This window comes from Massilia sp. UYP11, assembly GCF_050434805.1.
Lineage (GTDB): Bacteria > Pseudomonadota > Gammaproteobacteria > Burkholderiales > Burkholderiaceae_D > Telluria.
In genome coordinates this window covers 57,672-115,342 of the sequence record NZ_JBNDJE010000013.1, presented here as the reverse complement: position 1 = coordinate 115,342, position 57,671 = coordinate 57,672, and the positions used below count along the sequence as shown (strand labels likewise).

The window sequence follows — 57,671 nt, the reverse complement described above, 5'->3', positions numbered from 1 at the left end:
CAGCAGCGGCAGGCCGTGGTGGGCGGCTTCGATCAGGGGCAGGCCGAAGCCTTCGCCCTCGCTCGGGAACAGCAGGCAACTGCTGGCCAGGTAGACCTGCTGCAGGGTGTCGTCGTCGATCCCGTCCAGCCACAGCAGGCGGCGGCCCAGTTCGGGGCTCGCGCGCAGGCGCTCCAGGATGCGCGGCAGGGTGCGGCGGTCGGCGTCGGCCAGGCCTTTCCAGCCTTCGCGTCCGACGATCACCAGGTTCAGGTCGGCGCCTTCGGCCCACAGCTGCTCGAAGGCCTCGAGCGCCTGCAGGTGGCCCTTGCGCGGCTCGATCGTGCCCACCATCAAAAAGCTCGGTCGCGCGGCGACCTGGCGCGCGAGCGGCGACTCGGCGGCTGCGGCATGCGCCGCGAGCTCGAGGTCGGCGCCCAGGTGCAGCCCGGTGCGCACCTGGCCCACGCGCGTGGCCAGGCCGCGTTCGGCCAGCCAGGCGTCGAGGTCGGCGCACACCGCGTGCGAAATGCAGATCAGGCGGTCGGCCTCGGCCGCCACGCATTCGAGCCAGGCCGCGTGGGTGACGTCGGCATGGGGCGGGAAGAATTCGGGACGCAGCACCGGCAGCAGGTCGTAGACCACGAAGTTGATCGACACCCCGCGCGCGCGCCATGCGGCGTACAGGCCGCTGCGCGCGGCCTCCATCGCGGCGTGCGGCGAGTGGTCTGCGCAGTAATAGATGTCGCCGGCCAGCACGTCGACCACCGGGTCCTGGCCCTGCAGCACGTCCTCGATGCCGAGCAGGCGCGCGGCGTAGTTGCGCGCATAGCGGTACTGGGGATGCTCGCCGCTGTTGTCGAGATAGACCGGTTCGACGCGGTAGCCGCTGGCGCGCAGCTGCAGCAGCTCCATCAGCTGGTTGCGCACCACGCGCTCGATGCCGGTCTTGAGATCGTTGCGCGCGATGGTGGTGACGTCCAGCAGCAACTGGCGCGGCTGCAGCGGATCGGGAGCGCGCGCCACCGCGCGCGCCAGGTGCTGCAGCATGGCGTCGTCCGGCGCCAGGCCGGGCGTGGCCAGCAGGGCGCCCTGCAGGGCGCGCTGGCCCAGGCGGCGGCGCACGGCGTCGCGCTCCAGCGCCGCCTTGTACATCAGGCCGACCCGTTCCGGGCTGTTGCGCGTGCCCATCAGCGCGAAGCCGGCGGCGGCCAGCGCCAGCCGGCGCGCGTCGTCGGCGCGCAGGGTTTCCAGCGCCCGCACCAGCTCCTGTTGCTCGAAGGCGTCGGGCAGCATCCAGACCGCGTCGTGCGGGAACTCGGCCATCGCGCCATTGGCGTTGATGATGGTCGGCAGGCCGTAGATCATGCAGTCGAGCACCGTGCCCGAGGTCTCGCCGCGCGAGCCGGTACGCAGTTGCACGCCGACGTCGGCGGCCTGCAGATAGTGGAAGTAATCCTCGTCCGAGGTCCAGCCCGAGATGCGCACCCGCCCGCCGCCCGCGGCGTCGATGGTCTCGCTCATCTGGCGGCCGTAGTCGCCGCCATGGTTGGCGCCGACGAACACCAGGTGGCACCGGCGGTCGGCGTGCAGCGTCGACGCAAGCCAGGCCTGCAGCAGGGCCAGGCAATGCTTGGTGGGAGCGATGAAGCCGAAATTGCAGACCACGAAATCGTCGGCGCCGATGCCCAGCGCGCGGCGCGCAGCCGCGCGATCGTTCACGCGTGGCGCCGCGCGCGGCAGCTGGCCCGGGCTCCAGTCGGCGCCGGCCTGCGGCCCGTACCAGTCGCGCGCCAGCTGGCGCGCATATTCGGAATGCACGATCACGTGGCTGGCGTCCTGCAGGATCTCCAGGTTGCTCGGCCAGTCGTGCTTGGCTTGCTCGAGGCCGTCCGGCGCCACGCTGGCCTGCACCGCGGCGTAGCCGTGCGAATGCAGCAGGCTGCGGGTCCAGGCGCCCGGCATCGCGCCGGTGATCTGCTCGTACGAGATCATGCTGCTCAGGTAGAAGTCGTGCAGCACCACCACGCCCGGATGGCGCTGCAACAGCGGCATCATGTGGCTGTGATAGGGACTGTTGCCGAACTGGTAGATGACGTGCTCGTAGCGCTCCGGATGCTGGTCGAGCCAGGCCGGCGGATGCTGTGGCAGGTGCGCCAGTTCGGGCGGCAGCGCCACCTCGGCCTGGTGCACGATCAGTTCCACCTCGAAGTGGGGCAGCAGGGTGGGCAGCACGCGCACCGCGTAGTCGGCGATGCCGGTGCGCTCGGGCGGCAGCGGCGACAGGAAGGCGATGCGCGGCCGGCGCGCGGCCGCACCCGCCGTGGCGGCGGCTGCCGCGGCGATCCGCGCCACATGCGCTTCCAGCGCGGCAATGGCGCGCTGCGCGCTGCGGTCCCAGCTGAACTTGCGCGCCTGGAGCGCGCCATGCGCGCGCAGGCGCGCCTGCAGCGCCGGGTCGCCCAGCACCTCGGCGATGCGCTGCGCGATGGCGGCCGGCTGGCGGCCATCGAACAGGGCGTCGGGGTGGCCGATCACTTCCGGGATGCTGGTGCTGTCGGCGCCGATCACCGGCGCGCCGCAGGCCATCGCCTCCAGCGCCGGCAGGCCGAAGCCTTCGTGCAGCGACGGGAACACGAACAGCGCCGCGCTGCGGTACAGGTCGATCAGGTCGGCGTCGCTCAGGTAACCGGTCAGCACCATCTCGTCCGGCGCCAGGCCGTGCTGGCGCGCCAGCTGCCCCAGGCGCTGGCGTTCGCCGTCGTTGATCTTGCCGGCGATAACGAGCTGGTGCGCGCCGCGCACGGGCGCCGGCAGCAGCGCCCAGGCCGCGATCAGGCCGTCGATGTTCTTGCGCGCGTCGAAGCCGCCCGGGGCGCACATCAGGGCCGGGCGATTGATGCCGAAGCGCGCGCGCAGCGCCGCCAGGTGGCCGGGATCGAGCTCGGCCTTGCAGAAGGTTTCGTCCACCGCGGTGGAGATCGAGACCACGCGCTCCGGATCCAGGCCGAGGGCGTCGATCGCCTCCTGGCGCGAATAGTCCGAGATCGCCAGCAGCAGGCCGGCCTGGCGCAGCGAGGCGATCTTGCGCTCGTAGTAGTTGCGCTGCTCGGGCTGGCGCAGGTACTGCTCGGGATTCAGGAAGGGAATCAGGTCGTACAGCACGGCGGCGGTGGCGACGCCGTCGCCGAAGCGGCCGATCGAGACCACGGCGTCGTCGACGTAGCCTTCGAACAGGCTGGTGACCAGCACCGCGTCCGGGCGCAATTGGGCGATCGCGTATTCACGCAGCAGCTCGCCGGCGCGCGCGCGCGGCGAGTTGACCGGGTGCGCCTCTGCGCTGGCGCCGGCGCCGTCGAACAGGCAGATGCGCTCGCGCGGCACCAGGCCGTCGAACGCCTGGCGGATGTCCTCGATCGCGCCGCCGAGGGCCGCGTTCAGGACCAGCCACACCTCGTGCCCGCCGGCGTTGCGCGCGACCCCGAGGGCCAGTGCCAGCGAATAGCGCCCGATGCCGCGATAGCGGCTTTCCGACTGGGCGCCCTGGAGATCAATGACTATCCGCATCGCTGGTCCTTGCCTGTTCCTGTTTCGGTGGATGCTGCCGTTTCTGCAGCTGTTGCAGCTGGTGGTACACGCGCGCCGCGCGCGGCGACAGTTCGCCCGGTTGCTGGTCGACCACCACGCGCACGGCGTCGCTGTTGTCGAGCATGAGCTTGTAGAGGCGCGCCTCGAGCGCCGGCACGCGCCGCAACGCGGCGCGCGCGGCGCGCTTGAGCGCAGGGCGGCGCAGCACGGCGCCGCCGAGCCGGCGCGCCAGGCGCAGGCCGCGCGACTTCGCGGCGCTGCCCAGGCGTCCTTCGCGCTGCGCGTTGCGCAGGCGGTAGGCCAGCGTCATCGCGCGCCGCAGCGGCTCGGTGATGCGCCACGAAGTGCTCGACAGCAGGTCGACCACGCGCTGGCCCATCTCGGCCGCGTGGGCTTCGGCCTGCGACAGCCGCGCTTCCTGGCGCGCCGCCTGCTGGCGCAGTTCGTCGAGCTGCCGGGCGAGCGCGGACTGCTGTTCGGCCGCCAGGGCCTGGGCGCGCGCCAGTTCGCTGCCGTGCTTGCGTTCGTCGGCCAGCGCGATGGCCGTCTGCACGCCCTGCTCGCCGATCCGGCCCAGGATCTGGTGGATCTCGGCGTGCTGCGCCGCCAGCTGCTCCTGGTAGCGCTGGGCGAGTTGCGCCAGCGTGATGCCCCACGGCGCCTCGAAGGCGTCGTCGAACGGCGCCAGCACCGGCTGCGGCGCGGCCTTCTGCGCCACCACCGCGTAGTCGGGGCTGACGCCTTCGAGCACCGTGATCAGGCCTACCGGCGCCTCGGTATGCAGGCGCGGGTCTTCCTGCAGGCGCACGATGCGCTGGCGCGCGAAGCCGGCGTGCTCGGCGGCGAAGCCGAGCAGGCCGGGCGGCAGCGGATGTTCGTGCGACGGATCGAGGTAGAAGCTGGTGGCGCCGACGGTGAGGTTTTCCGGGTTCGGCGTCTCCATGATGAGCAGCCCGCCCGGTTGCAGCACGCGCAAGGATTCGGCGATCAATTCGCGCACCAGGTCGAACGGCAGGTGCTCGACCAGGTGGAAGGCCGACACCAGCGCCAGGCTGGCGTCCGGACGTGCGCGCAGCGCCGCCAGGGCGTCGTCGCGGCGCGCGGCCAGGCCGCGTTCGCGGCAGGCGGCCAGCATGCCGTCGTCCAGGTCGACGCCCTCGGCCTGGAAGCCGTTTTCACCCAGCAGCTCCAGCCACTCGCCGCGTCCGCAGCCGAGGTCGAGCGCGGCCGGCGCCGGCGCCAGCGCACGCAGGGGGGCGGTGAAGCCGGCATAGGCGCGCAGCCGGTCCTTGATGGTCTCGCGCGAGCCGCGGTAGCGGTCCTCGAAGGCGCGGTAGAACGAGGTCTGGTTCATCGTTGGATCTCCACTTGCGGTTCGAGCCAGCTGCTGCCGACGAATTCGCGCCGGTTCATGTTCATGACCATGAAGATGGCGGCCAGGTCGCGCCACTCGTAGTTGTCGGCCAGGTGGGTCTCGCTGCTGGTGAGCGCGGTGGTCACCGAGTAGCTGCCCGGCCCCAGGTTGAGCGGAAAGCGGAAGCGGTATTCGATGACTTCGCCGGCGCGCAGGCCGGTGAGGGCCTGGTCGAGATAATGGGTGTTGGTGCCGAAGATCTGCTGCCCCAGGCGGTCCTTGATCATGTAGCCCAGCACCAGGCGCGGCACCGATTTGTTGATCCTGACGCGGATGCGCAGCTGGGCCGGCACGCCGACGTTGAGCACCTCGAGCGCCTGGCCGTTCTCGTTCTCGAGCGCCACCTCGAGCACGCTGGCGTGGCCGGTGCCCGACGTGGTCTGGACCCGGCCTTCCGGCGTGCGCACCTGCTCGACGGTGCTGCCTTCGCGCTCGGCGATCAGGGCGTTGTAGTAGTCCATCACTTCCTCGGGCGTGCCCTGCTTGGCCAGGCGGCCGCTGTCGAGCAGGATCGCGCGGTCGCAGATCGACTGCATGGCGGCGCGGTCATGGCTGACGATCAGCAGCGTGGTGCCCTGCTTGCGGAACTCGCGGATGCGCTCGAAGCTCTTGTGCTGGAAATAGGCGTCGCCGACCGACAGCGCCTCGTCGACGATCAGCACGTCCGGACGGACCACGGTGGCCACGGAGAAGGCCAGCCGCATCTGCATGCCCGACGAATACACCCGCACCGGCTGGTCGATGTAGTCGCCGATCTCGGCGAAGGCCTCGATCTGCGGCATCAGCCGGACGATCTCGTCGACCGCGAGTCCGAGCAGCTGCCCCGACATGAACACGTTCTGGCGGCCCGTGAAGTCGGGATGGAAGCCCATGCCGAGTTCGAGCAGGGCGGCCACCCGGCCATGGATCGCCACGCCGCCGGTGGTGGGCTGGGCGGTGCCGGTGATCAGCTTGAGCAGCGTGCTCTTGCCGGCGCCGTTGATGCCGATGATGCCGACCGCATCGCCCGGCGCCAGCTGAAAATTGATGTCCTGCAGCACCCACTTGAGCTTGTGGCGCGGCTTATTGCCGGGCAGGATCCATTCGGCCAGCCGGCTCCAGCGGTTTCCGTATTGCTTGTAGGCCTTGCCCAGGTCCTTGACGATAATCGAGCCCATCAGAGTTCATCCACCATTTCGCCGGCGCGCTTGCGGAACAGGTGCATCCCCAGCGCGCACAGCAGCAGGGCAAGCACGGTAACTGGCAGCAGGCTCGGCCAATCCGGCAGCTCGCCGCGCAGCAGGATGCCCTGATAGGCCTGCACCACCGAGGCCATCGGGTTCCACACCAGCAGCGGCCGCACCTCGGCCGGCAGCGCGGTGACCGGATACACCACCGGCGTAAACCAGAACCAGAATTGCAGCAGGATGGCGAAGAACTGGCCGACGTCGCGGAAGAACACGTTCAGCACGCCCAGCACCATGGCCAGGCCGATGGCGAACAGGATCTGGATCGCCAGCACCGGTAGCAGGGCCAGGGCGCTCCAGCCCGGGAAGGAACCGGTGGCGACCAGGAATACGAGGAAGAGGCCGAAGATGATGGCAAAGTTCACCAGCGCATTGAGCACGACCACGATGGGCAGGCAGATGCGCGGGAACTGCAGCTTCTTGATCAGGTTGGCGTGTTCGAGGAAGACGTTCTGGCCGCGCGTGGTGATCTCGGCAAACAGGCCCCAGGTCAGCACGCCGGCGCACAGGTAGATGCTGTAGGCAAAGTTGCCGGTGCCGCCAGGCAGGCGGGTGCCCATCACCTGCGAAAAGATCACGGTATAGACCACGATCATGGCCAGCGGATTGAGCACGGTCCAGGCGGCGCCGAGCAGGGAATTGCGGTACTTGGCCTGGAATTCTCGGCGCACGCTGCCCGCGATGAAACCGCGGTAGCGCCAGACGCCGCCCAGCATATTACGGGAAATCATAGGTATTGGGGCTTGATCATGATCAGGAATCGGGACGCGCGATAAGCGTCCTTATTCGGGATGGCCCCGAAGATAAGTTGCTGATTATAACATGATGCTGACTAGGAATTTACGAGTTACTACTTGTTACTTTGCCATACAGTAACTCGGGAGGGCATGCCGGTGCAGCGTGCGGCATGCCGTCAACCGTTGCCCTCGATGAGCTTTTGCAGCTCTTCCGGCTTCATGATCGTGATGCTGTGCGAGCCCTTCTTGATGATTCCCTGCTGCACCAGCGTCAGCAAGGCGCGGGTGACGGTCTCGCGGCTGGTGTTGATCATGTTGGCGATGTCCTGGTGCGTCGGCAGGTTTTCCACCACGTGGACATTGCCTTCCTTTTTCTCCTTGAGCAGGTTCAGGAAGGTGAAGATGCGGCGTGAGGTATTGTGAATACTGAGCAGGGCGCGGAATTCCGAGTCGCGTTGCACCTTCTCGGCCAGGAACCGCAGCATCTCGTGGGCCACCGGCGGCGAATGCGTAAACATGTGCAGCGCGACGGCGCGCGGCAGCAGGGCGACCAGCACGGGTGTCAGCGCCACGACCGATGCCGAACGCATGGCGCCGCTGATGACGGCGATCTCGCCGAAAAAGTCGCCCGGCTGCAGCATGCGCAGGCCGATTGCGCGGCCGTCCTCGGTGACGTCGATGACCTGCAGCGAACCGCTCAGCAGGAACAGCAGGCTGTCGCCGGGCGCGCCTTTTTGCAGCACGATGTCGCGCTTGGCGTATTCGCGGATGCGCAGGTTCGTTTTCACCCGCAGCATGTCTTCTTCGTTGAGGTTGGCGAGCAGCGGGATCTTGCGCAGATGGATCTGGACTTCATGTTCCTGCGCCGTCGGTTCGTTGGCCGCGGGAACGGCCGGCACGGGCGTCGGGTCGCCGGGAGCGGCTTCTTTCTCGGGATCGTTCTTGCGGTTGGTCGACGATGTCATGCGGTTCTCAAATCACCTGTAACAGTCCGAACGCAGCGGTGGCGGCGGCAATGCCGGCCGTGTTCGCCCCCATGTCGCGCCAGCAAAAACTACGTCCGGGCACCAGCTTCTGCAGTAATTCGATGGCAAATCCGGCTGAAAGCAAACCCAGCAGCCAGACCATGCGGCGCGCCCAGGCGGGTTCGATCAGCAGCGCCAGGGTGCTCAGTCCCGCGAATGCAATGAAGTGCAGCAGCTTGTCGTGCGGAAGCAGCGGAAGCCAGCGCGCCGGCAGCAGGCAGCCGAGCGCGACGGCGCCAGCGGCCGCCACGAAGACAATCAATTCCCAGGACATATCGACCTATTGCTTGTACACCAATCCTGGCGTTAGAAGTTATCCCAACGCAAACTCATCTGCAGGGCGTGACTATTATATTGGAAGAGCGAGATGTTCTCGCGGTTGAGCGTGCTACGCCACTCCACGACGACGCTGTAGCGTGAATGCAACTTCCAGTTCACGGCGGTGCGCAAGGTCGCCGTGTCCTGCCGACGCCGCGTGTCGATCAGTCCGGGGGAGTACAGCGCCTGGCTGCGCCAGTGTTGCCAGGCGACGCCGCCTTCCAGGCTCAGCCGGCTGGTGGCTGCGCCATACCATTGCAGGCTGCCAAACCAGCCGTCGCGGTCGCCGCCCGGCCGGCCGTTGGTGCTGTCGTCGTGCAGGCGGGTCAGCGTCGCCTGCGTCAGGCTGCGCCCGCCACGGTAACCGGCAATGCCGCCGAGCTCGATGGTCGTGCCGTCGTAGGCGGGGCGGGTGGGGTACTCGACCTGGCTCAGGTTGCCCGACAAGGTGAATTCGGCGCCCTCCGGCATTTTCCATGGCGGCGACAAACGCATCTGCAACTGCTTCTGGCGCTGGTACAGGGCGCGGTCCAGCGTCACATACCCAAGCGCCGCCGTGCCGCGCAGCAGCCAGCCGCCCGGCTTCCACGTGTGCTCGACCGCCCCCACCACCAGGGCGGTGTCCTGGCTGCGCTCCCGGTCGTGCCAGCGCGAATAGGCCTGGACGATGGCGTTCGTCGCGGCGCCACCGAGCGGGTGCACGGTGGACAGCGTCAGCTGGCTGAAGTTGTCGCCCTTCGGCAGGAAGTCGGGAGCCAGTTCGTACTCGGTCCGTGCGCTGCCGGTGCCGATCGCGAAGCGCGGATCGCTCGCGCCCTGGTTGACGTTGTCGTCGTGGCCGCGGGTGGCCGCCAGCAGCCAGGCGCCGCCCTCGCGTGCGGTCCTGTTGCCGCAGCCGGTGGCGCGGTAGCGCGCGATCGTCTCCACGATCGGTTCCGGCAGCGCGAAGCGTTGCTGCAACCCGGAAAACAGGCGCTCGGCCTCGTTCGAATTGCCGAGTTCGCAATGGGTGATCGCCAGGTCGAGCCAGGCGCCGGCGTGGCGCGGCTGGGCGGCCACGACGCGCTCGAGCAAGGCCGCCGCTTCTTCGACCCGCCCGTCGGACAGCGCGCGCAGTGCGGCGCGATACAGTTCTTCCTGCTGGTCCGCTTCGCCCGCGCTCGGCGGCGAATCGGCGGCCGGGGCGTCCTGCGCCACGGCGTGGCACGACCAGCACGCCGCCGCCAGCGCGATGGCTGCGACCAGGCGCATCATGCGCCTTGCTCCAGCGTGTAGATGCGTGTCGGGCGCCCCTTGCCGCGCAGCTGGCGCTCGCCCAGCAGCAGCAGGCGGTGGCGCCTGGCCAGCGCAGCCGTGCCCTCGCCCACGATGACGTCGTGCGGATAGTCGCGCGCCGCCTGTTCCAGGCGCGCCGCCGTGTTCACGCTGTCCCCGACGGCGGTATAGATGCTGCGGGCCGCGGTGCCGTAGTCGCCGGCCATCGCTACGCCGCTTTCGATGCCGATGCGTACGCGCAGCGGCGGCAGTCCGCTGGCTTCGCGCTGGCTGGAAAATTGCGCCACCTCGCGCAGGATGCGCGCCGCCGCGTCGAGCGCCAGGTCGGCGTGGTCGGGATTCGGCAGCGGCGCCCCCCAGAAAGCCACCAGTCCGTCACCAGTATACTTGTCGAGGGTGCCGCGCTGGGCCAGCACGGGCTGGGTGAGGCATTCCAGGAATTGCGTGGTCAGGCGCGACGCTTCTTCCAGCGACAGCGCCTCGACCTGGCTGGTATAGCCCTGCATGTCCGCCACCAGGGTGGTCACTTCCAGGCGCCGCGGCGCCAGCGGGTCCTTCAGGTCGCTGCGCAACAACTCGTCGACGACTTCGCCGGCCACGTACTGGCGCAGCGTGCCGAGCAGCTGGCGCGAGCGGCGCTGCGCCAGCTCCCACTGGAATGGCACGGCCACCGCCAGCAGGTACAGGCAGCACAGCAGCGGCGCCGCCGGCGCGAAATCGGGGTCGTGTGGCGCCAGCAGCCAGGCGATGGCCAGCCACAGCAGGGCGCTGGCGCCCAGCAGCAGCGCGTTCGAAGCCGCCGACATGCGCGGCAGCGTATAGGCGGTCAGCAACACGACGGCGAGCACGAAGGCGAACGCAATGCTCTTGCCTGGCAGCGCGGCCGGCGCAAGGCCCTGTTGACGGTCGAGCAGCGAGGTGAGCATCGAGGCATGGACCAGCAGGCCGGCGCTCGACGCGCCCAGCGGGGTTGCGATGCGGTCGCCGATGCTCAGCGACGAAGAGCCGATCAGCACCAGCCTGCCGCGTGCCATGCCTTCCGGCATATTCCCGGACAGCAAGTCGACAGCCTTGACGACGTCGTAGGCAGCCCAGTCGCGCGCAAAGGGCACGCGTTCGACCGCGCGCAGCGGCAAGTTATCTGTCGCATCACCACAACACTGTAGCAAGGCGAGCGAGAGGGTAGGGTAGACTCGGCCGCGGTAACTGGTGAACACGGGCAGGCGGCGCAAGGCGCCGTCGGCATCGGGCAGCACGCCGATATTGCCGGCATGGCGCGACTGGGCCAGGCCGGCGTGGTTGGCCAGGTAACCGAGGGCGGGCAGTGCGTTGCCGGCTGCCGGCGCCGGGGCGCCGCCGACCAGATGGCCGCTCCCCAGCGGCGCATCGGCGTGCAGGTAGTCGAACATCTGCGCGAGCACTACCGGGCCGTGGCCGGCCAGCATGGCCAGGCGCATGTCGCCGTCGGCGTCGGCGGGCTTTTCCATCAGGATGTCGAGCGCTACTGCGCGAGCGCCGTCGGCCAGGGCGAGTTCGACCAGGTCGGCGATGCGGGCGCGCGGCCAGGGCCAGGGGATGTTCGCCACGCTGCTTTCATCGATGTCGATCACCAGGATGCGTTGTTCCGGTACGGCGCTGGCGCGCAGCTGGATGAAGCTGTCGCGCAACCACTCGTCCACCGCGCTCGTCGGCCGCGTGCCGCCACCCCATTGCAGCCATCCCGCCAGCACCACCGCGACAAGCGCGATCAGGCCGCGCAGGACGGCTGGATGGCGCAGGTCGGTGCGCAAGAAGCGGGGGAGTGGCATTGGCAAAAATGAAACCAGAATGTACCGAAAAACGGAAAACATGCAGTATATCGGGTTGCATTTGCCAGCAGAAATAATTTGCTGCAGGCAAATGCCGATATACACTCAAGATTGTGATGAGCGTCACAGATTTTATCGGTTGACGCTGGACAATGGTAGGTATGGAGGACTCTATGTTGAAAAAAATCGTGGTGGCTGTTGCGATGATGTTGTCGCTGGTCGGCAACGCACAGGCGGCAGAGGCCGGCCGCGTGGTGTTCGTCACCGGCGATGCCCAGCTCGGCCGTCACGTCGCCCTCAAGGATGCGGTAGTGGCGGAGGGCGACCAGATCTCGACCGGCGTTGACGGCTATGTCTATGTGCAGACCGTCGACAACGGTTTCCTGATCCTGCGTCCCAATACCGTCGCGCGTGTGACGGCGTATTCGATCGACAACGCCGACCCATCGAAAACCCAGGTCAAGCTCGAGCTGTTGCAAGGCGTGGCCCGCGCGATTTCGGGTGAAGGCGTCAAGCGCGCGCGCCAGAACTTCCGTTTCAATACGCCCGTTGCCGCGATCGGCGTGCGCGGCACCGATTTCACGGTGTATACCGATCAGCAGACGACGCGCGTGACGGTGCTGTCCGGCGGCGTGGTGATGAGCGGCTTCGGCGCCGGCTGCGCGGCGGCGGGAACCGGGCCTTGCGAGGGACGTGACGCGCGCGAACTGTTCGCCGGGCAGGGCGGCATGCTGCTGCAGGTAGAGCGCGGCAACAGCATTCCGCAATTGCTGGCCAATCCGGCGCTGGCGCCTGACCAGGCCGGCAAGCCGCGTGGCGACGAGCCCACGACCAAGCCGGCCGCGGCGCCGCTCGCGCAGGTGAATCTGGATCCGCAGCGTTCGGCGCAGACGCTGAGCAATGTGCGACCAGTGGCGCCGGCCCCGACGCCGGAGCCGGCTCCGACGCCGCTACCACTGCCGGAGAGCCCGCCGGTGACCGATCCCGTCATCCCGCCGCCCGTGGTGATCGAGCCGCCACGGCCGCCAGTTGCCGTCGTGCCCGAAGTTTTCTGGGGACGCTGGCAGGCAGTGCTCAATCGGGCGCCTGCGATCGGCCGTATTGATGACGCCGATGTCGATATTGCCACTTATTACGGGCCATATGCGATTACGCGCCTTTCCAATTCGGCATTGGTCATGCCAAAAGAAGGAACGGCGGCATTTACATTGATGAGCGGCGAGGCAATCATGACCAATTCGGATGGCAATCGGTTTGCCACGATCGATTCGGGCCAATTGACGATGGATTTCGCGAAAAAAACCTTCGCCACGTCGCTGGTCGTCAGGGCCGACGGCGATCGCGCGGACGTCATCGGCAGCGGCATCATGACGGACAAAGGCATGCTGTACGAAGACCGGCGCTCCGATACGATCATCCGGGGATATCTGGGTGGCGCGAATGCGGATCAGGCTGGATATATTTTCAAGAACTCCGCCAATCCGGGAATAGTTGTCAGCGGCGCCACATCGTGGAGCCGGTGAATCGGGAATAGTTGTAACCGTAATTGGTGGTTTTTTGAAAGAATTCGTAAAAAAATGTATCTATAGCGTAAAAAACTTGGGCTTTGTGATGACGGTCACAACCTTGAAATCATAATCTGGCAATATACTCCGCAGTTCTGCAATAACCCATAGGACACACACCAGTGTTGTCCTACAGCAGACTTGGTTACAACCACAATCTTTAAAGGATTCAAACATCATGGCAGCTCAAGATTACACCGCCGTTGTACAACAACTGTACATGTCGTACTTCGGCCGTCCGGCTGACTTCTACGGCCTGCAGAATTTCTCGGCGCAGCTCGACGCAATGGGCGCACCGAAGACCTTCGCCGCAGTGCAGGCTGCCGTGCAGGCTGACGCCGCCGGCACCACCGCGCTGTCGAAGCTGGTGAACACCTTCAGCAACTCGGCTGAGTCGGTCGCCCTGTACGGCAGCGACAACAGCCAGGTCGGCATCTCGAAGTTCGTCGCCGCGATCTACCAGAACGTCCTGGGCCGCGAAGCCGACATCACCGGTTTCAACTTCTGGGTCAGCGCCATCTCCTCGGGCACCCTGAGCAAGGCCAACGCCGCTGCCGCCATCTCGCAGGCTGCTACCGTCAACACCTCGGCCCAAGGCCAGCTGGACGCACTGACCGTGGCCAACAAGGTTGCCGTCGCTACCGCCTTCACCACCGCCCTGGACACCCCGGCTGAACTGAACGCCTACTCGGGCGACGCAGCAGCTGCAGCCGGCCGTGGCCTGCTGACCGGCGTGACCTCGTCGACCAGCGTGACCGCTTACCAGTCGGTCATCAACTCGACCATCTCCGGCATCGTGACCGGCTCGACCCCAGTGTCGAACCTGGCCCTGACCGCCAACGTCGACAACATCGTGGGCACCAACGCTGCTGACACCATCACCGCACTGGTTGGCGTGGATGCTGCTAGCGTTTCCACCCTGAACACCGGTGACGCGATCGACGGCGGCGCCGGCATCGACACCCTGAACCTGATCGTGGGCAAGGCATCCCCGCTGCCAAGCACTGCCACCGTCAAGAACGTGGAAATCATCAACATCACCGGCGCGGACTTCATCAGCACCGGCGGCGTTGCTGCGACCGTCGACGCTGGCTACTTCGCTGGTTCGACCACCGTCAACCTGCAGAACACCGCTACCGCGACCAACGTCACCGGCCTGTCCGGCAAGACCCTGGGCGTGCAAGGCAAGAGCGCTGCGATCACCGGTGACTTCGGCACCGCTGCTGCTGCAACCGTGCAACTGACTGGTTCGTCGGCCGTTGCTGGTGGCGCAACCAACGCCGTTGTCAACCTGACTGGTGCTGGCATCAAGACCGTGACCGTCAATGGCAGCGGCCGTGCTACCATCGACTCGACTGGCGCTGTCGAGACGCTGAACGTCAACGCGACCGGTGCGATTACCCTGGACGCCCAGGCTGAAGCCGCTTCGATCAAAACCATCAATGCAGCCGGTTCGAGCGCTGGCGTGACCCTGGTGGGCGCATACACCGCAGCCGAGACCATCACCACCGGCAACGGCGCTGATACCTTCACCGTCGGCCTGACCACCGCTGGCAAGACCGCGACCGTCAATTCGGGCGCTGGTAACGACACCATCGACGTCAGCACTACCGCAGTCAAAGTCAACATCAACGCTGGCGCTGGCGATGACAACATCACCTTCACCACTGCCCGTCCAGTGACCGCGAGCGACATCGTCAACGGCGGCGAAGGCAAGGACACCCTGACGATCGGTAACGGTACCATCGCTGCTGCGGATATCGAAATCCTCAAAGCGGTCGTGACCAACGTCGAGACCCTGAAGTTCTCGGCACAAGCAACCGGCGTCGATGCAGCCGCCCTGAGCCAGTTCAGCACCTTCTCGTTCACGCAAGATGCCAGCGCCATCACCAAGGTTGCTGATACCCAGAGCATCGTCACCACTGGCGACGTCAGCGTGAGCGCTGCCGGTTACATCGGTGCTGGCACCGGTACCCCTGCCGCAACCGCGACGACCTATGCTGGCAAGCTGACCGTTGACGCGACCGGTGGCAGCGCCGCTGGTGCTGATCCTGTTCTCAATCCAGCAAATAACGTTGTGGTCACTGCAAACGCAGACTCGATCACCCTGAACGTGAAAGCTCTCGCAGCAACTGCGGGCGCTGCTGGCGAAGCTACGTTTGCTCAGCTGACCGGCGACGTCAAGTCGGCTACCGTCAACCTGACCAACAGTGTGAACGCCAACACCAGCAGCACCGCAACTGCTGACGTCCTGGCTAACTTCTCGCTGACCACCAGCGGTGCTAAAGTTGGCGCTACCAACGCTTTCAGCGAACTGGGCGCCCTGACCACGCTGAACCTGACCGGCAACGGTTCGGCTGTCATCGTCAACGGCGCGGCCGGCGTGCTGGCTAACGTCGACGCAACCGCAATGACCGGCAAGGCAGCCTTCGGCGGCCCTGCAGTCACCGGTGGCCTGGACTACACCACCAGCGCCAACGTCGCTGAAACCATCAAGCTGGGTGCTGGCAACGACATCGTGCGCTTCAGCGCCACGTCGTCGACCTACGACAAGATGGACACCATCACCGGCCTGACCCTGGTCAAGACCGCCGCTGGCGCGCTGGATCTGGCTGCTTCGGATGACATCTCGGTCGCTGGCGGCGCTACCTTCGCCAAGGCAACCTCGACCGCTGCAACCTTCGGCCTGGCACTGACCGAACTGGGCGCAGCCGCTGCCGACAACGTCGTGTTCCAGTACGGTGGCGACACCTACATCTACTCGGATGTGGGCGCCAATGGCCTGACCAACAACGACGTCGTCATCAAGCTGACCGGCACCATCGATCTGGACATGCTGGTTCTGGCTCTGAACCCGGCTCCAGCCCCTTAATTTCCTTCACCGGAAATGCCCCTTGCCTCGGCAAGGGGTTGCGATAACGCGAACCCTGGCTCCTGGAGCCAGGGTTTTTTCGCGTACACCGCGATGAGTCAAGACAGGCGGTTCCGTCCCGCCGGGTGAGCAATCACCGGCCTGGACAGGCAGGATCGACTTCTGCAGTGCCGTCGAATGCGGAGCATGCTCTGCTGAGTTTCGGCACGAATGGATAACGCGACGCCTTTCCCGGGACGGACATCGATCCCAGAGGCCATGCTGAAGAGCATGGCCTTTTTCATGGGCTGTACCGACATCTGATGCATCAGCGCAACTAATCTTCTTCAAAATTGTGATGCTCATCACATTTCACGGGGCTTTTAGGCGATAATGTGCGCTCTGGCTGTGGCTGGCTCTATTGCGGTCATCAGGCACACTTTCACGACGGCCTACAATGCTCAATAAATTCTTCGAATCGAAAAACGAACTCGGGCTCGCCCTGCGCGGTTTCAAAAGCACGTTCATTACCGTCGGCGTCTTCAGCGCCATCACGAACCTGCTGGCGCTGGTGCCGTCCCTGTACATGCTGCAGGTCTACGACCGCGTGCTGGCGAGCCGCAACGAATTTACCCTGCTCATGCTGACGGTGATGATGCTCGGCGCCTATGTGCTGATGTCCTCGCTCGAGATGATGCGCAGCTTCGTGCTGGTGCGCGTGGGCGCCAAGTTCGACATGCTGCTCAACAAGCGGGTGTACACCGCGGCGTTCGAGCAGAACCTCAAGCGGGCCGGCGGCAACGCCGGGCAGGCCCTGGGCGACCTGACCAACCTGCGCCAGTTCCTGACCGGTAACGCCGTGTTCGCGTTCTTCGACGCGCCGTGGTTCCCGATCTACCTGGCCGTGATCTTCTATTTCGACGTCTGGCTCGGCTTGTTCGCCCTGTGCGGCACGATCATCCTGGTGGTGCTGGCCGTCGTCAACGAGCGCATCACGCGCGGGCCGCTCGGCGAAGCCAACACCATGTCGATCGCTTCCGGCAACCTGGCGACCAACAACCTGCGCAACGCCGAAGTCATCGAATCGATGGGCATGCTGCCCAACCTGATGCGCCGCTGGTTCAAATTGCACAGCCGCTTCCTGAACCTGCAGGCCGAGGCGAGCCAGAAGGCCGGCGTCATCGGCGCGATCACCAAGTTCTTCCAGACGTCGCTGACCTCGCTGGTGCTGGGCCTGGGCGCCCTGCTGGCGATCGAAGGCCACATCACCCCGGGCATGATGATTGCGGCCTCGATCCTGATCGGCCGCGCGCTGGCGCCGGTGCAGCAGGTGATCGCGGTCTGGAAGACGTGGAGCAGCACGCGCAGCGCCTTCGACCGTCTCTCCAAGATGCTGAATGACAATCCGGAGCGTAACGTAGGCATGGAACTGCCGAAGCCGCAGGGCACCGTGACCGTCGAAGGCGTGACCGCGGCGCCGCCGGGCGCGACCCAGGCCGTCCTGCGCGGCCTGTCGTTCGCGATCGCACCGGGCGACGCCCTGGGCGTGATCGGTCCTTCGGGATCCGGCAAGTCGACCCTGGCGCGCCTGCTGGTCGGCGTGTGGCCCGCCGCGGGCGGCAAGGTGCGCCTGGACGGCGCCGATATCTATAGCTGGAACAAGGCCGAACTCGGCCCGAACATCGGGTACCTGCCGCAGGACATCGAACTGTTCGGCGGCACCGTGAGCGACAACATCGCCCGCTTCGGCGACGTCGATGCCGAAAAAGTCGTCGAGGCGGCCAAGCGCGCCGGCGTGCACGACATGATCCTGCACCTGCCCAAGGGCTACGACACGCCGCTGGGCGACGGCGGCGCCGGCCTGTCCGGCGGCCAGAAGCAGCGCCTGGGCCTGGCCCGCGCGATGTATGGCGACCCGGCCCTGCTCGTGCTCGACGAGCCGAATTCGAACCTCGACGAGGTGGGCGAACAGGCGCTGGTCCAGGCCGTGCTCGACATGCGCCGCCGCGGCAAGACGGTCGTGCTGGTCACGCACCGCACCAGCATCATCGGCGCCACCAACAAGCTGCTGCTGCTGCGCGACGGCGCGGCCCAGGCCTTCGGCCCGACCGACCAGGTGCTGGCCGCGGTCCAGGATGCGAACCAGAAGGCGCAAGCGCAGGCACAGGCGCAAGCCCAGGCACAGGCGCAGGCACGCCAGGCGCAGCTGCAGGCCCAGGCCGCCGCCGCTGCAACGACTGAACAAGGAAGCAAATAATGAAGCTGATTCAACAGAAGGATGCGCCTGCCGAAGTCGTCAGTCATGACGTCGCGCCGCTGACCGTGAATACCGATGCGCGTTCCTACGCGCGCGTCGGCTGGCTGATCGTGCTGTTCGGCGTGCTCGGCTTCCTGCTGTGGGCGTCCTTCGCCCCGCTGGACAAGGGCGTTCCCATGACGGGCACGGTGGCCAAGGAAACCAACCGCAAGAGCGTGCAGCACCCGACGGGCGGCGTCATCCAGGAAATCCTGGTCAGGGACGGCGACGTGGTGAAGGCCGGCCAGGTGCTGGTGCGCATGAACCCGATTACTGCCAAGGCGGGTTATGACATTACCGAAGCGCAATTTCTCGCCGCGCGCGCGAGCGAGGCGCGACTGCTGGCGGAACAGGCGGGGCAGAAAACGATCCGTTTCCCCGAAGACCTGACGAAACACGCCGACAATGCGCGCGTGGCCGAGATGATGGCCTTGCAAAACCAGTTGCTCGCTTCGCGCCAGGCGTCGCTGCAGAACGAACTGGGCGGCGTGGATGAGAACATCGCCGGCCTCAAGATGCAGATCCAGGGCCTGCAGGAGTCGCGCGACAGCAAGAAGGAGCAGGTCGGCTTCCTCAAGGAGCAGCTCGGCGGCATGCGCGACCTGGCCAAGGAAGGCTATATCGCCCGCAACCGCCTGCTGGACCTGGAGCGCACCTACGCGCAGCTGCAGGGTGAAATCTCCGAGGACATCGGCAATATCGGCCGCGCCCAGCGCCAGGTGATGGAACTGACGCTGCGCAAATCGCAGCGCATGCAGGAATACCAGAAGGAAGTGCGCACCACGCTGGCCGAGACGCAGAAGGAATCGGAATCGCAGGCGGCGCGCATGAGCGCCCAGCAATTCGAGCTGTCGAACGTCGACGTCAAGGCGCCGGTCAACGGCACGGTGGTCGGCCTGGCCGTGTTCACCAATGGCGGCGTCGTGCAGCCGGGCTTCAAGATGATGGATATCGTGCCGACCAACGACCTGCTGATCGTCGAAGGGCAGTTGCCGGTCAACCTGGTCGACAAGGTGTACGAAGGTCTGGAGACCGAACTGATCTTCTCGGCGTTCAACGCCAACCGTACGCCGCACATTCCGGGCATCGTGGAAACCGTGTCGGCCGACCGCAGCGTCGAAGAGCGTACCGGCGCGCCGTATTACCACGTGCGCGTGAAAGTGTCGCCCGAAGGCGCAAAGATGATCGCGCAACACAATATGGCTATTCGTCCCGGCATGCCGGTGGACCTGTTCGTCAAGACCGGCGAACGCACGATGATGAGCTACCTGCTCAAGCCGCTGATGGACCGCAGCCGGTCGTCGATGAGCGAGGATTGATCATGGCGCAAGCGATCAGGAAGCCGGGCGCGCTGCGCCGCAGTGGACTTGCCATCGCCGCATTGCTGACCTTCGTCGCCGGCAATGCCGGCGCGGTCAGCCTGCAGCAGGCCTATGAAGCGGCATTGAGGAACGATCCGCAATATCGCATGAATTATTACGAGAACGAAGCGACCAAGGAGAACGTGAACCTTGGACGGTCGAACCTGCTGCCGCGGCTGTCGGCAAGCTACAGGGCGAATCGAAATATCGCAGATACCGACACGTATTCAACCTTGGCCGGAAGGAATATACTCGAGTATCCGCGCTACATCAGCCGCTCCTCATCCATCAACCTCCAGCAGCCGATCCTGAACCTGGATTCGATCTTCCGCTACCGCCAGGGGAAGGTGCAGACCGCCCAGGGCGCGAAAAAATTCGAATCCGACACCAATGACGTCATCATCCGTGTCGTCGGGGCCTATGCGGACGCGCTGTTCGCCGAGGACCAGGTCGAGCTGTCCCGGGTGCAGCGCGACATGTACCTGGAACAGATGAAGGTCAATGATCGCCTGTTCGAAAAAGGCGAGGGCACCAAGACCGACATGCTCGAGACGCAGGCGCGGCTGGACCTGGCCGAAGCGCAGCTGGTCGAGGCCAGGAACAATGCGATCGCCATGCGCAACACGCTCGCGGGCATCATCGGCATGGACCCGGGCACCCTCGACAAGCTGGGTGCGGAGTTCCGGTTCCAGGACTTGCCGCTCAAATCGTTCGAAGACTGGCGCCGCACGGCCGAGGAGCGCAATCCGCTGCTGGCCGCCGGCAGGCTGGCGGTCGAAAATGCCCGCCTGGAAATCAAACGCCAGAAGGCGGGACACTTCCCCACGGTCGACCTGGTCGCCGGTTACAGCCGCGACGATGCGGCCTCGCTCCAGAACTACCGGCAGGATTCCATCAACCGCACCGTCGGCGTCCAGGTGAACATCCCGATCTACCAGGGCGGCGCGATCAGCGCCACCACGCGCCAGGCTGCCGCCAATTTCGAGCGCTCCAGGGCCGAACTCGACACGCAGAGCAACCGGATCATGGTCGAGTTGCGCAGGTCTTACGACCTGGTGGAGAACAGCGTTGCGATGATCAGCGCGCTGGAAAGGGCGGTCGCCTCGGGCAAGGAACTGATGGTCGCCACCGAGAAAAGCGTCGCGGGGGGCGTGCGGATCAACCTCGACCTGCTGAACGCCCAGCAGCAGCTGTACACCAGCCAGCGCGACCTGGCGCAGGCGCGATACAGCTATCTGCTCGGCCTGCTGCGCCTGCGTGCGGACGCGGGCACCCTCAATGCGGACGCGGTGCGCGAAGTCGCCGCCTACTTCCGCTGATTCGAACGGGAACCGCAACAAATCGACGGGCGTATGTCAATGGCATATGCCCGTTTTCTTTGTGCATTCAGGGGCGATGACAGGGCGATGATGATGCAAATTCGCCGTGAATCGATGTTAAAGTTTCCAGCTGAGCATATCCGCCCCACGAATCGACTTATTCACCAGTACAGGAATTTCCATGCAAGCTTGGTCTGAAGGTTACATGACGGATGTTGAATATACATTCGGATACTACGCAGAGTTGAATCCCCTACGCACCCGGCTTGCGCTTTTGAACGCAGGTTATGCTTATCCCGAGATCGGCACGGCATGTGAACTCGGCTTTGGCCAGGGTTTGAGCATCAATATCCACGGCGCCGCGTCGTCGACCGAGTGGTATGGCACCGATTTCAATCCGACCCAGGCCGCGTTCGCGAAAGACCTGGCCGGCGATCCGGCAAAGGCGGCCCGCATCTTCGATGACGCCTTCGATGCGTTCTGCAACCGCAGCGACTTGCCGGACTTCGATTTCATCAGCCTGCATGGCATCTGGAGCTGGATTTCCGACAGCAACCGCGCCGTCATTGCCGATTTCATCCGGCGCAAGCTCAAGGTCGGCGGGGTGCTTTACATCAGCTACAACACCCAGCCCGGCTGGGCCGCGATGGCGCCCTTGCGCGATTTGTTGACGGGCCATAGCGACACCCTGGCGGCGCCCGGCACCGAGACGAGCAAGCGCATCGAGTCGGCGCTCGATTTCGCCAACCGGCTGCTGGACACCGGCGCCATGTATGGCCGCGCCAATCCGTCGGTGGCGGAGCACCTGAAGCTGCTCAGCAAGCATCCCAGCAATTACCTGGCCCACGAATACTTCAATCGTGACTGGATGCCGATGCCGTTTTCCAGGATGGCCGAGTGGCTGGAATCGCAAAAGCTCAGCTTCGCCGGTTCCGCGCACTACCTCGATCACGTCGATGCGCTGAACATGACCGCCGACCAGGTGACGTTCCTCAACGAGATCCCGGACCGGCGCTTCCGTGAAACGGCCAAGGATTTCGTGGTGAACCAGCGTTTCCGGCGCGATTACTGGATTCGCGGTCCGCGCCGCCTGGCGCCGCTCGAGAAGGCCGAACGGTTCCGCGCCCAGCGGATCGTGATGGGCATGCCCTTCGCGAAAGTCGAGTTGAAGGCCAAGGGGTTGCTGATCAATGCGGACCTGAAAGAAGAGATCTACCGCCCGATCCTGAACGCGTTGAACGATTACCAGCCACACTATGTCAGCGACATCGAGCAAGCCGTGGCGGGCAGCGGCGTCACGCTCAACCACATCCTGCAGGCGCTGGTCATCCTGGCCGGCAATGGCACCGTGTATCCGGCCCAGGACGACGCGGCAATCCAGCAGGCGCGCCCGGCAACCGACGCGCTGAACGCCCGCCTGTGCGCTCAGGCGCGGTACTCCACCGAGATCAGCTACCTGGCCTCGCCCGTGACCGGCGGCGGCGTGTTCGTCACGCGCCTGGAACAGCTGTTCATGCTGGCGCGGGATGCCGGACTGGCGCAACCGGGCGAATGGGCGAAGTTCGCCGCCGATCTGCTGGAAGCGCAGAACCAGCGCGTCCTCATCGAAGGCAAGCCGGTCGAATCGCTGGAGCAGCAGCTGGAAGAACTGGGCAAGCAGGCGGTCAATTTCGCCGAGCTGCGGCTGGACTTGCTGAAAGGGCTGGGCATTACCGGTTGAGCCGTTGCGCCGCGCAACCATGAGCGCCCGGGCCGCGTCATGCGGACCGGGCGTTTTTCATGACACGCTGGTCAGGCTGGCGCGCCGGCGGCCTGGTCGCAACCCACCTCGTTGCCCGCGCAATGCGGACACGACACCCCCACCACATACTCCGGCGCAAGCTGCTGGCGCGGCGTCACCACGGCGCGGCAGGCGAAGCACTGCACGGTCTCGGTCGGCTCCAGCCTGGGATTGAGCGCGGTGCGGTAGTCGAACACGAAGCAGTCGCCGGTGTAATGGTCGCCGCCGACATCCTCGAAATACTTCAGGATGCCGCCCTCGAGCTGGAACACGCGGTCGTAGCCGATTTCCTTCATGTGGATCGCGGCCTTCTCGCAGCGGATGCCGCCGGTGCAGAAGGTGACCACGGTCTTGCCGGCCAGCTCGTCCTTGTGCTCGGCCGCGACGGCCGGGAATTCGGTGAACTTGTCGATGCGGTAGTCCAGCGTGTTGTTGAAGGTGCCCACGTCGACCTCGAACGCGTTGCGGGTTTCCATCATCACGACTTCGACGCCGTCGTCGTCGTGCCCCTGGTCGAGCCAGCGCTTGAGCGTACGCGCATCCACCACCGGCGCCCGGCCCAGCTCTGGCTTGATCAGCGGCATGCGCATGGTGATGATTTCCTTCTTGATCTTGACCAGCATGCGCTTGTGCGACTGCTCGCGCGACAGGCTTTCCTTGCATTGCAGGTCGCTCAGGCGGGCATCGCTACGGACCCAGGCCAGGTACTGGTCGATATGTTCGCGGGTGCCCGACAGGAACATATTGATGCCCTCCGGCGTCAGCAGTACGGTGCCCTTCAGGCCCAGCTCGTTGCACAGGTCCTGGTATTGCGGGCGCAATTCTTCCAGGTTGTCGAGCGTGATGAATTTATAGGCGGCGATGTTGACGTACTGGGTTTCGGAGGACATGGTCGTAGGCCTTGCAAAGGCTGTAGAAAAGGTAGGGCGATATTATAAGTCAGCAGGCATCGGCGCTTGCATGGTGCAGGCGATTGCGCCACAGTTTTCACCATCGCGGCAACGTTGGCAAAATCGCCACGTCGACATGCTGGCCAGAAACGCAGCGGTGCCGTCACCGCCGATGGCGCGGTAAAATACCCGGATGACTTCCCCGACTTTCACCCACCTGCGCGTCCACTCCGAATACTCCATCGTCGACGGCCTGGTCCGCATCGACGACCTGGTCAAGGCGGCCGTCAAGGACAACCAGCCGGCGCTGGCCGTGACCGACCTGGCCAACACCTTCTGCCTGGTGCGTTTCTACAAGGCGGCGCGCGGCAAGGGCGTCAAGCCGATCGTCGGGGTCGACGCCTGGATCACCAACGACGACAACCGCGACAAGCCGCATCGCCTCCTGATCCTGGCCAAGAACCATACCGGCTACCTGCAGCTGTGCGACCTGCTGGCGCGCGCCTGGCTCACCAACCAGCACAAGGGCCGCGCCGAGATCCGCACCGAGTGGCTGGAGGCGCTGGCCACCTCCACCTCGACCCTGCATCCCGACGAGCCCCAGGCCAACGCCCTGATCGTGCTGTCGGGCGCCCACTTCGGCGACATTGGCCAGGCGATCGAAAACGGCGACCTGGCGCGCGCCGAGGCCAATGCCGCGCGCTGGGCGGCGATCTTCCCGGGTCACTTCTACATCGAGATCCAGCGCGCCGGCCAGCCCAACCAGGAACAGCAGGTGCGCCACTCGGTGGCGCTGGCCGGCCGCCTGGGGCTGCCGGTGGTGGCGACGCACCCGGTGCAGTTCCTGGAGAAAAGCGAATTCATCGCCCACGAAGCGCGTGTGTGTATCGCCGAAGGCGAGATGCTGGCCAACGCCAAGCGCGTGCGCCGCTTCAACGAGAACATGTGCTTCAAGTCGCAGGCCGAGATGCTCGAGTTGTTCAAGGACTTGCCGGGCGCGCTGGCCAACTCGGTCGAGATCGCCAAGCGCTGCAACGTCACGCTCACGCTGGGTAAGCCGCAGTTGCCGAACTTCCCGACCCCGGGCATGACGATCGACGAATTCCTGATCGCGGAAACGAAGCGAGGCCTCGAGGAGCGCCTGGTCCAGCTGTATCCCGACCCCGTCAAGCGCGAGCAGGAACGTCCGCGCTACGAGGCGCGCCTGGAGTTCGAGAACAAGACGATCATCAACATGAAGTTCCCGGGCTACTTCCTGATCGTGGCGGAGTTCATCCAGTGGGGCAAGAACAACGGCGTGCCGATCGGCCCGGGCCGCGGCTCGGGCGCGGGCTCGCTGGTCGCCTACGCGCTGAAGATCACCGACCTCGATCCGCTCAAGTACAACCTGCTGTTCGAGCGTTTCCTGAACCCCGAGCGCGTCTCGATGCCCGACTTCGACATCGACTTTTGCCAGGAAAAGCGCGAACTGGTGATCCAGCACGTGAAGGACCTGTATGGCCGCGACGCGGTGTCGCAGATCGCCACCTTCGGCACCATGGCGGCCAAGGGCGCGATCCGCGACGTCGGCCGCGTGCTCGACTTCGGCTACAACTTCTGCGACGGCATCTCCAAGCTGATCCCGTTCAAGCCGGGCAAGCCGGTCTCGATCGCCGAGGCGATCGAAGAAGAACCGCTGCTCAAGGAGCGTCTCGAAAACGAAGAAGAGGTCAAGCAGCTGCTCGACCTGGCGCAGCAGGTCGAGGGCATCACGCGCGGCATCGGCATGCACGCCGGCGGCGTGCTGATCGCGCCCGGTAAACTCACCGACTTCTGCCCGCTGTACACCCAGGGCGGCGACGCCGGCGTGGTGTCGCAGTACGACAAGGACGACGTGGAGGCCGTGGGCCTGGTCAAGTTCGACTTTTTGGGCCTGACCACGCTGACCATCCTCGACCGCGCCGTCAACTACATCAAGGATCTCGACCCGGCGGAGAGCGAATTCGACCTGGCCAGGCTGCCGCTGGACGACCGCGCGTCGTACAAATTGCTGAGCGACGCCAAGACGGTCGCGATCTTCCAGCTGGAATCGCGCGGCATGCAGGGCATGCTCAAGGACGCGCGTCCCGACCGCTTCGAGGACATCATCGCGCTCGTCGCCTTGTACCGTCCGGGCCCGATGGACCTGATTCCCGACTTCTGCAAGCGCAAGCACGGCGAGAAATTCGACTATCCCGATCCGCGCACCGAGTCGATCCTGTCCGAGACCTACGGCATCATGGTCTACCAGGAGCAGGTGATGCAGATGGCGCAGATCGTGGGCGGCTATTCGCTGGGCGGCGCCGACATGCTGCGCCGCGCGATGGGCAAGAAGAAGGCCGAGGAGATGGCCGAGCACCGCGAGATCTTCCGCGCCGGCGCCGCCAAGGACGGCCTGTCGACCGAGAAGGCCGACGAGATCTTCGACCTGATGGAAAAGTTCGCGGGCTACGGCTTCAACAAGTCGCACGCGGCCGCCTATGCGCTGCTGTCGTACCACACCGCCTACCTGAAGGTGCACCATACCGCCGCGTTCATGGCAGCCAACATGTCGCTGGCGATGGAAGACACCGAGAAGATCAAGATCCTGGTCGAGGATGCGAAAGAAGTCTGCAAGCTCGTGATCCTGCCGCCGGACGTCAACGAATCGCAGTTCCGCTTCACGCCGGAAGGCGAGCCGAAGTCGAAGACCGGCAAGCAGGTGACCAACATCCGCTACGGCCTGGGCGGCGTCAAGGGCGCGGGGCAGGGCGCGATCGAGGCCATCATCGCCGCGCGCAGCGAAGGGGGCAAGTTCAAGGACCTGTTCGATTTCTGCAAGCGCGTCGACCGCAAGCAGATCAACCGCCGCACCATCGAATCCCTGATCCGTGCCGGAGCGATGGACGCCTTCGGCGTCGACCGCGCCGTGTTGCTGGCCTCGGTCGCGTTCGCGATGGAAGCGGCCGGCCAGGCGGCGGCGGCCGCCAACCAGGTGAGCCTGTTCGGCGGCGACGATTCCGACCTCGTCGCCCCGCCCGAGTACGTCAAGGCCACGCCCTGGACCGACCGCCAGAAGCTGTCCGAAGAAAAGATCGCGCTCGGCTACTACCTGTCCGGCCACATGTTCGACTCGTATGCGCAAGAGGTGCGGCGCTTCGCCAAGACCAAATTGAAGGACCTGGAACCGTCGCGCGACCCGCGCATGATGTGCGGCGTGATCACCGGCGTGCGTACCCAGATGACCCAGCGCGGCAAGATCCTGATCGTGGCGCTGGACGACAAGACCGCGGTACACGAGGTGACGGTCTACAGCGAGGTGGCCGAGGCCAACAAGCACGCCCTCAAGGAAGACGAGTTCCTGCTGGTGGTCGGCAAGGTCTCCGAAGACCGCTTCAACGGCGGCCTGCGCATCACGGCCGAGAAGGTGTTCGACATCGCGGCCTCGCGCATCCAGTACGGGCACAAGCTGGAGATGGACCTGGCTACCACGGTCGATCCGGCGAAGATCGCCGAGGTGCTGCAGCCCTACCGGGTGCAGGACGGGATGCCGGTCAGCCTGCGGCTGGTGACCAATGGGATTCCCTACGTCGTGCAGCTGGGCGACGACTGGCGGGTTGCGCCATCCGATACACTCAAGCTGGCGCTCGAGCTGACCCTGGGGGCAAAGGACGTCGCGGTCGAGTATTGACAGGCGTGTGCATGAACTAAAAGGCGTGTCCTCGGACTGATACCGTTAAGTTAGGCAAGCTGAGCTAGCCGTCAAATACGTCGTCCCCGCGCAGGCGGGGACCCAAGTTTTGCAAACGTCGTCGAAAACGCTTGCACGATTGGGTCCCCACCTTCGTGGGGACGACGTTTTTGCGCTAACTCAAGAAGACTTGAGCCTTAACTTAACGTCATTAGTGTCCCTGGGCACGTTTTTTTCTTGCGGATGGGCAAAGCACGTGCCGGCAACTGTTGCGTGCGAGCGTTGCTCTATGTGCAAGAGGTGCGCACGATTGAAATGGGATTTGACTTGAACTGTTGAGCAGGAAATACTCCATCGTTAGCTAGTTCTTCATATCAATTTCCAAACAGAAACGATCGTCTTAGTCATGGCCAGTATTTCCGACATCACCGTCACACCGCTTTCGGGCTTGAACCACATCGACGCCCTCCTGGACAAGGGTCCGGATTGGAACTTCCTGACGCCCAACCCGTACGGAAATACGCTGTACTACACCTTTTCCATCGCGTCGGGAAACGAAGCCGGGCGTAGCGGTCAGGAGATGTTCTCGGTGTCCCAGCAGGCGGCGACGCGCACCGCGTTCGATTACCTGCATCAGGTGACCGGGATCGTGTTCCAGGAAACCGGCGATGGCATTCTGGGGCAGATCCATCTCGCCAATCTCGATATCGCGGGCGCCTACACCACCGGCCTGGCCAGCTGGCGCGCGGGTTATAGCGGTTCGAGCACCCTGGTCAGCTATAGCGCCAACGCCTACCTGTACCTGGATAACGCCGAGTACCGGAGCATGACGCAGAACCTGACGCCCGGCGGCTACGGTTATGAAACCCTGCTGCACGAACTTGGCCACGTGCTGGGTTTGAAGCACCCGTTCCACGAGGAAGACGGCACGGCGCAGATCGTGCTGAACCCGAATGAAGACCACACCGGGAATACCTTGATGTCGTACACCTCGGACGGCCGCGCCCACAGCACCTACAGCCCATACGATATCGCGGCGCTGAACTGGCTGTATGGCGGCGACGGCCTGCGCGGCGCGCTCGGCATCAACAGCACCACCGGAGGACGCTACATCACTGGCACCGACAGGGCCGACACCCTGACGGGCACCGCATTCAACGATACTTTACAAGGCAATGGAGGAAACGACATGATCGACGGAGGATCGGGCCGCGATACAGCGGTATTCAATGCAATTCGCAGCGCTTATTCGCTCAGCAATCTGGGCGACGGCGCGCTGGCGGTTGCGCACGCAACAGAAGGCACCACCACCCTGCGCAATATCGACGTGCTGCAGTTCGCGGACATGAGCGTCGAACGCGCGAACCTGGCCGATTTGCTGGCGCCCGGCAAGCCCGCGCTGAGCCTGACGCTCAACGCGAAGGACTACGCGCGCGGCAATATGCCGACGATGACCGGCGCCGCCGAACCCAATTCGACGGTGCGCGTGTACATCGACAACCAGCTGGTCGCCACCGTCAAGGCGGGCGCCGACGGCCTGTGGGGCGCCAAGTCGTCCATCGTGCTCAAGGACGGCCTGGGCTACCGCGCCTACGCGACGGCCACCGACGATGCCGGCAACGTGTCCGCCGCCAGCGACATGGTGACTTTCAACATCGATGCCACGCCGCCAGTGGCGCCGTCGGTCACCATGGGGCTCAATCCAGGCAGCAATCAGCCGATCTTCGCCGGCACCGGCGAGGCCGGCAGCACGATCGAGTTGTACCGCGACGGCGATTTCATCACGATCGGCAAGGCCGAGGTGCGCGCCGACGGCACCTGGCAACTGAACTCGAAGCCGCTGCCGAATGGCGTCTACAAGGTGATCGGCGCCTCGGTCGACGTGGCGGGCAACGCCACCAGCGCCGCGCGCAACCTCGACTTCACGGTGGACAATCCCCTCAACAAAGTCGGCACGAGCGGTGCCGACACCTTCACCATGACTGCGGACAATGTCGCGATCAGCGGCGGCGCCGGCATCGACATCGCCGTGTTCCAGGGCGCGCGCGCCGACTACATGATCGCCCAGCAGAGCTGGGGCCATGCGGTGGCCGACCGCAGCGGCGCCGTGGACGGCCTGTACAGCGTCGAACGCCTGCAGTTCAGCGATGGCTGGGTGGCGATCGACGAAAGCGCAGCCTCGGTGTTCCGCCTGTACCAGGCCGCGCTTGGCCGCGAGGCCGAGCCATTCGGCCTGGGCTACTGGATCGACCGCGTCGACAAGGGCGCTTCGCTGCAGCAGATCGCCCACGAATTCACCTGGGCGCCGGAGTTCAAGGAAAAGTACGGCGAAAATCCGACCGATCAGATATTCCTGGATCGCCTGTACCAGAACGTCCTGAACCGCAAGCCGGACGCCGATGGCTACGCCTACTGGCTGACCCGTGTCGACGATTCGAGCCGCGAGCAGATCATGCTCGAATTTAGCGACAGCGTGGAAAACAAGGCCCAGGTGCTCGCCAGCACCTCCGATGGCATGGAGTTCATCCCTTACGTCTACAAGCCGCCGGTCGCGATCGAGATCGTCGGCGTGGCGACGGCCGAACTTCCTGTCGGCATGGTCTGATCAGCTTTTCCTGATCTATCCTTCGGGATATTCCCGCGCCGCTTCGCGGTGCGGGTACGCTGCCGGCGCCTCGTCGGCAGCAGTCACGACTGGTGCTCGCGCAAGCCGATGCGCGCCTGCGTCGTCCCGTTCGCGGCCCGCGCCAGCACCACCTTTCGGTTGCTCGATTCCTGGTCGCGCTGCGCCTCGCGGTGCCACAGGTGCAGCACCTCGGTGGCCAGCGCGCCGTCCTTGCGCAGCACGCCGGCGTGGAACAGGCGCACCACCAGGTCCGAATCCTCGTGGCCCCAGCCGGTGAAGCTTTCGTCGAAGCCGTTCACTTTCACCAGATCCGACTTCCATACCGCCAGGTTGCAGCTCTTGATGCGGCGCCAGCTGAACTTGCGCCGCACGCGGCCGAGGTCGGGCCAGCGCAGCATCGTCTGGACCACCTTGTTCATGTCGCCGGCGAGGCGATGACGCAGGCGTTCGCCCACGCTCAGGCCGGCGACGTCGACGTGCTCGCGCAGCGCGCGCTCGGTCAACCGCTGGCTCAGGAGGATGCGGCTGCCGGAAACCAGGAAACCGGGCTGGGCCAGCGCCCGGTGGCGGCGGATGAAGTCACGCTGCGGGACGCAATCGCCGTCCAGGAAGATGATATAGTCGCCTGTTGCCGCGAGCGTGCCGCGGTTGCGCGCCATGGCGGCGCGAAAGCCGTCATCCGGCTGCCATACATGGATCAAGGGCACCGGCGCCCGGGCGCGCAGGCGCTCGATGCAGTCCCGCGTGTTGGCAGTCGAGCCATCATCGGCGATAATGATTTCGAAATTCTTGTCGTCCTGTAAAAAACAGGCTTCCACCACCGCCTCCAGGGCGTCGGGCCGGTTGTACGTGGTGATCACGACCGAAATTGTCTGTGTTTGCTGCATTGCTGTCCGATGTTAGGCCTAGGCCGCAAGAATATCCCACATGAACCTGAATGAACAATAAGCCGCTGATGTCCCTGGCGCCGATGCAGGTCTGGATCGGTTTCCAGGTGTTCCTGTTTCCCTTCCTTAGCCTGACCACGCCTTTCGGCATCGGATTTTCCAGCCTCCTGTTCCTGCTGTCGGCCCTGTGCGTGCCGCGCAAGGCCTGGGCCGCGTTGACGCCGCACTGGAAAGAGATCCGCTGGGTGGTCGCGGCCTTCTGCTTCCAGTTCGCGCTGACCATCGTGGCCGTGCTGATCCGGCCCGAGGCCGGCCTCGACACCCTGGACAAGCCCTCGCGCATGCTGCTCGCCCTGAGCTGCACGGCCCTGGTCCTGCTGGCGCGCCCGTCCGCGTCCACCCTGTGGTGGGGCGTGGTGGCCGGCAGCGTGGCCGCGCTGCCCTTCGTCGCCTGGCAGCGCGTGGTGCTGCAGGTCGAGCGCCCGGGCGGCTTCCTGAACGCGATCACCTTCGGCGACCTGGCCCTGGTGCTGGGCCTGGTGGCGCTGACGGCGGCGATCGATTATCGCCAGCATACCCGCAAGGCGCTGCTGGCCGGGGTCGGGGCGCTGGCCGGCCTGGGCGCCTGCATGCTGACCGGCACCCGCGGCGCCTGGGTCGCGCTGGCGCTGGCCGCGCTGCTGTTCCTGAGCTACGCCCAGCTGCTGAGCAGCCGCAAGGTGCGCCTGCTGCTGGCCGGCAGCTTCGCCCTGGTCGGCGCCGCCTTCCTGGTGCCGGCCACCGGCATGCAGGAACGCGCGCTGCAGGGCGTGGACGACGTCCAGACCTGGGTCGACGGCGGCAACGTCTTCACCAACGTCGGCACCCGGCTTGAATTGTGGAAGGGCGCGGCGATCCTGATCGAGGAGCGGCCGCTGTTCGGCCTGGACCGCAACACGGTGCGCGCCGAGATCCGCCGCCTGGTGGAGCAGGGCACGCTCGATCCGGCGATCCTGTCGCTCGAACACCTGCATAACGACGCCCTGCAGGCGCTCGCCACCGGCGGCGTGTTCGGGCTGGCGGCCTGGATCGCCATCCTGGCGGCGCCTTTCATTTTCTTCGCGCGCCAGCTGGGCCGCGGCAACGCGGACCGCGCGCTGGGCGCCAGCCTGCCGCAATTCGCGCCGGCGCTGGCCGGCATGCTGGTGGTGCTGTGCTACTTCAGCTTCGGCCTGACCGAAGTCATTTTCTGGTCCCTCAAGGGCAGCATGTTCTATGCGCTGATGGTGTTCCTGCTCATGGGATTCTGCCTTGCCGCCCGTCCGGCAAGGCAAGCAAAGGTTGAACAACGTGGAAACTAAAGTGATCGTCCGGCGCCTGCTCGCGCTGGTCAAACCGTATCAATCGCGCGCCTGGTTGGCGCTGCTGTCGATGGCCATCACGGCCGCCACCCAGCCGCTGCTGGGTGAGGCGCTCAAGGTCCTGCTCGACGACGGCTTCAAGGAGCAGGTCGATTTCAGCCTGTGGTGGATCCCGACGGTGCTGGTGTCGATCTTCATCCTGCGCGGCATCGGCACGTTCGGCACCGCCTACTTCAACAACTGGGTGCTGTCCCGCGTTCTTAACGACCTGCGCGCCATGGCCTTCGAAAAGGTATTGCGCCTGCCGGTGGCGCGCTACCAGGACGAATCGACGGGCAAGATCATCAACACCGTGGTCAACGACGTGCGCCAGGTGGTGGACATGATCCAGTCGGTGTTCGTGGCCTGCGTGCGCGACGTGCTGGTGGTGATCGGCCTGCTCGGCACCCTGCTGTACCTGAACTGGAAGCTGACGCTGGTCGCCATCATCGTGATCCCGCTGACCGCGGTCATCGTGCGCACCACCACCAAGCGCCTGCGCAACCTGAACCGCGAGAGCCAGCGCGTCACCGCCGAAATGACCGGCGTGGTCGAGGAAGCCGCGCGCGGCCACCAGGTGATCCGCGTGTTCTCGGGCGAGAAGTACGAGCGCCAGCGCTTCCACCAGCGCAGCGAAGCCCTGCGCGGCTTCTCGCAACGCATGACGGTGGCCTTCGCCGCCACCACCCCGGTGACCCAGATCGCGACCTCGCTGGCGCTGTCCCTGGTCATCGTGCTGGCGATCCAGGCCGACATGACGGTCGGCGAATTCACCCAGTTCGTGACCATGATGCTGATGCTGCTCACGCCCCTGAAATCGCTGGCCGAAGTGAACGGCCCGATGCAGCGCGGGATGGCGGCCGCCGAGACGGTGTTCGGGATCATCGATTCGGAACCCGAGGTCGACACCGGCAGCCGCGAACTGGGCCGCGCGAAAGGCCACCTGGTGCTCGAGAACGTGGTGTTTCGCTATCCGAACGCGCTGAACCCGGCCATGGACGGCGTCTCGCTCGAGGTGAAGCCGGGGCAGACGGTGGCGCTGGTGGGCGTCTCGGGCGGCGGCAAGTCGACGTTTGTGAACCTGGTCACGCGCTTCTACGATCCGCAAGCGGGCCGCCTGCTGCTCGACGGCGTGCCGTATACCGACATCAAGCTGGCCTCGCTGCGCAGCCAGCTGGCGATGGTGAGCCAGAACGTGGTGCTGTTCGACGATACGCTGGCGGCGAACATCGCCTATGGCGCCGAGCAGGTCGACTACGAGCGCCTGGCGGCGGCGGTGCGCGCCGCGCATCTGACGGACGTGGTGGCGCGCCTGCCGGACGGCATCGACACCCGCATCGGCGAGAACGGATCGCGCCTGTCGGGCGGCCAGCGCCAGCGGGTGGCGATCGCGCGCGCGATCTACAAGGACGCGCCGCTGCTGATCCTGGACGAGGCCACGTCGGCGCTGGACAACGAGAGCGAACGCGCGGTGCAGGCGGCGCTCGACACCCTGATGGCCGGCCGCACCACGATCGTGATCGCGCACCGCCTGTCGACGATCGAACGCGCCGACCGCATCGTGGTGATGGAAGCCGGACGCATCGTGGAGCAGGGGACGCACGACGAACTGCTGGCGCACAAGGGCATGTACGCCAATCTGTATCACCTGCAGTTCACGGCGGCCGAGGTGAAATAAGCCAATGGTCCGCAGTCCGGCTACGTCGTTCCCGCGCAGGCGGGAACCCAAGTAGGCGGCATCAGCGCGCGTAATGCGCCGCCTCCCCCGCCTGTTCGTGCCCGAGGCTGACGCCATTGGCGCGTTGCTGCACGGCTTCCACATACCGCTTGAGCGCATCGTCCAGCGACGGCAACAGCAGGCCGCGTTCGCTGCCCAGGGCGCTGTAGCCCGGCCGGCGGGCGGCGTAGCCGCACTCCCCGAGCGGGACTTCCACGAGCTTGTCGCTCGAGACCCCGGCCGCCGCGCAGGCGCGCTGGGCCAGCTCGAACCAGCTGACCGGCTCGCCATTCGTCAGGTGCCAGACCCCGCGCTCGCGGTCGATCAAGAGGTCGAGCGACACGTTGACCAGGTCCGGCACGTAGGTCGGCGACACCGTCACGTCGCCCGCCGCCTGGAACGGCAGGCCGACGTCGAGCGCGTTCAGGGCCTGGGTCACGAAATTGTGCTGGTCCCAGGGGCCGAAGAAGGCACTGGTGCGGATCACCAGCGCCTGTGGGTCGGCGTCCAGCACGCGCTGCTCGGCTTCAAGCTTGCTGCGGCCGTACACGCCGAGCGGGTTGGCGGCGTCGGATTCCACGTACGGCTGGTCCCTGGCGCCGTCGAACACCAGGTCGCTCGAGAAGGTCATGAAGCGCAGCGCGTGGCGGATGCAGGCCAGCGCCAGCACGGTCGGGCCCAGCGTGTTCTCGCGCATGCAGCGGTCAAAGTCGGCTTCTGCGTCGTCGACCCGCACGTAGCCGCCGGCGTTGACGATCGCCCATGGCTTGAAGCGCACGATCGCCGCTTCCACCGAGGCCGGGTCGGTGATGTCCATCTCCTGGCGCGTCAGCACGTGGCAGGCCAGGTTGCGTTTCTCGCAGATGCGCTTGAAGCTCGACCCCAGCGTGCCGCTGGCGCCCGAGATCAGGATCGGCTGCACCAGGCTCGACTTGAACTGGCTGCGCACGGCGATGTCGGCCACCGCGGTGCGGGTGGCGACCGGTTTGCACAGGAAGCGGCCCGGCCGGCGCCACCAGCCTTCGCCCTGAAGCACCGGATTGGACAGCGGCCGCTTGCTGGCCAGCTCGCGCATCAGGGTGGCGACCGCGGTCGGCCGCGGCGCCGGGCCGCGCACGTCGTACGGGCCCGGCTCGTAGTAGCCGTGGCATTCGGTCACCAGGCAGTTCCAGTCGAAGGAGCCGAGCAGGGCCCACACCGTGACCGCGCGCACGTCGGCGCCTTGCTGGCGCGCCTTGTGCGCGGCGTTCCAGATCTCGAGCAGCCAGCGCATCTGGTCTTCGCGGTTGGCGTCGATGTGGGCTTCGGTGACCGCGATCGGCAGGCCGTAGCGTTCCCAGGTCTCCATCAGCAGCGGGGCGATGCCCGGGGTCGGCGTGGCCAGCGCGCGCGGCGCCTCGATGTCGGCGTGCGGCACGCCGCGAAACACGTGGCGATGGGTTTCCGGATAGCGCTCGGGACGGTGGTCGAGCCAGCGCTCGCTGGTGATGTAGTAGTTCACGCCGATCACGTCCGGCGGGCAGGGGTTGTCGCGGAACCAGCGCAGCTCTTCCTCGCCGGCGCCGGAGTCGAGCAGGTAACGCCACAGCTTGTGATTCTCGTCGATCATCCCGCACAGCAGGTCCCAGGCCAGCCAGCGGCGCTCGTTGAAGAAGCCGCTGATTCCTTCCATCTCGGGGGTGCCATAGGTCTTCGACAGGTCGTCGGTCTGGACCAGTTTGGCGTGCGGATTGACGGCGCGGATCGCGCGCATCGACAGCACGGTGGCGCGGCACTGCACCAGCAGGGCGCGGATGAAGGTGGCTTCGTCGCCGCCATGCGGATACCAGACCCCGGCCAGCCCCGAAAAGCGCGCCGTGGTGCAGATCTCGTTGACCGGCGTGTAGTACTCGACCCAGGGGTAGCGCGCCGCCACCGCGCCGGCGTAGGCGGCCAGCAGGTCGGGGAAGGCGGGATCGACCAGGCTGGTGTGGCGCGGGCCGCTGCCGTGGTGGACCAGGCCCACGATCGGATTGACGCCCAGTTCACGCAGCGCCGGCAGGCGCTCGTCCGGCCAGGACCAGTCAGCCTTGTCGATGCCGTCCGGCGCGGTGCGCTCCCACAGCACCGGATAGCGGATCGCCCCGATGCCGAGGGAGGCGAAACGCTCGATGTCCTGCAGGCGCTCGGCGTGGCCGTTGCGGTCCATCTGGCTGAAGTAATTGTCGCGTACGCGGTTGACCGTGCATTCGAGACCGCCCCACAGGGCGAGGTCCGGCGTGGAAGAGTCGGTTTGAATATTCATGAAGTCCGTACCTGCGTGATGAACACAGATCCCAGCCTAACGGTCCGATGCAGCTGGCTATGTGAGGTAGCCAACACAATTCGGGTTTTTCGGACAAATCCTACTTTCTGTAAGCATTTCTTTATTTACCCTTTATAACTCAAAGACTTACAGCTATTTACGTGCGGCTTGTGACATCCGGGCACTGCCATCAAGCCTTGCCTGAACCGCTTCTGCCCCGTCGGTACGCCGCCGGCCCGCGGTTCGGGCGACAATGCACGCCAGGACAAGATGGAAGGGGATGACGCATGTATATGGTGTACTGGACGGTCGTGGACGAGGAGCTGGGTGAGGAGCAGATGCGGCCGCATTGCCATCCGTTCGATACCAGCGAGATGGTGCAGGCGATGCAGTTCATGGAAGCGCTGCGCGCGCGCCAGCGCGCCGGCGAAGGCGTGCGCTTCGTTACCATGTGCTCCGAGCATCCCGACCTGGTCGGGCATCCCGGCGTGGACGTCACCGGTCCCGGTTACGACTGGAAGAAGCGGCGCAAGTGAAAAAACCTGGGCCATCGCGCCAGTGGCGACAATGCCGCGTCAGGGCAAACGGCTCTTGAGGATCTTGCCGCTCGGCGCGGCCGGCAGCGCGTCCATGAACACGATGCGCGCCGGGCGCTTGTAGGGCGCCAGGCGCGGGCACAGCCAGGCCTGCAGCGCCGCCTCGTCGACCCCGCGCGCCTCGACGAAGGCCATCACTTCTTCGTCGGCCGCCGGCAACGGCCGGCCCACTACCGCCGATTGCACGACCGCCGGGTGCGCGTTCAGCGCCGTCTCGACCTCCACCGGGTAGACGTTAAAGCCCGATCGAATGATCAGCTCGCGCGTGCGGCCGAGCAGGAACAGGGCGCCGTCGGGATCCTGGCGCGCCAGGTCGCCGGTCGCCAGCCAGCCGCCTGGCCGCAGCGCCGCCGCGGTGGCGGCCGGATCGCGGTAGTAGCCGCGCATCCGTCCCGGACCGCGCATCCACAGCTCGCCCGCCTCGCCCGGCGCGACCTCGAGTCCGTCGCGGTTGATGATGCGCACCTCGACGCCGGGAATCGGCGGGCCGACCGCGCTGTCGCTGCGCGGCGCGTCGAGCCGGGTCTGGCTGACGGTCGGGCCGCTTTCGGTCAGGCCATAGCCGTTGTGCAAGGGCAGGCCGAACAAGGCCTCGACCGAGCGCTTGAGGGTGGGGTCGAGCGGCGAGCCGCCGGCGTAGCAAAAGCGCAGGCGCGAAGCAATCGGCGCGGCCAGATCCTCTGCCTGGGCCTGCGCCAGCAGGCGCGCATACATCGCCGGCACACCCTGCACGATGGTCAGTTCGCCCGCGCGGATCAACGCCAGCAGGGCGCCTGCGTCGAAGCGCGGCGCCAGATGCAGGCAGGCTCCCGCATACAGGGTGCCGAGCAGCACCGAGGTCAGGCCGTACACGTGCGAGACCGGCAGAGCGCCCCAGGCACGGTCGCCAGGGGTCAGCCCGCGCAGGCGGCTCGACGTGGCGGCCACGAACAGCAGGCTGGCGTGGCTGAGCATCACGCCCTTGGGCTGGCCGGTGGTGCCGGTGGTATAGACCAGCGCCGCGACCTGGTCGGCGCCGGCATCGACCGGTTCGGGCGCGCAGTTGTCGTCCAGCGGGCCGGCCAGCACGCCAAGGTCGTCCATCTGGCCCTCGCCACTGATGCAGGGCAGGGCGCCGGCGCGCGCCGCGTGCCGCGCGGCGTCCGGTGAATTGCCCGTCACGTAGAGCACGCGGCGCGGGCCGCTGTGCGCCCGGATGGTCTCGAGCTCGCCCTCGCTCAGGCGCGCGTTGACGCTGACGCTCCAGGCGTCGATGGCGGCGGCGGCGAACAGCAGCGCCACCTGGGCCACGCCGTTCTCGGCCACCACCATCACGCGGTCGCCGGGACGCACGCCGAGTTCGCGCAGCAGCGCCGCGCAGGCATCGGCGGCGGCGGCCAGCTGCGCATACGACCATGCGCGGCCGTCCTCGATCAGCGCCGGGTTGTGCGGCGCGTGGGCGGCGCCGTGGCGCAGGATGTCGCTGATGCGGCGAAAGGCGGTGGACTGCATGATGATGAGTAGATCGACAGGGGGCACACTTTATACCGCCTGGCGCGGCGCATCGCAAGTGAACTTGCATAAAGGTAAATGGGTTCAGCCGTGCGCCGCCATCGGAGGTTTATACTGATTTTATGGAACCGGCGACAACCGACAGGAGATAGTGTCTTGGCCAGGAAGGACGCAACCGGCAATATCATGCCCAGCGATGCGCGCCATGGAGCGCCGGCCGGCCGGCCGGTGCTGTCCGAGGCGCGCGCCGTCCTGACCCACGAGGTGCTGGCCATCGACGAGCGTGGACGCCGCTGCGCCATCGCCATTCCCGCCGAGCGAGCGCTGACGCTCTACGTCGACCGGCGCGAGCTGGTCACCCTGATGACCCTGGGCGGCGCGCCCGAGGCGCTGGTGCTGGGCTACCTGCGCAACCAGCGCCTGGTGCGCGCGCTGGACGACATCGTGTCGATCCAGGTCGACTGGTCGGTGGACGCGGTGGCCGTGGTTACCCGCCACGGCATCCAGGACGTCGAAGCGCGCACCGCGAAGAAGGTGGTCACCACCGGCTGCGGCCAGGGCTCGGTGTTCGGCGGCCTGATGGACGAGGTGGACCAGATCGCGCTGCCTGCCGGCGCGCGCCTGGCGCAGTCGGCCGTCTACCGCATCGTCGACACCATCCGCACCCGCCAGTCGGTGTACAAGCAGGCCGGCTCGGTGCACGGCTGCGCGCTGTTCACGCAGCGCGGCGAGCTGCTGTACTTCGTCGAGGACGTGGGCCGCCACAACGCGGTCGACGCCATCGCCGGCCTGATGTGGCTCGACGGCGTCGATGGCGCCGACAAGGTGTTCTATACCACAGGCCGGCTCACTTCCGAGATGGTGATCAAGGGCGCCCAGATGGGCATTCCCTTCCTGCTGTCGCGCTCGGGCACGACGCAGATGGGCCGGATGGTGGCCGAGCGAGTCGGCATGTCGCTGCTGGCGCGCTGCAGCGGACGCCATTTCCTGCTGCTGGCCGGGCACGAACGCCTGGTGTTCGAGCCGCAGCTGCTGGACGTGCCCTACGTCCGTCCCGACCTGCGCGGCGACGACGACCCGCGTGGCTAGATGGGCCTGCTGGACGCCACCGCGCACGCCTTCGCCCTGCTGTTCAGCGGCGACGCGGCGCTGTGGCGCATCGTCTGGGTCTCGATCAAGACCAGCCTGCTGGGCCTGATGCTGGCCACGCCGCCGGCGGTGCTGCTCGGCTACCTGATCGCCATGCACCGCTTCCCGGGGCGCCGCATCGCGGTCTGGCTGGCCCAGGCCGCGCTGTCGCTGCCCACCGTCCTGATCGGCCTGCTGCTCTACCTGATGCTGTCGCGGCGCGGGCCGCTGGGAGGGCTCGAATGGCTGTTCTCGCAGCCGGGCATCGTCCTGGGGCAACTCATCATCGGCCTGCCGGTGCTGCTGGCCTTCACGCTGGCGGCGGTGCAGGCGCTCGACCCGCGCTACGCCGAGACCGCGATCGCCCACGGCGCTTCGCCCGTGGGCGTGATGTTCACCGTGCTGCACGAGGCGCGCTACGGCGTGATGGCGGCCGTGATCAGCGGCTTCGGGCGCGTGATCTCGGAAGTCGGCTGCGCGCTGATGGTGGGCGGGAATATCGAGGGCGAGACGCGCACCATCACCACCGCGATCGCGCTCGAGACCAGCAAGGGCGAGTTCGCCCAGGGCATCGCGCTGGGCATCGTGCTGGTGACCCTGGCGCTGCTCATGAACGGCGTGCTGGTGCTGCTGCAGGGCGAGGCGCACAACCCCGGGGCGCGCCTTTAAGCCCGACCTTGAGCCCGACCGTGAACCCAACCTTGAACCCGACCATGACCCCGACCATGCCCGCGCTGCTCACCGTGCACGGCTTGCGCAAGGCCTACGGCGAGCGCCTGCTGTTCGACATCGCCCGGCTCGACATCGGCAAGGGCAGCGCCTACGTGCTGACCGGCGCCAACGGCGCCGGAAAAAGCACATTGCTGCGCATGCTCGGCGGGCTGGAACGGTGCGACGCCTGCACGGTCGAATTCGAAGGCAGCCGCCTGCCGCTGTATCCGTATCCGCGCCAGCTGAGGCGCGGCATCGTCTACGTGCACCAGCATCCGATCATGTTCTCGACCAGCGTCGGCCACAACATCGCCTATGGCTTACTGGCGCGCGGCGTGAACAGGCAGCAGGTGCGCGGCCTGGTCGACGAGGCGATGGCCTGGGCCGGCGTGCTGCACCTGCGCGACAACGATCCTGCGCGCCTGTCGGGCGGCGAGAAGCAGCGCGTGGCGCTGGCGCGCGCGCGCGTGCTGCAGCCGCGCCTGCTGCTGCTGGACGAACCCACGGCCAACCTCGACGGCGCGGCGCGCGAGCAGGTGATCGGACTGATCCCGACCCTGGTCGGGCAGGGCGCCAGCGTGGTGATGGCCTGCCACGACCGCGACCTGATCAACCTGCCCGGCGTGCGGCGGCTCAAGCTGCGCGAAGGGAAGCTGGAAGTACGATGAAACGCATTCGATGACAACAAGGAGAAAAACCATGCAACGCCGTTCATTACTGGCCGTCCTGCTGTGCGCGACCTTCGCTTCGTCTTCGGCGCTGGCGCAGGAAGTGATCCGCCTGTCGACCACCACCAGCACCGAGAACTCGGGCCTGCTCAAGCACCTGCTGCCGGTGTTCGAAGCCAAAACGAACACCAGGGTCCGCGTGATCGCGGTCGGCAGCGGCAAGGCGCTCGAACTGGCCAGGAACGGCGATGTCGACGTGACCCTGGTCCATGCGCGCGAGATGGAAGACAAATTCGTCGAGGAAGGCTGGGGCGTCGACCGGCGCGACGTGATGTACAACGACTTCGTCGTGGTCGGCCCCCGGTCCGATCCGGCCCGCATCCAGGGATCGAAGGACGTGATCGACGCCTTCAGGCGCATCGCGGGCGCGGGCGTCAGGTTCATCTCGCGCGGCGACAACTCGGGCACCGACGTGATGGAAAAGGCCTACTGGCAGCGCGCCGGCGTCAAGCCGCGGGGCGCCAACTACGTGTCGGCAGGCCTGGGCATGGGAGAGGTGCTGAACATGGCCGCCGAGATGCGCGCCTACACGCTGACCGACCGCGCGACCTACTCCGCCTACAAGGCCAGAACCGGACTGGCGATCGTGGTCGAAGGCGACAAGCGCATGGTCAACCCCTACGGCATCATCGCGGTCAATCCGGCCAGGCATGCGGGGGTGAATTACAAGGGCGCGAAACGGCTGATCGAGTGGATCACCTCGCCCGAAGGACAAGCGCGCATCGCCTCGTTCAGGCCGGGCGGGGAGCAGCTGTTCTTCGCGCCGCCGCGCTGACCCCGACCGCCCGATCCTTCAGCGCGAAGGGTCGTTCATGCCGGTCAGGCTGACCACCTGGCCGTCCTCGAGCACGACCCCATTCTCGAGCACGAACGTCGAGGCGCCGCTGACGTCCGGCAGTTCGAGCGCGATCGTGTCGCCGCGCTGCACGAAGCTGCCGCGCGCCGCGCAGGTGCCGAACATCGGCGTCGGCCTGACGCCGGACGCATCGGCCAGCAGGAAGAAGAACAGGGTCTCGCAGCCGGCGCCACGGCCGCCGCTGCTGGCCATCAGGATCGCCTCTTTGCCGCCCGACAGCGCAAAGCTGCGCAGCGGGAACTGCCAGCCGGCGTCTTCGCCGCTGAACAAGACCCTGCCGCCCAGGGTGACGGCGCGGCTGCCGTCGGCATTCGTGCGGCGGTCGAGCAGGCCGGCGACGGTCGACAGCGAGGCCGGCAGGTCGTCGGCCTTGCTGTCGACGATGCCGCGCGCGGTCACGGCGGCGTCGTTCGCGCGCGCCGGCGCCTCGTCCTGGTCGCGCTGCGCCGTGACGGCGCGGCCGGCCTCGTCGACGTCGGGCGCGAGCATGGCCGCCAGCACGGCCAGGACGATGGCGGCGATCGTGATGCCGATCCCCCATTGCGACCATTTTCTCTGGACGCGGTTGAAGTGTTCCAGGCTGTCCCACTGCTTGTTCTTCCAGGCCATCTCGCGTCCCTTGAAGCCGAGCCAGAGCGCCATGATCCAGCCGACGTAGGGCACCATCGCCAGCAGCCCGATCCAGCTGCGGTTGCCGATCGCCCAGATCCAGTTGAGCAGGAAGGCGCCCCAGCTCCAGCCTTTGACGCCATCCGGAATGCTGCCGGGAGTGCCGCCGGGAATGCCGTCATCCGACTGCGGCGCGGACGCGCCGGGCTTGTCCAGGTTGACCGGGGCCGTGCCGGCGGCCTTGCCGCATACGGAGCAAAAGGCGGCGTCGGGCGCCATCTGCGCGCCGCAATGTGAACAGAGCATCGAAGTCCTTCTGGTTGAAAAACGGAAGCGGAAAAAAAACGGCGCCGCGAACTGCGCGGCGCCGCTGGACGATTATAACGATCGTCGCAGGCAGGAATCTAACTTATTCCCACCGTGGTAGTGGTCAGACGGATGGCGGATCGGTCTCGCGCGCGAACACGCGATGGCCGGCCAGCGCCGTCTTGAAGGCGTCCAGCGCCGCGTCGGCATTGGCCGGGTCGCCCAGGACCAGGCCCGGATCGGCCGAACCGTCCGGCAGCTTCTGCGGGATCATGGCTTTCGCCAGCAGGTTCGAGCCCGAGCCGTAGGCCAGGATCGGCTTGCCGTGGCGGTACTGCTCGCGCAGGAATTCCTGCACCTGGGCATTTTTCGCCAGCGCCTCGACCGCCGCGTCGCCGTCCGGCACGATCACGGCGTCGTACATCACCGACGGTCCGGCCTCGACCGAGATTTCAACGTCGATCGGGTCGCCGTCGCGCGCCGTCACCTTGCCCAGCATATTGCCGACCATGCGCGGTACGGCGCCGTCCTTGAGCAGGCTCGCGTACTGCTTCTTGACCGCCTTGTCGTCCACACCGCTCGCGATCAGGACCGCGACGCGGCGGCCCTTGATGCCGGTCTGGCCGGGACGGCTCAGCAGCGACAGGGAGGGCGAGGGCGGGTAGGTCGGGATCGGTGCATCGGTCGCCAGCGGCAGCGGTTCCGGCACCTCCAGTCCCAGGCCCTCGGCCACGCGCGCCACCAGGGTCGCGTCGACGTTGGCCAGCAGGGCCAGCGTGCGAATGCGCACGGCCGGCGTCTGCACCCGGGTCAGCTCGAAGCGGAAGGCGTTCACGATGTGGTTCTGCTCGGCCGGCGTCTGGCTTTGCCAGAACAGGGTCGCCTGCGAGTAGTGGTCGGCGAACAGCTCGGGCTTGCCGCGCACCTTGTCTTCGCTGACGATGCGTTCCGGGAAGCTGGTGAAGCCCGCCTTCCCGGCCTGGAACGGCGCGCCGCCGCCCAGCGAATTCGGTTCGTAGTTCACGCGGCCGCGGTTGATCGCCTGGCGGTGGAAGCCGTCGCGCTGGTTGTTCTGGATCTGGACGATCGGCGAGTTGATCGGGATCTCGTGGAAGTTCGGGCCGCCCAGGCGCGTCAGCTGGGTATCCTGGTAGGAGAAGTTACGGCCCTGCAGCAGCGGATCGTTGGAAAAGTCGATGCCCGGCACCACGTGCGAGGTGCAGAACGCCACCTGCTCGGTCTCGGCGAAGAAGTTGTCCGGGTTGCGGTCCAGCACCATCTTGCCCACCGGCGTGAGCGGCACCAGCTCTTCCGGCACGATCTTGGTCGGGTCCAGCACGTCGAACGGGAAGCTGGCGGCCTGCTCTTCGGTGAAGATCTGCAGGCCCAGTTCCCATTCAGGGAAGTTGCCGGCTTCGATCGCCTCCCACAGGTCGCGTCGGTGGAAGTCGGGATCGGCGCCCGAGATGCGCACCGCTTCGTCCCATACCAGCGAATGGGTGCCCTGCAGCGGGGTCCAGTGGAACTTGACGAAGCGCGCTTCGCCCTGGGCGTTGATCAGGCGGAAGGTATGCACGCCGAAGCCCTGCATGGTGCGGTAGCTGCGCGGGATGGCGCGGTCCGACATCGTCCACAACAGCATGTGCGCGATCTCGGGCGAGAGCGAAGCGAAGTCCCAGAAGGTGTCGTGGGCGGTGGCCGCCTGCGGCATCGCGTGGTGTGGTTCCGGCTTGGCCGCGTGCACCAGGTCGGGGAACTTCATCGCGTCCTGGATGAAGAACACGGGAATGTTGTTGCCCACCAGGTCCCAGTTGCCTTCCTCGGTATAGAACTTGACCGCGAAGCCGCGCACGTCGCGCGCGGTGTCGGTCGAGCCGCGTTCGCCGGCCACGGTCGAGAAGCGCAGGAACACCGGGGTGCGCTTGCCCTTCTTCGAGAACGGCACCGCGCGGGTGAGCTTGCCGAAGTCGTCATACGACTCGAAGTAGCCATGGGCGGCCGAGCCGCGCGCATGCACCACGCGCTCGGGGATGCGCTCGTGGTCGAAGTGGCTGATCTTCTCGCGCAGGATGAAGTCTTCCAGCAGGGTCGGGCCGCGCAGGCCGGCCTTGAGCGAATGCTGGTTGTCGGCCACCGGCACGCCCTGGTTGGTGGTCAGGTGGCGCTTGGCCGGATCGACGCGCACGCGGTCGAGCGGGTCGGTGGTCGGGTTTTCGCCCTTCGGCGGATTGCCGTCGCCCACCTTGTCGCCCGCGATGATCTCGCTGGCGGTGCTGCCGGTGGCGGCGTGCGTGGACGGCTTGAACTGCTCGCCTTCAGTCGGCGTGCGCGCGGCCTCGCCGTACTCGCTGGCCTTGGTCGCATTGTAAGGACGGTCGGCTGCCAGTTCCTGCTCGGATGGGATCTTGTCGAGCAGGCGGTCGGCGACCGGGTTGCTGACACCCAGGCTTTTCGGTGGATTGGCGTCCGATGGGCCGCCCACGGTGCTCAGGATGGAACCGGCGCCGTCGACCGGGCTGGAATGGTTGGAAGTGGTCATCCTTGTCCTCGCTGTTTATAGGGTTATGAAATAACCTCAACAACATAGCCCAGCACGAAAGCCTGGCTCTGTGAGATGACACACACAATGCAATAAATGCATCAAATTATTTCTATCAGCTTGATAGGCGCTCTTTATCGTAAACACGATCGACGAACACCCGCACCTGAATCCGGCACAGCCATTTGACGTGGCGCGAACCCGGTGCGCAGGTCGTCGGCGGACAGCAGCGCCGGCGGACCCTCGCCATGGGGCAAGGGCTGACCGTCAAGGGCGAGGTCAACAGCGAGGGAGCAGGCGAGAGAGAAGGAGAACTTCGGCAGGATCGGGTGGAGCAGGCGGTGCATGGGTATCCTCTTCAGTGAGTCGTCGCGTAGTGAACCACGCGGACCCTGCCGAATCGGATGCCCTCCAGCGGCCGGACCTACATCAGGATCACGTCGTATTGTTCCTGGTGATACCCTTTTTCCACCTGCAGCGTGATGCGCTTGCCGATGAAGTCGCCCAGCATGGCGAGATGCTGCGATTCTTCTTCCAGGAACAGGTCGACCACCTCCTGCGAGGCGACGATGCGGAATTCGCGCGGGTTGAACTGCTTGGCTTCGCGCAGCAGTTCGCGCAGGATCTCGTAGCAGATCGTACGGCTGGTTTTCACCTGGCCCTTGCCCGAGCAGGCCGGGCAGGGCTCGCACAGGATATGGGCCAGCGATTCGCGGGTGCGCTTCCTCGTCATCTCGACCAGGCCCAGCGCCGAGAAGCTGCTCACCGAGACCTTGGTGCGGTCGCGCGCCAGGGTCTTCTTGAGCTCGGCCAGCACCGCGTTGCGGTGCTCGTTGTTCTCCATGTCGATGAAGTCGAGGATGATGATGCCGCCCAGGTTGCGCAGGCGCAGCTGGCGCGCGATGGCGTGCGCCGCCTCCAGGTTGGTCTTGAAAATCGTGTCGGCGAAATTGCGTCCGCCGACGTAGCCGCCGGTGTTGACGTCGATGGTCGTCATCGCCTCGGTCTGGTCGACGATCAGGTAGCCGCCCGATTTCAGGTCCACGCGCCGGCCCAGCGCGCGCAGGATTTCCTCTTCCACGCCGTACAGGTCGAACAGCGGCCGCTCGCCGGTGTAGTGCGTCAGGCGCGACAGCACGCTCGGGGTGTAGACCTGGGCGAATTCGGCCAGCTTGAGGAAGTTCTCGCGCGAGTCGACCTGGATGGTGGCCGTCTCGTCGTGCACGAAGTCGCGCAGCACGCGCTGGGCCAGGCTCAGGTCCTGGTACAGCAGGGTGGTGGGCGGCAGGGTGCGCGCGCCCTGCACGATGGCGCCCCAGGTCTTGCGCAGGTAGTCGACGTCGGCGGCGATGTCGTCGCTCGAGGCTTCCTCGGCCATTGTGCGCACGATGTAGCCGCCCTTTTCCTCGGCCGGCAGCAGGCCTTGCAGATGCGCGCGCAAGCGTTCGCGCTCGGCTTCCTTTTCGATCTTCTGCGAGATGCCGATGTGGTGGTCTTGCGGCAGATACACCAGCATGCGGCCGGCGATCGAGATCTGGGTGGAGAGGCGCGCGCCCTTGGTGCCGATCGGGTCCTTGATGACCTGCACGGTCAGCACCTGGCCGTCGAACAGCAGTTTTTCGATCGGAGTGGGCGGGGCGTTGCCGCCGTCGTGGCTGCGGGCTTCCCAGATGTCGGCCACGTGCAGGAAGGCGGCGCGCTCCAGGCCGATGTCGATGAAGGCCGACTGCATGCCCGGCAGCACGCGCACCACCTTGCCCAGATAGACGTTCCCCGCCAACCCGCGCGTGAGCGTGCGCTCGATGTGCAGCTCCTGTACCGCGCCCTGCAGGACCAGCGCCACGCGCGTTTCCTGCGGTGTGATGTTGATGAGGATGTCTTCGTTCATGGATCCTGCCGTGCGTATTGTTCAGGAGGACATGATACACGCGCCGGCCCTGCGGCCGAAGCGGTGAATCAGATCGCCAGGCCCGCCTTGCGCAGCAAGTTGGCGGTCTCGAACAGCGGCAAACCCATGATGCCCGAATGGCTGCCCTCGATGTGCTCGATGAACAGCGCCGCCGGTCCCTGGATGCCGTAGCCGCCGGCCTTGTCATAGGGCTCCAGGGTGGCGCAATACGCCCTGATCTGGGCCGGGCTGAGGGTGGCGAAGCGCACGTTCGACACTTGCGTGACCTGCTCGGCCACGTGCTGGGAATGCACGGCCACCGAGGTCAGCACCTGGTGGGTGCGCCCCGACAGGCGCTCCAGCATGGCGACCGCTTCTCGGTTATCCGCCGGCTTGCCGAGGATGTCGCCGTCGATGGTGACGGTGGTGTCGGCGGTCAGGACCGGGCGCAGCGGCTGGCGCCGCTGCAGCAGGATGTTGAAGGCGAAAGCGCCCTTGGCCCTGGCCACGCGCGCCACGTAATCGTGGACGTCTTCGCCCGGCAGCACGTCCTCGCTGACGTCGACCGCGCGGCCCGGGTCGCTGCGCAGCAGCATCAATTCGAAGTCGACCCCGATCTGGCGCAGCAGTTCGCGCCGGCGCGGGCTCTTGGATGCGAGGTAGATTTTGTTGTGCTGGTTTTTCATCGCTGTTCTTGTTCTGGGTGGGGCCCGCTCAGACCCGGTGGTACGGATGGTTCTGGGTGATCGACCAGGCGCGGTACAGCTGTTCCGCCAGCATGACCCGGACGATTCCGTGCGGCAGGGTCATGCTGGAGATGCGGATCAGCCCTTCGGCGCGCGCCTTCAGTTCGGGATCGAGGCCGTCGGCCCCGCCGATCAGGAAGGCGGTGTCGCGGCCGTCGCGCTGCCAGGTTTCCAGTTGCTGGGACAAGGCGACGCTGGTCAGGTCCTTGCCGCGTTCGTCCAGGGCGACGATGCGCACGCCCTTCGGCAGGGCCGCCTCGATGCGCTCGCGCTCGAGCGCCATCGCGGTGGCGGCGGTCTTGCTGCCGGAACGCTCGACCGGCTTGATCTCCCTGAGCACGATGCGCAGCTCGGGCGGCATGCGCTTCGTATACTCGGTGAAGCCGGACTCGATCCAGGCCGGCATCTTGTGACCGACCGCGGCAATAATCAACTGCATGTGGACCCTTACTCGGCGTCCTTCTTGATGCGGCGGATCACCTTCTTGACCGGCGCATCGGCGGCCGGGGCGGCCTTCGGCGCAGCCGCCTTGCTCACGCGCTTCGGCGGCTTGGCCTTGGTCGCTTCGACGGCGGCGACTTCGGTCTTGCTCGGTGCGACCTTCACGGTCTTGCCGGTCGGGACCGCCTTGGCGGCGGTCTTCTTGACGGCCGCTTTCTTGGCAGCAGGCTTGGCGGCGGTGTCGGTCGCCGCAACGGCCTTGGTCGCGCGCTTGGCGGCCGGCTTGCGTTCGTTGACCGGCTTGGCTTCTTCTTGCGCCTGGTTGGCGGCCAGGTGCTTCGACTTCGGCTTGGCGGCCTCGGCTTCGAGGCCTTCGACGGTCGACTTGCGCTTGGCGGCGCCCAGCTTGACCGGCTTCTCGCCCCAGATTTCCTCGAGGCGGTAGTATTGGCGGATGGCCGGCTGCATGATGTGGACGATCATGTCGCCCAGGTCGACCAGCACCCATTCGCCGGTGTCTTCGCCCTCCATGCCGATCACGTCGCCACCCGCCGCCTTGACCTTGTCGCGCACCGAGGCGGCCAGCGCCTTGGTCTGGCGGTTCGACGTACCCGAGACCACCGCGATGCGGTCGAACAGGCTGGTCAGGTGGGTCGTGTCGAACAGGACGATGTCCTGCCCTTTCACGTCTTCCAGGGCGTCGACGACGAGGGTTTGCAGTTTCTTGATATCCATTAGTTTTTGTACAGGTTATGTTGTTGAATATAGTCTAGCACTTGCGCCATCCCAAGCGCGCTTGCATCTGCGCCCGATTGCAAGGCCGCGCGCAGCTGGCTGGACGAGAGGTCCACGTCCAGTGTCGGCGCAAGACAGACTTTTCCGTGCGCACTCAGGCGCACGGTGTCGGGTGTCGCCAGCCGCGTCGACAGTTCTTGGGCCACCGCCGGCGGCAAGGCTTCCTGCGCCAGCTCGTAGCCGGGACGCGTCGCCACGCCCAGGTTGGCCAGCGCGAACAATTCGCGCCACTCGTTCCAGCTGTCGAGCTTGCGCAACTGGTCGGCCCCCATCAGGAACACGATCGAGGCGCGCGGACCGAGCTCCCGGCGCAGCGCGCGCAGGGTCTCGACCGTATACGTTGGCGTGTTACGTTCGATTTCCTGCAGGTCGATCGTGACCGGCAGGGCGGCGCCGTTCAAGGGCGCGAAGGCCAGCTCGAGCATCGCGACGCGGTCGGCGTCGCTGGCCGCGAGGCCGTTCTTCTGCCACGGCTGGCCGGCGGGCAGGATGCGCAGCGCGTCCGGCCGCAACAGGCCGGCGAACAGCCGCGCCAGCGCGACGTGGCCCTGGTGCACGGGATCGAAGCTGCCGCCCAGGACGGCGATGCAGCGGTTGCGTTCCGGCGCGCTCCTGGTGCCGGTCACGGCGCCAGCCAGTCCCGGTGCACCAGGAAGTCGGAATACAGCCGTGCCTCCGGGCTGCCGGGTTCGGGATGCCAGTCGTAGCGCCATTTGACGATCGGCGGCATCGACATCAGGATCGCTTCGGTCCGTCCGCCGGACTGCAGGCCGAACAGGGTGCCGCGGTCCCACACCAGGTTGAACTCGACGTAGCGGCCGCGCCGGTAGGCCTGGAAGTCGCGCTCGCGCTCGCCATACGGCAGGTCCTTGCGGCGCTGCAGGATCGGCAGGTAGGCGTCCAGGAAGCGCTCGCCGACGGCCCGCACCATGGCGTACGATTGCTCGAAGCCGAGTTCGTTGAAATCGTCGAAGAAGATGCCGCCGACGCCGCGTGGTTCCTTGCGGTGCTTCAGGTAGAAGTAGTCGTCGCACCAGGCCTTGAAGCGCGGATGCAGTTCGGCGCCGAACGGCGCCAGCGCATCGTGGCAGGCCTGGTGGAAGTGGCGCGCATCCTCGACGTCGCCGTAATACGGGGTCAGGTCCATGCCGCCGCCGAACCACCAGACCGGGTCCTTGCCGGGCGCCGTCGCCTCGAAGAAGCGCACGTTCATGTGCACCGTCGGGGCGTAGGGGTTACGCGGATGCAGCACCAGCGACACGCCCATCGCTTCCCAGGCGCGGCCGGCCAGCTCCGGGCGTACGGCGGTGGCCGACGGCGGCAGGGCGGCGCCGCGCACGTGTGAGAAGTTCACGCCGCCGCGTTCGAACACATGGCCTTCCTCGACCAGGCGCGAGACGCCGCCGCCGCCTTCGGGGCGCTGCCACTCTTCGCGCAGGAACGGTTTGCCGTCGACCTGCTCGAGACCGTGGACGATGCGCTCCTGGAGCGCGAGCAGCCAGGCCTTGACGGCGGCGGGATTGGGGGATGACATGATGAACGACTGAAATGAAAAAGTGGGCCGATTGTACACCGGCCCACCGGATGTCTCTATCTGGCGTTGGTTCGGGGCTTGGAGCCTGCCGGGGCAGGCTCGCAAGAGCCTACTCAGGGGCGGCTCGTAAGGGCCTTCCGAGGGCGGCCCGTAAAAGCCTTCCGAGGGCGGCTCGTAAAAGCCTTCTGAGGGCGGCTCGTAAAAGCCTTCTGAGGGCGGCTTTTACTTAACGCCGCGCCAGCCAATGTCGCGCCGGTACTGCGCGCCATTGAAGTGGATCTTCTCGACCGTTTCATACGCCCGCTTCTGCGCCATCTTGACGCTGTCGCCCAGGCCCACCACGCACAGCACGCGCCCGCCGTTGGTCTGCAGCTTGCCGTCCACGAGTCTGGTACCGGCATGGAAGGTGACGCATTCCGGCGCTTCCGGCGGGATGCCGTCGATGACGTCGCCCTTGCGCGGGCTGTCCGGGTAGCCGGCAGCCGCCATCACGACGCCCACGGCGGTGCGGCGGTCCCATTCCAGCTCGACCGTGTCGAGGGTGCCGTTGCAGGCGTGTTCCAGGACGGTGGCGAAGTCGCTCTTCAGGCGCGCCATGATCGGCTGGGTTTCCGGGTCGCCCATGCGGCAGTTGAACTCGAGCGTGCGCGGGTTGCCGTCGGCATCGATCATCAGGCCGGCGTACAGGAAGCCGGTGAACGGGATGCCGTCGCGCGCCATGCCCTGGATGGTCGGGTTGATAATCTCGCGCATCACGCGCGCATGCATCGACGGCGTCACGATCGGCGCCGGCGAATAGGCGCCCATGCCGCCCGTGTTCGGGCCCTGGTCGGCGTCCTTCAGGCGCTTGTGGTCCTGGCTGGTGGCCAGCGCCAGCACGTTCCTGCCGTCGCACATGACGATGAAGCTGGCTTCCTCGCCGGCCAGGAATTCTTCGATCACGATGCGGGCGCCGGCGTCGCCGAAGGCGTTATCGGACAGCATGTGGTCGACCGCAGCGTGGGCTTCGTCCAGCGACATCGCGACCACCACGCCCTTGCCGGCCGCCAGGCCGTCGGCCTTGATCACGATCGGCGCGCCGTTGGCGTCGATGTAGGCGTGGGCCGCGGCGGCGCTCGAGAAGGTCTCGTACTTCGCGGTCGGGATGCCGTGGCGGTGCATGAAGGCCTTGGCGAAATCCTTCGAACTCTCGAGCTGGGCCGCCTCGCGGGTGGGGCCGAAGATCTTGAGGCCGCGCGAGCGGAACAGGTTGACGATGCCGGCCGCCAGCGGCGCTTCCGGGCCGACCAGGGTCAGGGCCACGCCTTCACGCACCACGAAATCGGCCAGCGCCTCCGGGTCAAGCAGGTCGACCGTCACCAGGCGCGCATCGAGCGCGGTGCCGCCGTTGCCGGGCGCGACGAAGACCGTCTGGATGCGTTCCGATTGGGCCAGTTTCCACGCCAGCGCGTGTTCGCGGCCGCCCGAGCCGACTACGAGGATTTTCATATTCTCTACCAATTATTCTTCAATCACGGCGTTGGTGAAGACTTCCTGGACATCGTCCAGGTTTTCCAGCGCGTCGAGGAGTTTCTGCATCTTGGCCGCGTCCTCGCCCGTGAACACGGTCTCGGTGGCGGGCTTCATGATGACTTCGGCCACTTCGGCCTTGAAGCCGGCGGACGCCAACGCTTCTTTCACGGCGGAGAAGGCGTGCGGATCGCACAGCACTTCGAAGCCGCCTTCTTCGTCGGCCATGACGTCGTCGGCGCCGGCTTCGAGCGCGGCTTCCATCAGCTTGTCTTCGTCGACGCCCGGCGCGAACAGGAACTGGCCGGTGTGCTTGAACATGAAGGCGACCGAGCCTTCGGTGCCCATATTGCCACCGAATTTGCTGAAGGCATGGCGCACTTCGGCCACGGTGCGCACGCGGTTGTCGGTCAGGCAATCGACGATGATCGCCGCGCCGCCGATGCCATAGCCTTCGTAGCGCACTTCTTCGTAGTTGACGCCTTCGAGCTCGCCCGAGCCTCGCTGGATCGCACGGGTGACGTTATCCTTCGGCATATTCGCGTCCGCGGCCTTCTCGACCGCCAGGCGCAGGCGCGGGTTGGAAGCGATGTCGCTCCCGCCCATGCGCGCGGCCACGGTGATCTCCTTGATCAGGCGCGTCCAGATCTTGCCGCGCTTGGCGTCGGTAGCGGCTTTCTTATGCTTGATATTGGCCCATTTGCTGTGTCCAGCCATGTCGAGAATTCCTTAGACGGTATGCAAGAGTGGCCGATATTCTAGCATAGGCACCCCTTGCAAACTCGCCCATGGGCACGTCGAAAACCTGCTGCGCGTTGCATTTTTGGTCGCGCCGCGCAGGTCTGCGGTGCTCGCTGTACGCTGGTATGGCCGCGCTTCTCGACCTGCGCGGCCCGACCTGCGCGGCCCGACCTGCGCGGCCCGACCGAAACTGCTGCCGCTCGCGACGGTATTCCGAGGTGTCCCTAGGGAAACAGCATCCGGGTCCCCAGGGCGAGCAGCGCCAGGCCGCCCGCACAGGCGATCCAGTGGCCGCTGGCGAGGCGGATCTCGGCCAGCACGAACAGGCCGACGACGGCGATCGCGGCCGGGTTGTCCGGGCCGGCGGCCAGCAGCAGGAGCATCAGGAGCCAGCAACAGCCCAGGCACTGGCGGGCGTGGGCTGCGCCGCGCCCGAACGCGCCGGCCAGGCCGTCGCGCCAGCCAGCCAGGATGCCGGGCAGGGGCGCCCGGCAGTGTTCGAGGCAGGCATGCTTGGCGGGTGTCCACTGGTAGACGCCGGCCGCCACCATGGCCAGGCCGAGCAGGAGCGGGTGGCGCACGGCGCCGCCGTGGTCGGATTCGTGCAGCGTCCATTGGGCGATCGCGGCCAGCAGCGCGAAACCGGTCCAGGCGCCCAGGTAGCCGAGCACGAACAGCGTGGTGCGCAGGCGCGCGCGCTGGGCGGCGCGCTTCCCGGCGATGTGCGCGAACAGCACCGTGGCGCGGCTGGCCAGCGGCAGCATCAGGGCGGTGCACAGGCCGGCCCAGGTCAGGAAGACCAGCGCCAGCTGGCCGGCCTGGGAGGCGAGAAAGGGCGCGGCCATGGCGGCCGTGGCCGCGCCGGCTGCGCCGGCGCCGCGCGCGGCGCCGGCCGCCGCGCTCGCGGCAAAGGGCTGGCCGCTGAGCACCAGGCCGCCCAGCACGAGGCCAGCCCAGCACAGGCTGGCCAGCAGCGATACGACGATCAGGACCAGCAGCAGAAAACGCTCGCGGCGCGCTTCGGCGTCACGCAGCTTCATTGCGATGCTCCCGGCGGGCCCGTGCGCGCTGTCTTCCAGGTCATGATTGGATTCTCCTTTTGGTCGAGATACATGGTTTCGACCGTGCGCGCATCGACCCCGTTCGACGGGCGCGGCCGGATGCGCCTTGACGCCGAGGCCGCCGTCGCCGGATTAACCGTTGCGTTGACGCCAGCGGTGCAACTCCCTTACCACACGCGCGATGCCACATCGCCGCAATCGACCGGTCGCGGCGCCGAACTTCGGCGCCGCCGCCACGGTCTCGCACTGATCTTGATCTTCTTCAGAACGCGACGGCGCCATCAGTTATATGACCGCGTGGTCGAATGCGGTATTCTTATGAGCGTCCCGACCACGCCAGATGCCGCCCACGACATGACCATCCCGATTCCGACCGCCGCCGCACCGAACATGCCTCGCATCGCGCTGATCGCGCACGACAAGAAGAAGGACGACATGATCTCGCTCGCCGCCGAGTACCGCGCGTTCCTGCAGGGCTGCGCCTTGTCGGCCACCGGCACCACCGGCGGGCGCCTGATCAACGAGCTGGGCCTGAACGTCGAGCGCAAGCATTCGGGGCCGGTCGGCGGCGACCTGCAGATCGGTTCCCTGCTGGTCGACGGCCTGATCGATTGCGTGATCTTCCTGCGCGACCCGATGACGCCGCAGCCGCACGAACCCGACATCAACGCCCTGGTGCGCGCCTGCGACGTGCACAACATCCCGTGCGCGACCAACGTCTCGACCGCGCGCCTGGTGCTGTCGCAACTGATGGGCGCGCGCAGCGCCGCTTGACCCACCCGACAGGAGAAACCATGCTCGCCAAAGCGATCCGGATCGCCGCCACCGGCGGCCCAGAAGTGATGGAATACGTCGACGTCGAGGCGCCGGCGCCCGGGCCGGGCGAGGCGCGCATCGTCCAGCACGCGATCGGCCTGAACTTCATCGACGTGTATTTCCGCACTGGCCTGTATCCGCAGCTGCTGCCCGGTTTTCTCGGCAAGGAAGGCGCGGGCGTGGTCGAGGCGGTGGGCGAGGGCGTCACCCACGTGCGGCCGGGCGACCGCGTGGCCTATGCCGGCGGGCCGCTCGGCGCCTATGCCAGCGTGCGCACCATGCCGGCCCGCTTCCTGGTCAAACTGCCCGACGCGATCGGCTTCGAGACCGCGGCCGCCATGATGCTGCAGGGCCTGACGGTGCAATACCTGCTGCGCCAGACTTATCCGGTCAAGGCCGGCGACACGGTCCTGTTCCACGCCGCGGCCGGCGGCGTCGGCCTGATTGCCTGCCAGTGGGCGCGCGCGCTCGGCGTGCGCCTGATCGGCACCGTGGGGTCAACGGAAAAAGGCGCGCTGGCGCTGCGCCACGGTGCGGCCCACGTCATCAATTACAACACCGAGGACATCGTGGCGCGCGTGCGCGAGCTCACCGGGGGCGAGGGCGTGCCGGTGGTGTACGACTCGGTGGGCAAGGACACCTTCACCGCCTCGCTCGATTGCCTGCGCCGGCGCGGCCTGATGGTCAGCTTCGGCAACGCCTCGGGCGCGGTGGAGCCGTTCGCGCCGAGCGAGCTGGCGCGGCGCGGCTCGCTGTTCCTGACCCGGCCGACCCTGTTCGACTACATGAGCACCCAGGAAGAGCAAGAGGCGATGACGGCCGAGCTGTTCGACATGGTCGGCAGCGGCAGGGTCACGGTCGAGGTGCACCAGACCTTTTCCCTGGCCGAGGCGGGCAAGGCGCACCGCGCGCTGGAAGCGCGCCGCACGACCGGTTCGACGGTGCTGCTGCCATGAGGGACACGCGCGATGACGAGCCGCGGCCGCCGTCCGCGCCGCCGTCCGGCGACGGCGCGCCGAAGTTCGGGCGCCTGCTGATCGTGCTGGTCCTGGCCATGCTGGTGGTGGTGGCGCTCACTTTCGGCTCCGAAGCCTATTTCACCTGAGTCCATGGAGGGCTTCAACCGCGCATACGGGCAAGTCTTCGTCCCGGGCCGCCTGACGGTCGGGCTGATGACGCCCATGGCGGGCGGACCCGGCGCCGTGGCCGACCTCGCGCTGGCGCAGCAGCATGCGCGCCTGGCGGATGCGCTGGGCTTTGGCGCCCTCTGGACCCGCGACGTGCCATTGATGATCCCGCAGGGCAGCGCCAACGAGACCGTGGCGCTGGACGATCCCTTCCTGTGGCTGGCCGCGCTGGCGGCGGTGACGCAGCGGATCGCGCTCGCCACCGGGGCCATCGTGCTGCCGCTGCGCCATCCGCTGCACGTGGCCAAGGCGGCCCTGAGCCTGGACCGGATCAGTCACGGCCGTCTGCTGCTGGGCCTGGGTTCGGGCGATCGTCCCGAGGAGTTCGCCCGTTTCGGGGCCGGTCTGGACACGCGCGACGCCGCCTTTCGCGACCATTGGAACACCGTGCGCGCCGCGCTCGAACCGGCGCCGGCCGCCGCTTCGGACGACGGGCAGTACCGCGTGCTGCCCCCGCCGCAGGCGCGCATCCCGATGCTCGCGGTCGGCAGCGCGCGACAGTCGCTGCAGTGGATCGCCGCGCATGCCGATGGCTGGGCCAGCTACCATCGCGAGGAAGACCGCCAGAAAGGCCGGATCGCCCTGTGGCAGATGGCGCAGGACCAGCGCGCGCCAGGCCTGCGCAAGCCCTTCATCCAGTCGGTGCAGCTGGACTTGCTGGACGATCCGGCGGCGCCGGCCGAAGCGATCGAACTCGGCCTGCGCACCGGCCGCCACGCGCTGGCCGCCTATCTCGAACGCATGCGCGACCTCGGCGTCGCGCACATCCTGTTCAACCTGCATCGGGGAGCGCGGCCGGCCGCGGACGTCCTGCACGAACTGGGCGCCCAGATCCTGCCGCGGCTCTAGGCGCGTGCCGGCACGGGTGGCGCCGCCACGTAATTCGTTCTGCGCTCGCCATGCCGTCCGCATGCGCGGCGCCAGGATTGCTGGAGCCGCGAAGGGCTTTGTCTCGGACACCGGCCGGGAAAAAGAAGGCTTTTCATGCTGTGAGGCGCTTCCAGGACGGCATGTGGCGGAAATGCGGGCAGGGGGTGTACATACGGCACAGCGGCGGTGCTAGAATCGCGGCCATGGACACCCCTGCCCCGAAGGCCGCTCCGGCTGCCGTCCGCAAGAGCCGCAAGGGCGCCACGCCCACGGTGCGCGACGTCGCCCGCCTGGCCGGCGTGGCCCCGATGAGCGTCTCGCGCGCGCTGAACCATCCCGATTCGGTCTCGCCCGAGATCCTGCGGCGCGTGCGCGAGGTGGTGGACCGGGTGGGTTACGTGCCGAACCTGCTGGCCGGCGGCCTGGCATCCAAGAAAAGCCGCATGGTGGCAGCCGTGGTGCCGACCATCAGCAGCTCGGTCTTCCTCGAGATGGTGCAGGCGCTCACCGACGGCCTGGCCGCGCGCGGCTACCAGCTGATGCTGGGCCAGGCCGGCTACGAGAACTCGCGCGAGGACGCGCTGCTCGAGGCCATCATCGGGCGCCGTCCGGACGGCGTGGTACTCACCGGGATCATGCACTCGGAGCAGGGCCGGCGCCGCCTGCTGGCCAGCGGCATCCCGGTGGTCGAGACCTGGGACCTGACCGACAGCCCGATCGACATGCTGGTGGGCTTTTCGCATGAGCAGATCGGCAAGGCCGTGGCCGAATACCTGCATGGGCGCGGGCGCCGCAGGATCGCCGCCATCAGCGGCGACGACGAGCGCGCGGCGCGCCGCAACCGGCATTTCGCCGACACCGTGCTGGCGCTGCAGCCCGGGCTGGGCCTGGACCGGGCCGCGGTCCCGACCTGCATCGTGCCGGCGCCGGCCTCGCTCGGCAGCGGCCGCGCGGGCCTGGCAGAGCTGCTGGCGCGCGACCCCGGCATCGACGCCGTGTTCTGCAGCTCCGACATGTTGGCCCAGGGCGTGCTGCTCGAAGCGCTGGCGCAGGGCATCAGGGTGCCCGAGCAGCTGGCCGTGGTCGGCTTGGGCGACCACGCGTTC

At 66.6% G+C, this 57,671-nt stretch carries 43 protein-coding genes (2 of these 43 cut by a window edge); 20 read left to right on the top strand and 23 right to left on the bottom strand.

Annotated elements, in window-relative coordinates; genetic code table 11:
• The 8 genes from ABIB38_RS17125 to ABIB38_RS17090 all read right to left on the bottom strand — a co-directional run.
• Positions 1–3,546: the 5' portion of a glycosyltransferase gene (locus tag ABIB38_RS17125; RefSeq protein WP_429205637.1), read on the bottom strand. 222 nt of this gene lie to the left of the window's left edge; only the first 3,546 of its 3,768 coding nucleotides appear in the window; its start codon is at positions 3,544–3,546; its stop codon lies off the left edge, out of view.
• Complete coding sequence (locus ABIB38_RS17120) at positions 3,530–4,921, bottom strand: methyltransferase domain-containing protein (RefSeq protein ID WP_429205636.1); 1,392 nt, start codon at positions 4,919–4,921, stop codon at positions 3,530–3,532. Before ABIB38_RS17120 ends, ABIB38_RS17125 begins: the two co-directional genes overlap by 17 nt.
• Positions 4,918–6,138, bottom strand: coding sequence for an ABC transporter ATP-binding protein (locus tag ABIB38_RS17115; RefSeq protein ID WP_429205635.1), 1,221 nt, complete (start codon positions 6,136–6,138; stop codon positions 4,918–4,920). The genes ABIB38_RS17120 and ABIB38_RS17115 overlap by 4 nt, the downstream gene beginning before the upstream one ends.
• The gene (locus ABIB38_RS17110; RefSeq protein ID WP_429205633.1) at positions 6,138–6,938 is read right to left on the bottom strand and encodes an ABC transporter permease; all 801 of its coding nucleotides are present in this window, start codon (positions 6,936–6,938) and stop codon (positions 6,138–6,140) included. Before ABIB38_RS17110 ends, ABIB38_RS17115 begins: the two co-directional genes overlap by 1 nt.
• Positions 6,939–7,120: 182 nt before the next feature.
• A complete protein-coding gene (locus ABIB38_RS17105; RefSeq protein WP_429205631.1) occupies positions 7,121–7,909 on the bottom strand; it encodes a Crp/Fnr family transcriptional regulator in 789 nt (262 codons plus the stop codon).
• Between the two features lie 7 nt (positions 7,910–7,916).
• A complete protein-coding gene (locus ABIB38_RS17100; RefSeq protein ID WP_429205629.1) occupies positions 7,917–8,243 on the bottom strand; it encodes a VanZ family protein in 327 nt (108 codons plus the stop codon).
• Positions 8,244–8,275: 32 nt separating this feature from the next.
• A complete protein-coding gene (locus ABIB38_RS17095) occupies positions 8,276–9,541 on the bottom strand; it encodes a tetratricopeptide repeat protein (protein ID WP_429205627.1) in 1,266 nt (421 codons plus the stop codon).
• Positions 9,538–11,370 (bottom strand): CHASE2 domain-containing protein, encoded by a 1,833-nt coding sequence (locus ABIB38_RS17090; RefSeq protein ID WP_429205625.1) that lies wholly within the window; start codon positions 11,368–11,370, stop codon positions 9,538–9,540. Before ABIB38_RS17090 ends, ABIB38_RS17095 begins: the two co-directional genes overlap by 4 nt.
• Before the next feature lie 173 nt (positions 11,371–11,543).
• On the opposite strand from ABIB38_RS17090, the gene ABIB38_RS17085 reads away from it, so the two are divergent.
• From ABIB38_RS17085 to ABIB38_RS17060, 6 genes are all read left to right on the top strand, one after another.
• Positions 11,544–12,893, top strand: a complete 1,350-nt coding sequence (locus tag ABIB38_RS17085; RefSeq protein ID WP_429205623.1) for a FecR family protein — start codon at positions 11,544–11,546, stop codon at positions 12,891–12,893.
• Between the two features lie 220 nt (positions 12,894–13,113).
• On the top strand, positions 13,114–15,807 hold the full coding sequence (locus ABIB38_RS17080) for a DUF4214 domain-containing protein (protein WP_429205622.1): 2,694 nt from the start codon (positions 13,114–13,116) through the stop codon (positions 15,805–15,807).
• A 436-nt stretch (positions 15,808–16,243) separates the two neighbouring features.
• Positions 16,244–18,043 (top strand): type I secretion system permease/ATPase, encoded by a 1,800-nt coding sequence (locus tag ABIB38_RS17075; protein WP_429205620.1) that lies wholly within the window; start codon positions 16,244–16,246, stop codon positions 18,041–18,043.
• Positions 18,043–19,401, top strand: coding sequence for an HlyD family type I secretion periplasmic adaptor subunit (locus ABIB38_RS17070; protein ID WP_429205619.1), 1,359 nt, complete (start codon positions 18,043–18,045; stop codon positions 19,399–19,401). The genes ABIB38_RS17075 and ABIB38_RS17070 overlap by 1 nt, the downstream gene beginning before the upstream one ends.
• 2 nt (positions 19,402–19,403) lie before the next feature.
• Positions 19,404–20,762 carry a TolC family outer membrane protein gene (locus ABIB38_RS17065; protein ID WP_429205617.1) on the top strand — a complete coding sequence of 453 codons (1,359 nt, stop codon included), beginning with the start codon at positions 19,404–19,406 and terminating at the stop codon, positions 20,760–20,762.
• Positions 20,763–21,099: 337 nt separating this feature from the next.
• Positions 21,100–22,482, top strand: a complete 1,383-nt coding sequence (locus ABIB38_RS17060; protein ID WP_429205615.1) for a methyltransferase regulatory domain-containing protein — start codon at positions 21,100–21,102, stop codon at positions 22,480–22,482.
• Between the two features lie 71 nt (positions 22,483–22,553).
• Here the strand turns inward: ABIB38_RS17060 and ABIB38_RS17055 are convergent, their stop codons facing one another.
• Positions 22,554–23,432, bottom strand: coding sequence for a sulfurtransferase (locus ABIB38_RS17055; protein WP_429205614.1), 879 nt, complete (start codon positions 23,430–23,432; stop codon positions 22,554–22,556).
• A 193-nt stretch (positions 23,433–23,625) separates the two neighbouring features.
• On the opposite strand from ABIB38_RS17055, the gene dnaE reads away from it, so the two are divergent.
• Positions 23,626–27,120, top strand: coding sequence for a DNA polymerase III subunit alpha (dnaE, locus tag ABIB38_RS17050; RefSeq protein ID WP_429205612.1), 3,495 nt, complete (start codon positions 23,626–23,628; stop codon positions 27,118–27,120).
• A 406-nt stretch (positions 27,121–27,526) separates the two neighbouring features.
• On the top strand, positions 27,527–29,725 hold the full coding sequence (locus ABIB38_RS17045) for a DUF4214 domain-containing protein (protein WP_429205610.1): 2,199 nt from the start codon (positions 27,527–27,529) through the stop codon (positions 29,723–29,725).
• 83 nt (positions 29,726–29,808) lie between these two features.
• On the opposite strand, the gene ABIB38_RS17040 is transcribed toward ABIB38_RS17045, so the two are convergent.
• Positions 29,809–30,633 (bottom strand): glycosyltransferase family 2 protein, encoded by an 825-nt coding sequence (locus ABIB38_RS17040; RefSeq protein ID WP_429205608.1) that lies wholly within the window; start codon positions 30,631–30,633, stop codon positions 29,809–29,811.
• 50 nt (positions 30,634–30,683) lie between these two features.
• On the opposite strand from ABIB38_RS17040, the gene ABIB38_RS17035 reads away from it, so the two are divergent.
• Positions 30,684–31,973 carry an O-antigen ligase family protein gene (locus ABIB38_RS17035; RefSeq protein ID WP_429205606.1) on the top strand — a complete coding sequence of 430 codons (1,290 nt, stop codon included), beginning with the start codon at positions 30,684–30,686 and terminating at the stop codon, positions 31,971–31,973.
• Positions 31,963–33,690 (top strand): lipid A export permease/ATP-binding protein MsbA, encoded by a 1,728-nt coding sequence (gene msbA / locus ABIB38_RS17030; RefSeq protein ID WP_429205604.1) that lies wholly within the window; start codon positions 31,963–31,965, stop codon positions 33,688–33,690. The genes ABIB38_RS17035 and msbA overlap by 11 nt, the downstream gene beginning before the upstream one ends.
• 61 nt (positions 33,691–33,751) lie before the next feature.
• Here msbA and ABIB38_RS17025 read toward each other — a convergent pair whose 3' ends face one another.
• Positions 33,752–36,013 carry a family 1 glycosylhydrolase gene (locus tag ABIB38_RS17025; RefSeq protein ID WP_429205603.1) on the bottom strand — a complete coding sequence of 754 codons (2,262 nt, stop codon included), beginning with the start codon at positions 36,011–36,013 and terminating at the stop codon, positions 33,752–33,754.
• A 287-nt stretch (positions 36,014–36,300) separates the two neighbouring features.
• Between ABIB38_RS17025 and ABIB38_RS17020 the strand changes: the two genes are divergently transcribed.
• Positions 36,301–36,549 carry a hypothetical protein gene (locus ABIB38_RS17020; protein ID WP_429205601.1) on the top strand — a complete coding sequence of 83 codons (249 nt, stop codon included), beginning with the start codon at positions 36,301–36,303 and terminating at the stop codon, positions 36,547–36,549.
• 39 nt (positions 36,550–36,588) lie between these two features.
• Here ABIB38_RS17020 and ABIB38_RS17015 read toward each other — a convergent pair whose 3' ends face one another.
• Positions 36,589–38,100 (bottom strand): class I adenylate-forming enzyme family protein, encoded by a 1,512-nt coding sequence (locus ABIB38_RS17015; protein ID WP_429205600.1) that lies wholly within the window; start codon positions 38,098–38,100, stop codon positions 36,589–36,591.
• A gap of 186 nt (positions 38,101–38,286) precedes the next feature.
• Between ABIB38_RS17015 and ABIB38_RS17010 the strand changes: the two genes are divergently transcribed.
• The 4 genes from ABIB38_RS17010 to ABIB38_RS16995 are packed head-to-tail and all read left to right on the top strand — an operon-like array spanning position 38,287 to position 41,442.
• Entirely contained in the window at positions 38,287–39,189 is a 903-nt protein-coding gene (locus tag ABIB38_RS17010) for a formate dehydrogenase accessory sulfurtransferase FdhD (RefSeq protein WP_429205681.1), read from the top strand.
• The gene (locus ABIB38_RS17005) at positions 39,190–39,897 is read left to right on the top strand and encodes an ABC transporter permease (RefSeq protein WP_429205599.1); all 708 of its coding nucleotides are present in this window, start codon (positions 39,190–39,192) and stop codon (positions 39,895–39,897) included.
• Between the two features lie 56 nt (positions 39,898–39,953).
• Positions 39,954–40,607, top strand: coding sequence for an energy-coupling factor ABC transporter ATP-binding protein (locus ABIB38_RS17000; RefSeq protein WP_429205679.1), 654 nt, complete (start codon positions 39,954–39,956; stop codon positions 40,605–40,607).
• A gap of 31 nt (positions 40,608–40,638) precedes the next feature.
• Complete coding sequence (locus ABIB38_RS16995; RefSeq protein WP_429205597.1) at positions 40,639–41,442, top strand: substrate-binding domain-containing protein; 804 nt, start codon at positions 40,639–40,641, stop codon at positions 41,440–41,442.
• Positions 41,443–41,460: 18 nt separating this feature from the next.
• Here ABIB38_RS16995 and ABIB38_RS16990 read toward each other — a convergent pair whose 3' ends face one another.
• The 11 genes from ABIB38_RS16990 to ABIB38_RS16940 form a co-directional block, all read right to left on the bottom strand.
• Entirely contained in the window at positions 41,461–42,438 is a 978-nt protein-coding gene (locus ABIB38_RS16990; protein ID WP_429205596.1) for a zinc ribbon domain-containing protein, read from the bottom strand.
• Positions 42,439–42,562: 124 nt separating this feature from the next.
• Positions 42,563–44,977 (bottom strand): catalase, encoded by a 2,415-nt coding sequence (locus ABIB38_RS16985; protein ID WP_429205595.1) that lies wholly within the window; start codon positions 44,975–44,977, stop codon positions 42,563–42,565.
• Between the two features lie 424 nt (positions 44,978–45,401).
• Positions 45,402–46,865: a ribonuclease G gene (rng, locus tag ABIB38_RS16980; RefSeq protein WP_429205593.1), complete on the bottom strand. Its 1,464-nt coding sequence runs from the start codon at positions 46,863–46,865 to the stop codon at positions 45,402–45,404.
• Positions 46,866–46,933: 68 nt separating this feature from the next.
• Entirely contained in the window at positions 46,934–47,551 is a 618-nt protein-coding gene (locus ABIB38_RS16975; protein WP_429205591.1) for a Maf family protein, read from the bottom strand.
• Between the two features lie 28 nt (positions 47,552–47,579).
• Positions 47,580–48,050 carry a 23S rRNA (pseudouridine(1915)-N(3))-methyltransferase RlmH gene (gene rlmH / locus ABIB38_RS16970; protein ID WP_429205589.1) on the bottom strand — a complete coding sequence of 157 codons (471 nt, stop codon included), beginning with the start codon at positions 48,048–48,050 and terminating at the stop codon, positions 47,580–47,582.
• 8 nt (positions 48,051–48,058) lie between these two features.
• Positions 48,059–48,787 (bottom strand): ribosome silencing factor, encoded by a 729-nt coding sequence (gene rsfS / locus ABIB38_RS16965; protein WP_429205587.1) that lies wholly within the window; start codon positions 48,785–48,787, stop codon positions 48,059–48,061.
• On the bottom strand, positions 48,787–49,473 hold the full coding sequence (locus tag ABIB38_RS16960; RefSeq protein ID WP_429205586.1) for a nicotinate-nucleotide adenylyltransferase: 687 nt from the start codon (positions 49,471–49,473) through the stop codon (positions 48,787–48,789). The genes rsfS and ABIB38_RS16960 overlap by 1 nt, the downstream gene beginning before the upstream one ends.
• Positions 49,470–50,381 (bottom strand): oxygen-dependent coproporphyrinogen oxidase, encoded by a 912-nt coding sequence (hemF, locus tag ABIB38_RS16955; protein WP_429205585.1) that lies wholly within the window; start codon positions 50,379–50,381, stop codon positions 49,470–49,472. Before hemF ends, ABIB38_RS16960 begins: the two co-directional genes overlap by 4 nt.
• Positions 50,382–50,603: 222 nt before the next feature.
• Complete coding sequence (purD, locus tag ABIB38_RS16950; RefSeq protein ID WP_429205583.1) at positions 50,604–51,869, bottom strand: phosphoribosylamine--glycine ligase; 1,266 nt, start codon at positions 51,867–51,869, stop codon at positions 50,604–50,606.
• Between the two features lie 12 nt (positions 51,870–51,881).
• A complete protein-coding gene (locus tag ABIB38_RS16945; protein WP_429205581.1) occupies positions 51,882–52,607 on the bottom strand; it encodes a YebC/PmpR family DNA-binding transcriptional regulator in 726 nt (241 codons plus the stop codon).
• Positions 52,608–52,855: 248 nt separating this feature from the next.
• Positions 52,856–53,671, bottom strand: a complete 816-nt coding sequence (locus ABIB38_RS16940; protein WP_429205580.1) for a DUF2182 domain-containing protein — start codon at positions 53,669–53,671, stop codon at positions 52,856–52,858.
• A gap of 375 nt (positions 53,672–54,046) precedes the next feature.
• On the opposite strand from ABIB38_RS16940, the gene ABIB38_RS16935 reads away from it, so the two are divergent.
• From ABIB38_RS16935 to ABIB38_RS16915, 5 genes are all read left to right on the top strand, one after another.
• Positions 54,047–54,466, top strand: a complete 420-nt coding sequence (locus ABIB38_RS16935) for a methylglyoxal synthase (protein ID WP_429205677.1) — start codon at positions 54,047–54,049, stop codon at positions 54,464–54,466.
• A 20-nt stretch (positions 54,467–54,486) separates the two neighbouring features.
• Positions 54,487–55,464, top strand: coding sequence for a quinone oxidoreductase family protein (locus ABIB38_RS16930; RefSeq protein WP_429205579.1), 978 nt, complete (start codon positions 54,487–54,489; stop codon positions 55,462–55,464).
• Positions 55,461–55,613, top strand: a complete 153-nt coding sequence (locus ABIB38_RS16925; RefSeq protein WP_429205577.1) for a hypothetical protein — start codon at positions 55,461–55,463, stop codon at positions 55,611–55,613. Before ABIB38_RS16930 ends, ABIB38_RS16925 begins: the two co-directional genes overlap by 4 nt.
• Before the next feature lie 4 nt (positions 55,614–55,617).
• Complete coding sequence (locus tag ABIB38_RS16920; RefSeq protein ID WP_429205576.1) at positions 55,618–56,544, top strand: TIGR03571 family LLM class oxidoreductase; 927 nt, start codon at positions 55,618–55,620, stop codon at positions 56,542–56,544.
• Positions 56,545–56,768: 224 nt separating this feature from the next.
• A protein-coding gene (locus tag ABIB38_RS16915) for a LacI family DNA-binding transcriptional regulator (RefSeq protein WP_429205575.1) crosses the window boundary here: on the top strand, positions 56,769–57,671 show its 5' portion. 159 nt of this gene lie beyond the right edge of the window; only the first 903 of its 1,062 coding nucleotides appear in the window; it begins with the start codon at positions 56,769–56,771; the stop codon falls past the right edge of the window.

Coding starts and splice junctions, on each gene's coding strand:
- ABIB38_RS17100 (WP_429205629.1), bottom strand. CDS start 8,243: ATGTCCTGGGAATTGATTGTCTTCGTGGCGGCCGCTGGCGCCGTCGCG.
- ABIB38_RS17055 (WP_429205614.1), bottom strand. CDS start 23,432: ATGTCCTCCGAAACCCAGTACGTCAACATCGCCGCCTATAAATTCATC.
- ABIB38_RS17010 (WP_429205681.1), top strand. CDS start 38,287: ATGCCCAGCGATGCGCGCCATGGAGCGCCGGCCGGCCGGCCGGTGCTG.
- ABIB38_RS16990 (WP_429205596.1), bottom strand. CDS start 42,438: ATGCTCTGTTCACATTGCGGCGCGCAGATGGCGCCCGACGCCGCCTTT.
- ABIB38_RS17090 (WP_429205625.1), bottom strand. CDS start 11,370: ATGCCACTCCCCCGCTTCTTGCGCACCGACCTGCGCCATCCAGCCGTC.
- ABIB38_RS17000 (WP_429205679.1), top strand. CDS start 39,954: ATGCCCGCGCTGCTCACCGTGCACGGCTTGCGCAAGGCCTACGGCGAG.
- ABIB38_RS17005 (WP_429205599.1), top strand. CDS start 39,190: ATGGGCCTGCTGGACGCCACCGCGCACGCCTTCGCCCTGCTGTTCAGC.
- ABIB38_RS17075 (WP_429205620.1), top strand. CDS start 16,244: ATGCTCAATAAATTCTTCGAATCGAAAAACGAACTCGGGCTCGCCCTG.
- ABIB38_RS17025 (WP_429205603.1), bottom strand. CDS start 36,013: ATGAATATTCAAACCGACTCTTCCACGCCGGACCTCGCCCTGTGGGGC.
- ABIB38_RS17115 (WP_429205635.1), bottom strand. CDS start 6,138: ATGGGCTCGATTATCGTCAAGGACCTGGGCAAGGCCTACAAGCAATAC.
- ABIB38_RS16995 (WP_429205597.1), top strand. CDS start 40,639: ATGCAACGCCGTTCATTACTGGCCGTCCTGCTGTGCGCGACCTTCGCT.
- ABIB38_RS17120 (WP_429205636.1), bottom strand. CDS start 4,921: ATGAACCAGACCTCGTTCTACCGCGCCTTCGAGGACCGCTACCGCGGC.
- ABIB38_RS16940 (WP_429205580.1), bottom strand. CDS start 53,671: ATGAAGCTGCGTGACGCCGAAGCGCGCCGCGAGCGTTTTCTGCTGCTG.
- rng (WP_429205593.1), bottom strand. CDS start 46,865: ATGAACGAAGACATCCTCATCAACATCACACCGCAGGAAACGCGCGTG.
- ABIB38_RS16985 (WP_429205595.1), bottom strand. CDS start 44,977: ATGACCACTTCCAACCATTCCAGCCCGGTCGACGGCGCCGGTTCCATC.
- ABIB38_RS17035 (WP_429205606.1), top strand. CDS start 30,684: ATGAACAATAAGCCGCTGATGTCCCTGGCGCCGATGCAGGTCTGGATC.
- ABIB38_RS17065 (WP_429205617.1), top strand. CDS start 19,404: ATGGCGCAAGCGATCAGGAAGCCGGGCGCGCTGCGCCGCAGTGGACTT.
- ABIB38_RS17095 (WP_429205627.1), bottom strand. CDS start 9,541: ATGATGCGCCTGGTCGCAGCCATCGCGCTGGCGGCGGCGTGCTGGTCG.
- rsfS (WP_429205587.1), bottom strand. CDS start 48,787: ATGGATATCAAGAAACTGCAAACCCTCGTCGTCGACGCCCTGGAAGAC.
- ABIB38_RS16935 (WP_429205677.1), top strand. CDS start 54,047: ATGACCATCCCGATTCCGACCGCCGCCGCACCGAACATGCCTCGCATC.
- ABIB38_RS16930 (WP_429205579.1), top strand. CDS start 54,487: ATGCTCGCCAAAGCGATCCGGATCGCCGCCACCGGCGGCCCAGAAGTG.
- ABIB38_RS17080 (WP_429205622.1), top strand. CDS start 13,114: ATGGCAGCTCAAGATTACACCGCCGTTGTACAACAACTGTACATGTCG.
- ABIB38_RS16920 (WP_429205576.1), top strand. CDS start 55,618: ATGGAGGGCTTCAACCGCGCATACGGGCAAGTCTTCGTCCCGGGCCGC.
- ABIB38_RS17040 (WP_429205608.1), bottom strand. CDS start 30,633: ATGCAGCAAACACAGACAATTTCGGTCGTGATCACCACGTACAACCGG.
- ABIB38_RS16925 (WP_429205577.1), top strand. CDS start 55,461: ATGAGGGACACGCGCGATGACGAGCCGCGGCCGCCGTCCGCGCCGCCG.
- ABIB38_RS17015 (WP_429205600.1), bottom strand. CDS start 38,100: ATGCAGTCCACCGCCTTTCGCCGCATCAGCGACATCCTGCGCCACGGC.
- ABIB38_RS17070 (WP_429205619.1), top strand. CDS start 18,043: ATGAAGCTGATTCAACAGAAGGATGCGCCTGCCGAAGTCGTCAGTCAT.
- ABIB38_RS17045 (WP_429205610.1), top strand. CDS start 27,527: ATGGCCAGTATTTCCGACATCACCGTCACACCGCTTTCGGGCTTGAAC.
- ABIB38_RS16945 (WP_429205581.1), bottom strand. CDS start 52,607: ATGGCTGGACACAGCAAATGGGCCAATATCAAGCATAAGAAAGCCGCT.
- hemF (WP_429205585.1), bottom strand. CDS start 50,381: ATGTCATCCCCCAATCCCGCCGCCGTCAAGGCCTGGCTGCTCGCGCTC.
- ABIB38_RS16975 (WP_429205591.1), bottom strand. CDS start 47,551: ATGAAAAACCAGCACAACAAAATCTACCTCGCATCCAAGAGCCCGCGC.
- ABIB38_RS17110 (WP_429205633.1), bottom strand. CDS start 6,938: ATGATTTCCCGTAATATGCTGGGCGGCGTCTGGCGCTACCGCGGTTTC.
- rlmH (WP_429205589.1), bottom strand. CDS start 48,050: ATGCAGTTGATTATTGCCGCGGTCGGTCACAAGATGCCGGCCTGGATC.
- ABIB38_RS17105 (WP_429205631.1), bottom strand. CDS start 7,909: ATGACATCGTCGACCAACCGCAAGAACGATCCCGAGAAAGAAGCCGCT.
- ABIB38_RS17085 (WP_429205623.1), top strand. CDS start 11,544: ATGTTGAAAAAAATCGTGGTGGCTGTTGCGATGATGTTGTCGCTGGTC.
- dnaE (WP_429205612.1), top strand. CDS start 23,626: ATGACTTCCCCGACTTTCACCCACCTGCGCGTCCACTCCGAATACTCC.
- ABIB38_RS17020 (WP_429205601.1), top strand. CDS start 36,301: ATGTATATGGTGTACTGGACGGTCGTGGACGAGGAGCTGGGTGAGGAG.
- purD (WP_429205583.1), bottom strand. CDS start 51,869: ATGAAAATCCTCGTAGTCGGCTCGGGCGGCCGCGAACACGCGCTGGCG.